The sequence below is a fragment of the Paenibacillus sp. OSY-SE genome (assembly GCF_000283315.1).
Classification (GTDB): domain Bacteria; phylum Bacillota; class Bacilli; order Paenibacillales; family Paenibacillaceae; genus Paenibacillus_B; species Paenibacillus_B profundus.
The window spans coordinates 115343-173013 of sequence record NZ_ALKF01000205.1; the positions used below are offsets into that span (position 1 = coordinate 115343).

The window sequence follows — 57671 nt, forward strand, 5'->3', positions numbered from 1 at the left end:
GCCCGAACAGATTAAGAAGCTGGAACGCGCGCTCGCCGACCTAGTGGAGGCGATCTCCGCAGGGTGGAGCACAAGGCCGCTGTTCGCGGGAGTATTTCCCGTGTCGGTATCACTTACGGCCTCTCCGGTAATGGCGAGTTATTTGGAGGAGCTGACGAACCGATGGAAGCGCGAGTTGGAACGGCTGGAGCATGTCCATGTCATCGACTTCAGAGAGGTTGGCGCGATGTTTGGTATCGAGCAAACGTATGATGCCGCCGCCGATCGAGCTGCGCATATGCCGTTCACGCCTGAATATTACGCGGCAATCGGGACATTCACGGCACGCAACCTGTTGGCTTGGCAAGGACATCCGTTCAAGGTCATTGCGGTGGATTGCGACAATACGCTGTGGCATGGAGTGTGCGCTGAAGATGGAGCGGAAGGGTTAACGGTCGGGGAGCCTTATCGTGAGCTGCAGCGGTATCTGCTGACTAAGCAGCAGGAAGGCATGCTGCTTGTGCTCGTCAGCAAGAACAATGAAACGGATGTGTGGGACGTATTCGATAAACATCCTGACATGCTGCTGAAAAAGGAACATCTCGCCGGCTGGCGCATTAATTGGAATGCAAAATCCGAAAATCTGAAGGAACTGGCGGAGGAACTCCGGTTAGGATTGGACAGCTTTATTCTAATCGACGACAGTTCGCTAGAATGTTCCGAGGTTCAGTCGAAATGTCCAGACGTGCTCACGCTGCAGCTCCCCGACGAACGGCAAATGCCGGCATTCCTGCAGCATGTCTGGGCGTTGGACCGCATCCGGGTGACGGAAGACGATAAGCAGAGAACCGAGATGTACGCGACGGAACGCAAGCGCGGCGAAGTTCGCGCATCGGCCGCATCGCTGCAGGCGTTCCTCGATGAATTGGATCTGATGATGAGCATGAGCGAGGCGAGTGCCGAGCAACTGCCGCGCATTGCCCAGCTTATGCAGCGAACCAACCAATTTGTGCTGAACGCCAACCGCAGCACGGAGAGCGACTTGGCAGTCGTTCTTGATAATCCTGATACGACGTGCTGGGCGATTGAAGCCGCGGATAGATTCGGCCGCTACGGTCTGGTCGGGGCGGTCATTACGAGATGCGAGGACAACAACTTGCATCTGGACGCCTTCCTCCTGAGCTGCCGGATTCTTGGAAGAGGAATAGAAGCTGCCGTGCTGAGTTCCTTGAAGCCATACTGCCGTGAACGGCAGGCCGATTATATCGAAGCTGCCTGCACGCTTACCGGGAAGAACGAACCGATGCTGGCCTTTTTGAAAACAGGAAAGTGGGTCGTGACGGAGGAGACGGATCGGGTCGTGCGTTTCCGGCATGCAGTGGAAGATTTACCCGACACCATCGGCCATATCCAATGTTTCCACAACGCTCCCCTTCCCGGCAACGAAGAGCCGCAGCGCGCTGGGAATGAAGGAAATCGTACGGAAGACCTCGTCTCTGCAGCAGAGCGAAGCTTAGAACGGCCAACCTGGGAGGTAGCTGTTGACGGCCGGGAAAGTCAGCTGCACAGGCATCAACTGATCCCGCTGCAATATTATAGCGCCGCCCGGCTGCTTCAACTTCCGGTGCAGGAAGCGGAGGAGGGGGAGGCGCAAAGAGCCGCATACCGTGCGCCGACCAATGAGGTGGAAGCGGCAATGGTGCAAATTTGGGAGCGGGTGCTAGGAATCGGCAACATCGGAATTGACGATGACTTCTTCCGTTTGGGCGGCAGTTCCCTTCATTCTGTCCGTGTCGAGATTGAAATGGAGAAGCAAGGTCTCTTCACGGATGGGCAGCAATTATTCAAATATCGAACGATACATCAATTGTGTCCGTTCATTCGTGTCTCCGTTATGGATTAATTCGGAGCGCACCATATTCAAGGCATCTGCTGATAAAGGAATCCTTTATGGCAGGTGCCTTGCTTTTGCTTGGGAAATATAGGATAATGATTGCGTTTGTTAGTATTCCAGAATCATACATATGAAGATATTGATGGGTTCCATAAATGATAAAGGAGATAGAAGAAAAATATGAATAACGAAGTAATGAATTCGATTTATTCCCAAGTGTCAATTAAGGATGGAAAAAAAGTAATCGAGAACATTCTTCTGGATATTTACTTTAAACCGGGCATCTCTACGAAGGACATCGCAAGAAAGACGCTGCTGCCGTTGCCGATTGTGGCTGCCATTAAGAAGGAATTTATTAAGGCAGGGGTTATCGAACAAAATCGGGGGGTCAATTGCACCCCGAGAGGGATACGGTTAGTCGAGCATACAATGGGCTATGGACAATTGGATCGCTCCTTGTATCAGCGTTTGAAATATGAACAATGGCAGTCGGACGAGCTGGATAGCATGCTGACGAAGTTGGAAGGCGTCTTTGAGGGGCGGCCTCAGGTCGATGTTACCATCGATCAATCCCGGTGCACTCTGGAGACAAGCATGAAGCGGGCCATTCTCGCGCTCCGGCACGAGGCTCTTATCGGGAGAGATATCGTTTGCCTAGGGGACGATGATCTGGTTAGCGTCTCTTTAGGGTTTCTGTTGAAGCAACTATTTCAACAAGATGCCCACAAGTCCAACACCCGCATACATCTGTTCGAGATTGATAAACGCATTATCAGTTACGTGAACTACCTTGCGGAAGTTGAAGATCTGCCGATCGTGTGCTACGAAATGGATTTTCGCGAACAGCTCCCAGCAGACTTTTTGCGTCGTTTTGATTGTGTGTTTACCGATCCCCCTTACACGCAGCAGGGGATGTCGTTATTCGTATCGCGAGGAGTCCAATTGCTGAAGCAAGAGATCGGGCTGCCCATCTTCCTCTCGTTCGCTCACAAATCACCGGACTTTGCCTTGGCGATGCAGCGGGAATTTTCGAGAATGGGCTTGCTTGTGACGAGTGTCTTGCCTCGTTTTAATGAATATATCGGAGCGGAAATAATAGGTAACACGAGCCAGATGATTGTGTTACAATCTACGGAAGAGACGAAGGAAAGCATTGCCCGTGATTATCGGGATGCCCTCTATACGGGAGAAGTAAGACGCACGATTCGCTCTTACGAATGCAAACGTTGCAATCACGTGACTGAGGTCGGCTTTCAAATGCAATGGCAAACGATAGAGCAGTTGAAGAAAGAGGGCTGCCCGAGCTGCCGGCATGACACCTTTGAGCTCATTCAAAAAAAGAACGCATAAGAACGCAGAATGGAGTCACACCAAGATGTCGATCAGAGAAATCGAGCCGAATGACATTGCGATTATCGCAAAATTTGAAACAGATATTTCTGTCATATCATTCGGAGAGGATGCCGTTACCGATCCTCAATTTCATGCCAAGAAGCTTGAAAAGGCACTTCGTTATGAGAAAAAAGGGATGCTTGTCCTGGAAGTCGACGGGAACATTGCAGGCTGGATGTGGATTACGCCGAAGGAAAACTTCGTGACGAAAGAAACCTATGCCAATTTTAGAAGCTTTTACATCGAAGCATCCTTCCGCGGCACCGCCTATGTGGATGAACTATTTGAAGCGGGAATGACGTACTGCAAGGGAGAGGGCGCCATGCATATCATCGGAAAGGTGCACGTGAGCAATTTGCCGATGCGGCTGCTCTATAAAAAGTACGGTTTCAAACCAACACACCTAACGATGGAATTATTCGCTAATGATTCAGATGATTAAATGCGTAGTATGGGACTTGGACGATACGTTGTGGGAAGGGACGCTAAGGGAAGACGAAGCGGGTGTCAAGCTGCTGCCAGAGATCGCTGCCGTCATCGACACATTGGATCAGCGTGGGATTCTCCATAGCATTGCCAGCCGTAACAGTTGGGAACAAGTGAAAAACAAACTGGAGCAGCTGGGGATCGCCCATTTCTTCCTGTACCCGCAGTGCCATTTCGATTCAAAAGCAGCGAGCATGGAGCGGATTGCGAAGGAACTGAACATCGGTTTGGATACGCTTGCGTTTGTCGACAACGATCCGTTCGAACGATTTGAAGTGAATTATTATGTGCCTCAAGTACATACCTATGCTGCACACCAATATCGGGAGCTGCCTGAGTATCCCGAATTTCAGGTTGTCCAGGCAACCGAGGAGACGGCGAGCCGACGGCAATATATGCAGGCGCGGCAAATGCGGGAGGAAGCCAGAAAAGCGCACAAGGGCAGTCGCGAGCAATTTTTGAAAGAATGCCGTATGAAGCTGCAGATCAGAACGGCGCGGCAAGAAGATTACCTGCGGGTTGTTGAATTGTCCCATCGCACCAATCAGATGAACAGCCTGTTGGAACGGATTGATTTGCCGTTCGTCGAATCGTATTGCAACCAGGACAGCCACTATTTATATGTGGCCAAGCTGGAGGACCGCTTTGGCGCGCATGGGCTGATCGGCACTTGTTTTGCAACGGTCACAGAGGACAGGATCGATATCAAGCTGTTCTGCATTTCTTGCCGGATTGAAGGCCGCGGCATAGCTTCCGCCTTTTTGTATACGGTCCTGGAACGATTGGGGCAACAGGTGCCGCAGGCGGACGCCGTACGTTGTCTGTTAGTGCGCAAACAACGAAATTTGCCTGCAAGGCTATTGTTGGAGATGCTGGGCTTCAAGAAAACCATTACAGAAGATGAGCAATCCACTTACATGCTGCCGCTGCCGCTCCCGCGCATGGCATTCGATTGGCTCGAGATAGGAGAATAAGCGATGAACCGTGATGCCATTGAACAAGAGATTGCGGGCTTGATCAAGGAAATGTTGAATTTGCCGTTCGTCGATGCAGATACCGTCTTAGTCGGTAATACCGGGGTTCTGGACTCGATGACGATAGTGAGACTTCTTGCAGAGATAGAGCATAGGTTTGAATTTACGTTGGACGAGGATGATTTGACGTTGGATTCCATAAGCAATGTCAAGCGTCTGACGGAGTGGGTCATCAAGAGCAGACAGGCGAGTCATTGAGTTGTTGTACAGCTTCATTTGGGAATGCAGCCGTTCTCAGACACCGCGCCCCTGCAGGAATTTTTCCTGAAGGGGCGCGGTGTTTTTTTTGACAGATTTCTTTCCCAGAGCAGTTATGTCTATTCCATCCCTTGCCTTACTCTCCCCTACATTCAGAATGGCAGCTCCACCCTTCCTATCGAACGAGAGGATGTAGTTCGGATTTCCGTGTAATGGTCCCTAGCCCCATTCACCCAAACAGTCAGGAAGGAGGGCGATGGGGATACGGCAAATGCTATTTCGAACGATGGCATAAAGCGGCCGCATACTATCGCAGTGAAATCGAGCTATCTAATGGGCGTGCCGTCTTCTGAAGGAAGGGGAGAATGAAGCGAAGGGCGGCTCAAGCAAATCACCCTCAGTCTGAGCGCGCCATTGTACGAACGGCACCTTCGTTCATGATGCAGCGTCCCTGCCTTACTATTTGACAATGGTACGTTAGCGATAAAGCATAAAAACCTGCCTAAGAGGTGATCGCTCATCTTTGAAAGGCCTCGAGAGAGGTTTTCTCGCATGCAGAGTATTTCAAAAATTGTTAAAGGGGTGGTTCAAAAAGCCCCTTTTTGAAGAGGCGCTTAAAGAAATAGTGAACACAAAAAAATAGCTACTATTGTAAAAGTTGGCATGTTATAATCGGGTTGAAATATATGACATCACGTGAATATTTATACATAAAAATGTTGATTTTTGAGAGAAGAGAGGTGAGTTTGCTTTAGGGGTTGTTCTAATCGTAAAACGCTGCAGCTACGACTGAAACAGATTCATGACGCATAAGAAAATTCTTAAACCAATGGAGGAATTTCAATGAAGCCGAATGAACATGGGACAGCGAGTGAGACAGATACGATGGCGCAAGACGCCGTAACCATTGTCGGATATACGGATCAATTTAGCATACAGCCTGGTCAAGAACTGAATTTTATGATCGACACGGCGAGTTCCGTTTACACAGCTAGCGTTGTGCGGTTATGCGGTGGAATGCCCGATCCGGACAACTCGTCATACTTGCCGACGGAGACCGTACCGGCAGATTGCGCTGGCGAATACCCCGGGCGACGGCAGACGACTGCTGCCGGCTCCTATGCCAAGCTGCCGTTGCCGGAAGAGTGGCTGCAAGGCGGCGAATTCTCGGTGCAGATGTGGGTCTGTCCGACGATACCTGAATACTGCCGGGCGCAGACCGTCTGGTCGGCACGCTCCGCCGACGGCGCGTCTGGAGCAGATCTGACGCTGGAAGAGGACGGACATGTAACGTTTTCCTTGACCGGCGGCTGCGGGCAATCCGTTAATGTGCGCAGTGACGCGCCGCTGGAAGGAAATGCGTGGTACTTCGTTGCCGTGCAGTATTCCGTGCGAAGCGGGGCAGCGACTCTCTACGTCAGCTACCGTGATGGATGGAAGCCTAATGACGACACGCAAGTATGCACTGCGGCTGCGAAGCTGGACTACACGAACGTCGTCATATCCCGCGTCCTGCTTGCCGCAGATTCGGACCCAGACGCGCTCGCACGCACCTCTCGCCATTACAACGGAAAAATTGGCAACCCGCGGTTTTTCCGAGAGTATTTTAACGAGGAGCAGCTGCATGACTTGTCAGTCGGCGCGGACAAAGGGACTGACGGCTTGCTCCTCGTCGCTGATTACGATTTTGGCGTCGACATTTCATCGTCCCGGCTTGTGGATCTGTCGGCAGGAGGCTACCACGGCACCTTGCGTCAAGGCGGCACACGCGCCGTTACCAGTCACAATTGGAACGGAGAACAGGTGGATTACCGGCTCGCTCCGGAACAATACGCGGCGGTTCATTTCCATGACGACGACATTGAGGATGCCGGTTGGGAGACCGACATTACTTGGCGGCTTCCAGAGGATTTAGCCAGCGGCGTATACGCGCTCAAATTGGAGGCAGAAGGCAATATCGACTACATCCCATTCTTTGTGCGGCCTGTACAAGGCACTGTAACAGCACCCGTCTTGTTTCTTGCACCGACCAACACCTATCTGGCTTACGGCAACGAGCGGCTGTTCAAATTGGCCAAAGATTATTTGCCCGACGATTATGTTCTCCCGGCGCAAGACGTTTATTTAGACGAGCACCCCGAGCTCGGCAATTCCATTTACGATCTCCACAACGACGGCAGCGGCGTTCAGTACTCTTCCCGATTGCGTCCGATCTTAAATCTCCGGCCTCACTATCGCAATTGGCGGGCTGTGCGCCACTTCTCGGCTGATTTGTACATTACCGGCTGGCTGGAGCAGCGGGGACAGAGCCACGACGTAGCCACTGACGATGATTTGCACAATGAGGGCATTGACTTGCTCCGGCCTTATAAGGTATTGATTACCGGCAGTCATCCTGAATATTGGACGCGCCCGATGATGAAGGCGCTGGAGCAGTATTTGGCAGACGGCGGCCGCTTAATGTATCTGGGAGGCAACGGATTCTACTGGGTGACCAGCTTGGATCCGGATCGGCCGCATCTGTTGGAAGTGCGGCGCGGCAACTCCGGTTCCCGCTCCTCGGACTCCCCGCCAGGCGAGCTGTTCCACAGCACGACGGGCGAGCCAGGAGGCATTTGGCGACACTATGGATACGTGCCTCAGCGTCTTGTCGGCGTAGGCGTCACGGCCTTGGGCGGTGGAACGGCCTGCGGCTATCGCCGTCTGGAAGACAGCTTTCATCCGTCAGCCCAATTTATTTTTGACGGGATCGGCGATGACGAAATTATTGGCGACTTTGGATATGCTGCGGGCGGTGCGGCTGGTGATGAGATCGATCGCTATGATCTCAAATTCGGTACGCCTCGACATACGCTGTGGCTTGCCACGTCGACCGGATTTGACAATAATTATCAATTTTTGCATGATGATCAGCTGCATACTGCGCCTGATCAGGGCGGCTGTGACAACCCGCTGGTACGGGCGGACATGACCTATTTTGATATCCATGGCGGAGGCGCGGTGTTCTCCGTCGGATCGATTAACTGGGCTGGGAGCCTTGCTTGGAACGACTATGACAACAATGTCTCCCGCATCAGTGACAACGTCCTGAAGCGGCTGCTTGCCGAGCAAGACAGTCCAGCTGTCCCTTCGGCCGAGGGTGTGTGAGATGCATCGGCAGTTGTCCGGAGCCTTCACTGCACCGATATCAGAATAAACGCGCTTACGGAGGAAATGAATCATGAGCAGGAAGCTTACCACTGTCGTATTGGGAACAATTCTTGCATGCTTTAGTTTACTGAGCTTTCAGGCCAATCAACCAGTAGAGGCGGCAGCTGCCGCCTCCTCTGGAAAGGCGAAAAACGTTATCTTTATGATTCCCGATGGCTTTTCCACTGCTTTTGCCACCAACTATCGCTTGTTCAAAGGTCAACCGTCGGTGATGGACTCCTTGCTTGTAGGTATGGTAAAGACATACTCCGCCGATTCCGCGTTAACCGATTCCGCCGCTGCGGCAACCGCTATGTCTACGGGGCATAAGACTAACAATGGAATGATTGGGACTACTCCGGACGGGATACGACACAAGACGATTCTCGAAGCGGCGCATGAACAAGGAAAGGCAACCGGGCTGGTAGCGACAGCGAGCATTACCGATGCAACTCCAGCCGCTTTCTCTTCGCATATTTTCTCCCGCGACGAAGAAAGCGATATTGCACTGCAGCAATTGGGAAAAGCAGATGTTCTTTTAGGGGGAGGCAAGGACTTCTTTCTTCCCGAGTCGATGGGAGGCAAGCAAAAGGAACGCAATCTTCTGGAAGAAGCCAAGCGAAGCGGTTATACCATCGTGGAGGACCGCAATCAACTGCAATCCGCAAGCGGTGGCAAAATTCTCGGCCTGTTCGCCGGCAGAGACATGGCGCCTGAGCTCGACCGGAGACATACGAATGAACCAAGCTTGAAAGACATGACCGCCAAAGCCATCGACACGCTCCGCAAAGACAAGGACGGCTTTTTCCTGCTGGTGGAGGGGAGCCAGATCGATTCGGCTGGCCACTATAATGACGCCGCATGGGCTATGAAGGATACGCAAGCGTTTGAAGAAGCGGTCGCGCTGGCGCTCGACTTCGCCAAAAAGGATGGCAATACTCTAATCGTCATCGTCGGCGATCACGACACAGGCGGAATGTCGGTCGGCGGGTATGGTCAAATTGGCGCCAAGCTTGACGTGCTGCATCAGGTCAAAGCATCCGGGATCTTTATGGCGGACAGGCTGAAGTCAGATAGAAGCAATGTTAAAGAAGTACTTAAAACGTATGCGAACATCGATGTGACTGCTGCGGAAGAAGCCAAAATCAAGAGTGCCAAAGATGCGGTGCAAGCCATTAATGGCGTCATCAGCGAACGTGCCCTGGTAGGTTGGATTACCTATTTGCACACCGGCGTGGATGTTCAGATGTATGCATTTGGTCCGGGCTCGGATTTGTTCCGGGGATTGCATAACAATACGGAATTGCCGCATCTGGTTGCTCAAGTGTTGAACATCGATTTCGGCAATGACGGTCATAAGAAGTGAAGATGACATGTAAAAAAACCGAGAGAGCTTTGCTGCTCCCTCGGTTTTTTATTTGAGTCGAGCCTCTATATTAATGGAAAGTGAAGTTGCCAAGGTGATGCTAAGCTTCTTCCAAGGCGCCCGCCGGCCCAAAAAACTCGTAGTGAATGCGGTCCGCTGATACATCTAGTCCTTTCAAGGCCCGGTAGATGGCCTTCATGAACGGGACAGGCCCGCAGAAGTATACATCTGCCTGCTGCCAGACATCGGCCGGCACCGTCGCAGCGAGCCACTCCGCGTCGATAAGCCCTTGGTGGTCGCATGTATCGCCCGCCTCAGAGCGCTCGTAGCAGACGAAGCTGCGGATGCGGCTGTTCGCCTCCGTCACGGCGCGGACTTCTTCGCGCAGCGCGTGCATGCGACGATTGTGCGCTGCATGCATGAAATAGACGTCCCGCTCTGGCTCGTGCTTCGCCAGCGTGTGCAGCATGCTCATCATTGGCGTGAGCCCCACGCCGCCGCTGAGCAGCACGACCGGCGACGATGTTCCTGTCCGCAGCGTGAATTCGCCGGCTGGCGCGGTAGCTTCCAACGTATCGCCTTCCTGTATGGCATCGTGCAGATAGCAGGATACGACGCCAGCCGTGCCGCTGTCCAATCCGTCTTCGCGCTTGACGCTAATGCGGTATGTGTCTTGGCCCGATGCATGGGACAAGCTGTAATGACGCAGGTGAAGGTTGTCCTGCCCCGCCGGCTTCACGCGTACTGTCAAGTATTGGCCCGGCAAATAAGCAGACAGAACTCCGCCATCAGCAGGCTTCAAGTAGAAGGAAGTGATGACATCTGATTCCTTCACTTTGCGGTCGACGATAAAGCTGCGGAAGCCTTCCCAACCGCCTTCTTGGTCCGCTGCCGCTTGATACATCTCCTGCTCGACCGCAATGAACGCGTCCGCAATGACGCCGTATGCTTCCGCCCATGCTTGAATGATGTCGTCGGTAGCGGCATCGCCCAGCACGTCTTTAATAGCCATCAACAGATGCTCGCCGACGATGGGGTAATGCTCCGGCCGGATGTTGAGGGCGCGATGCTTGTGCCCGATTTGCTTCACGACGGGAATAATGGTCTCCAGCCGGTCAATGTTCGCCGCCGCAGCATAGACGGCATTCGCCAGCGCTTGCGATTGGCGGCCTTGACGTTGGTTGGCATGGTTGAATATGTTCAAGAGCTCGGGATGCCGCTCGAACATTAATTCATAGAAGCGCTTCGTAATATCGGGCCCTCGCTCTGCCAAGACGGGCACCGTCGCTTTGACCAATTCAATCGTACGTGGACGTAACATAATACTCATCCTCTCTTTTGTGTCACAGCCGACATCTCTTTATCTTCTATACTTTTGCTTATTCATATTCATAAACGGGAAGTACACCTTCATTGTACGAGTGTGATATACATCACAATGTGATCGCGGTCACAGTGAATATGAGACATATGTGAACGAACGGAGGGACGACTGTGTACGACGGAGGAAAGGCTTCTATTTCTGCTTGCACAATGATTCAAATACAGGCAGATTGGGTACATACACCATGTAGGCATTCCGAATCTGCGATCGGCACATATGACATCAATGAGGGAGTATTTCAACGAAAAGCAAAGAGGGTCATGCAGAAACGTGGTGCAGAATCGATAGGATTCACATTTACGGCGGCAGAACATGAACGGGGGCGAAATATGAAGAATATGCCCGGTTCAGCCGGAATATACATTATGGTATAATACAAACAAGAAGTGCAAACTGCACACAGGAATTCAAAAAATTACAAAAGAAAGGATCAGGATACCAATGTGTCCCCGAAGGATGCTTCCCCAAAGGACAGTCTGGAAACGTTATGATCTTTCTTACATCTAGCTTCCTCTCGCCGATAGTTAACTAGTCACCTGACGGTAAGACTGACCGCGAAGGAAGCGTGAAAAATGATGCTGCGAAGGATGAATTCCTCATCTCGTTTTCTCGCCGTCGGTCGAAGGACTACTTTACGGACGACGAGAGGGAATGAAGATGAGGAGAAACGAACAATTACGTCAAATTAGTTGGATGCTGTTTGGCTCGATACTGTTGGCTTTCAGTTATTATCACATTAATTTTCAAAATCATTTGGCTGAGGGCGGATTTGTCGGCTTGGCGCTGCTTGGAAAGTACGCATTTGATTGGTCTCCGGCGCTGACCGTGCTGCTGCTTGATATTCCGGTTTGTATCGCCGCCTGGTTTTTTAAAGGGCGGACCTTCATTATGAATACGGCGATTGCTACTGGCGTATTCTCGTTGACGTACGAGCTGTGCGAACGCTATTCGCCTTGGGTTATGAATTTTGGCGATAACATGGTGCTGGCAGCGGTTGTGTCCGGTGTGTTAACCGGTCTGGCCGCAGGGATCGTCTTGCGCCACGGAGGCGCAACTGGCGGCGACGATATTTTGGCGCTGTTCTTGAGCCGCGTGACGAGCTTAAGCGTTGGCACGGTGTTTATTCTATTTGATATAGCGGTATTGCTGGTGTCCTTGTTCTACTTGCCGCTTGCTGATACGTTGTATACGATTTTGGCGGTCAGCATTGCGGGACAGATCATTACATGGACAGTACATGCTGGAACGACTCGTCGTCGCTCTGTGCCTGTGCGGCCTGCGGTCCGACACCAACATGGATAACTTGAATTCAAGTTCATTAGAAGAACCGTCCGATTACTTCCTGCAGGAAGGGAATCGGGCGGTTCTTTGTAATTTGTCAGTCTATACCTCGCATTACGGGAAGCTGATATGCTGGACTCCCGCGAATATATAATTCCACAGATCAGTGTTCGCTTCTCCATCGAGAGGTGCTTCAATGGCACAGATGTGTTCAAGCGGCCAGTGGCATTCTAAGACGCCGTAGTTAGAAGTATGATTGACGAGGAGAACATGAAATTGATTTTTCACAATAGCGCGCAATTCGGCCTGAAGTTCAAGCGCTTCCTCATAAGTTCCGCCCAAGCGCAGCAATAAAATCCGTTGACTGCATTCCATTTTTTCGAAAAAACGAAGTATGCGCCGGTTTACCTTTTCCTTAAATGAAGGATAGCTCGCCCAATGATCTAACTGGTTGTAAGCAACGGGAAAGTCGTGGGCCGACATAATGTTGTATTCGTTGTCTCGGATTAGGAAATTGAGTCCGCCCGCGTGAGTACCGATGACAGACATATGAGGGAGTTCCATAAATCCGGCGAACCGGTTCCGCAGAAGCTTGCTGACGCCGGGCAGCGACGGAGAAACCATCCAGTCCAATACTCCGCTGTAATGCCTTAATTGATGAATGGCGAGCTTATTGGCGGCGTAACAATTGCTGCCTAGACTGAACACGGCATCGTAGCTGCCTCTAGTTTGTGCTAACTGCATACAATCATCTCCTCTACCATTTGTAGTATAGTATGCAGCGTTAACTAGAAGGGATGGATCAATGACTCCCTGCACGAACGGAATCGGATAATGACAGAAGTTAAAATAAAAAAGAAGCAGAATGAATGTTCGCCATATATCTGTCATAAGCTTGTTCCAAGGACAAGTGAAGGAGGGGGCGAAATATGGAATCTCTGATGAAAGCGATGCTTGATAAGCTGCCGTCGTGGTCGTATCAGCTGTTCGCAGTCGTCATTGCGGCAGGCTTGGTGTTTTATTTTATAAAAACGTTATATATCAATAAAAAGTTCACCGAGGTCGTTCACGAAGTGCTTCACCGCGAGGATCGGCTGCAGAGCTTACAGGTGAGGGTGGATGAACTGCAAACGGTCGGCCTTAAGACCGAGCACGCTTCGCAGCAGACCTTATCGGCGCTTAGGAACATCAAGCCGTTCGTAGAGACGCTAAATGGGCTGCGTGCGTTGGACGATCCGTATACCGTGCTTCATGAATCGGCCTTCTTATTGCAGCGCATGCTCGATATGCTGGCAGTGGACATGAAATGCTCGCCCGGCGGTCATCACCGCTGCGGCATTTGGGTGTATGAGGAGCCTTTTGTGACGCTTCATTTGGCTTCCGCCGGATTTCCGAAGCACTACGTCGATACGCGGCAGCTGCATATCGATCGTTCGGTTGTCGGACGTTCCTTCCGCAAGCAGATGACTGTGCAAAGCGCGGATGTGCTGAAGGATGAAGATTGGGAGCGCAATCCCGAGTCCAAAAGTCCGTACCGCGCCTTAATTTGCATTCCGCTTGGCGCTTTCGGGGCACTGACGATAGACGGATTGGAGGCGTTCAATGAGTCGAGCGCCGTCATCGGCGAGCTGTATGCCGCTGTTTTCACAGGGATTATGACGGAGCGGCAGGCTGCTCTGGGAAGGTTCGGAGAAGACAGAGGGGGGCCAGCATCGGCAGACTTGGCCTAGCGGGCGCTGTGAAGAGGCTGTCTGCAGAGCGCGGAGCCAGCCGGCCCATAAAATAAGATCATTCCAGGGGTATGCCGGAGGAATGACCTTATTTGCTGTTATTTCCGGAACAAAGACAGCAACAAAGATGCGACGAGGCTAACAATGATGCACGTGACGATTGGAAAATAGAAGGTCGAGTTTTCCTTTTTGAAAATAATATCGCCAGGCAGCTTCCCGAGAGGAATCCAGCGGCTTACAACTGCCCAGAGCACACCGATAACGATGAGCGCGATGCCTAATCCGATCAATATTTTAGGAATGGATGGCATATGCAACGTACCTCTCTCTGAAACGTATTGGTTTATGCGTAGTTGTAACTCTATTATACCCTTTCGGGACTTTTGCGGCGCAGACGAGCGTCGAAATTTTAGCGTGGAAAAGGAAGTGAATATATGCAGCTGCAGCACCTGCAAGTACGGGATCGGTCCTTGGCAGAGCGGATGGTGCATCCGGATAGCGACGTTATGTTTGCCGGCATTCTGGCAGGCGATCATCCAGGCGAAGTATGGGTGGATGACACGGAGGAGCCGAAGTTGGCTTTGGTATGGTCTTATGGACTAGGCAGCTTTTATATGACGGGAAGGGATGAAGCCGGCTTTATTGCCCGATCATTCGACTCATTTATCGAAAATGAAATTATGCCTTTTCTTAAAAAGCAGGATATACATTGGATTGAGCTGTCCGCAGATAGAGAAGAGTTCTATGTGTCGATTCAACAAGCGCTGAGGAACATAGAGCTTCAACAGGACTGGCAATTCGTGTACAAGGATCAGCCGCTGATAGCGGGCGAGACGCTGGGAACAAAGAAGGTTGCGATTCCGCCACATTACAATGTCGTAGAAATGAATCATGAATTCATTACTTCCGTGACAGAAGGAAAGATAGGGAATGCAGACTTTTTGATCCAATATATGTTGCCGTTTTGGGGCACGATAGAACAATATTTGGTCAAGGGTTACGGGTACGCAGCATTGACAGAACGTCAAGAAATTGCAAGCATTGCAGTCAGTACGGTCCAGTATGGCGGCTATCACAATATCGGAGTGGAGACGTTGGAGCCGCATCGTCGTCAAGGTTTATCCAGTGGCCTGGTTCAGCTGCTGCTGCAAAGGTACCGCAGGCACGGCATTCAACCTTGGTGGGATTGCATGGAGGAAAATACAGCCTCGCAGCGGACCGCGGAACGGGCTGGCCTGTCCCTTGCATTTCGGTATAAATTGTTATGGTTCCGCTTCTGATCGGCTACAAATGCGGTTACGAAATGTAGGGTTTTGGGTTATACTATGGGAAGAAAGGCATACCAATCTAAGGGAGGGGTAGAAAATGAGTCATTTCACTATCAATCTCACACAAATTGGTGGCGCTTATCAACAAGGCGATTGGAAGCTTGTCGACTCCATTTATTCAAGCGCCAGACAACGCATCTCCCAAGGTGGTTCCATTCTTTTACAAAGAGACGTGCCGAATGGCCCTTCCATCATGGTAAGGAAGTTTGAGCAGTCAGAAGAACTGGAAGAGTGGATTCGGCATATGGAAGAAGAATACTGCCTTGCGGAACCTTATTGATGGTAACGAATGTAATAAAGCGATTCGGCCGCTGATGATTCAGCGGCTTTTTTGTCGCAGTCATGCCATGTTCAATGCGAAGCGGTAGGGGACCAGCCTATCCTGTGTGCTTATCTGCCTTGATCTGTGCGGTCGGACATGATAACCTATATCATATAGGAAAACTTACGATTTACCGGAATCTATATGACTTCAGGAGGTGCGCGTATGGCAACAACCCATTTGATTCAGAGTAGGCGAAGCCATATTAGCTTTTTGTTTATTATACTCCTGCTGTTGTTTTCCGCTTTCACCCCTTTTGTCGCGGAAGAAGACCGCGCATTCATGAACGGATCCTCGAAGTTGGTCAAAAATTTCAGCGAACACCGATACACGGCTACTGTCCGGTGCACTACCGCCTTGAAACATCTTTTGATCCATAAAATGGCGTTGATGTTCGTTATCTTCTCCATGTTTTTTATAAAAAAGGTCTCCTTCCCACTATTGCATTTTCACACCCGTTTTTCAGTCTTAATGAAGCGCTTATTTCTTATGCCCATCAAATTCACCTCGACGTACGTGATTTGTTTCCGTTAATTTATTCGATCGTCTCTTCATAGCCGCACTTGCGGGACTTATGTTCCGATTCGACACAAGCGAGGGCTTCGTTGGGGTCATTGATCCCGTTCATTTCTACTATGCGAGTATTTTCGTGCGTTTTAGCATTCAAGCTTTATATTATTAAAGTTATTTATTTCACAATAGCTCATTGTGCAAATCACGACATGTTGGAGGTAATTGCATTGAATATACGTGAGTCTGATCTGCCTGGAATCGGCCGTAAATACCAGATTGAATCCCGTAATGGAGATATGTTTGTCGTTATTATCCATGATGATGGACGCAGGGAAATATATCATTTTGATCGTCATGATTCGGAAGAAAGCGTGTCGATGGTGTCGCTCGAGGATGACGAGGCCAGACAGATTGCTGGAATCATCGGCGGAATGACCTATAAGCCGAAGGCGTTGGAAACCGTTGAAGTGGCATTGGACGATTTAATTATTGAATGGTACAAGATCGAATCCCATGCCAAATGTGTCGGCAAAACGATCGGGGAGATGAAAGTCCGCGAAACAACCGGGGCTACCATTATCGCCGTCATTGAAAAAGAGCAGGCAAAACAGATTAATCCTGGGCCGGATTATACGTTTTCTGCCTATTCCACGCTTGTCGTAGCCGGGGAAAGGCAGAATCTTAAGCTGCTCAAGCAATTGCTGCTGAGCGGAAACGAATAAATACGGACAGCATTCGGGAGCTAGTAAGGCAGCTGCCATGCTGCATGGTTTAGTTTTCCCTATCGTGTAACAAGGTTCGGGGCGAACGTCTCGAGAGTACTCGCGTCTAAATCTTCGAAATAGGGGGAAACATGGATACGATAATATTTGAAGTAGGTCTTGCGATCGCGTTAATCGGACTTGTTGGTGTCATCGCAACCAAGCTCCGTTTTTCGGTTATCCCATTTTATATTCTCGTCGGAATGGCTGTGGGGCCGCATGCCCCTCACTTTTGGATTTTTGACTTCCGCTTCATTGAGAGCTCCGTCTTTATTGATTTTATGGGCCGGATGGGCGTACTCTTTCTGCTCTTTTACTTAGGTCTGGAATTCTCGGTCGGGCGTCTCATCAAGTCAGGCAAGTCCATCGTCGTGGGCGGCATCTCTTATGTTGCCATCAACTTCGTGTCAGGGCTTCTGCTTGGCTGGCTCATGGGCTTGCCCCTTCCCGAAACGCTCGTCATTTGCGGTATCATGACCAGCTCTTCCACGGCCATTGTCGCCAAAGTACTGGTTGATTTAAAGCGGACTGCCAATCCGGAAACCGAAATCATTATGGGCATGATTATGTTTGATGATTTGTTCATCGCGATTCATATGTCCATCTTGTCCGGACTCGTATTGAGCGGGGCTGCCTCGTTCACGGGTGTGCTGTTGACTTCTTTGTCCGCGCTCGCTTTCATTTTATTGTTTATTATTTTGGGCAGGAAAATCGTGCCTGCTATCGACAAAGTATTGAATGGCAAGTCTTCCGAATTGTTCTTGCTTCTTGTGCTGGCCGCTTTATTTCTTATTGCAGGCTTTTCGGAAACGCTGCACGTGGCGGAAGCGATCGGGGCGCTATTGGTCGGGCTCGTTCTGGCAGAGTCCACACATGTGAAACGGATTGAGCATCATGTGATGAACTTCCGTGATTTCTTCGGCGCCATGTTTTTCTTCAGCTTCGGTTTGACCATCGATCCTTTGTCCTTAGGCGGGGCGATCGGAATGGCTGTCGTTGCCGCTATTCTGACGATTATCGGCAATATTATTTCCGGTATGTTGGCTGGCCGTGCGGCAGGAATGTCCACGCGGGCATCTGCCAATATTGGGTTTACACTTGCTTCACGCGGTGAATTCTCGATTATTATGGCGAACATCGGTAAGGCGGGAGGATTGCTGCCGGTCGTGCAATCCTTTGCGGTGATGTACGTCCTCATTCTCGCAATTTTAGGTCCGCTGATGACTAAAGAGTCAAAGACGATCTACAATTTTTGCCATAAAAGCGTACAATGGGGAAATTCAGTCGTCTCGCGGAAGAAGAAGCAAGGCAAGCAGCAAGAGAAAGGGAACGAAACGGAAATAGACAATTAAAGCACTTATGAAATACAAAAAAAGCTCCGGAGCAATCCGGGGCTTTTTTTTGTATTTCATTTCTATGCGGGCCGCCATGTGAAATAATGGAGTGAAATGATAACGATATGAACAGGCAAGGAAAGAGAAATGAAGTACTATGTCTGTTACAAAAATAGACGGATTCTGGGCCCGATGACGAAAGAAGAAGCGATCCAGCAATTGTTCGAGCTCAAAGGAACATTCAAGCGTTTATACGTCCTTATTGTCGATGAGAACGGGAAAGCAGTTGGGCGGATTGGACGGAAACGTTAAGGTACGCAGGTCAAGTGGCCATGTATCAGTTACGCAACTGCTGCATATTAACGGGAGGAAACGTTGGAGGTCTCATTAACAACAAATGTGGATAGTGATTTGCAGCCAAGTTGAGGGTTATCGGGAGTCGATACCTGTTGATAACTACTTAATTTTCAATTCGTCTCGTATTATTCCGTGACTCGTTCCTATCAGCACTTCTTTGCCATGTTGATTACGATAAACTGACTTTAGAGCTACCTTTTTAATTCCTTCCATTTGTTCAACGCTTGTGAGAGTTATCTCACAGGTAATCGTATCTCCGGTAAAGACAGGTCTTACAAATTCACTAACCATTTCTCTTGCGATGTAATTTAAATCCCCACCAATTTTAGTTCCAATACTTGCAGTAAATAAACCGTGAACCATTAAACGCCCCTTTTCATCACGCTCCACATGATGCTTTCCTTGGTCACCTGAAAGATGCGCGAATTGTAATGTTTCTTCCTCCGTAAAGGTTCTTTCCCAAGTAAAGACATCACCAGCTCTAATGATCATTTTATCTCCTCCTTATCAATCTAATATTCATTTTTTACCTTACCATAAAAATTTAGGGAAATGAATGCTGATTGATATCTTCTATTGGTCCCAATATTATGATTTTTGTGTTTAGCAAGAAGTGATGCATTTCGATTTACAAGGGGGTTTTACAAAAATAAATTGGGCGCCCCTTTCGGGACGCCCTCATGGGAGAGGAGAAACCGGACGAAGAGCTTATGGGGAAACGTAAGTCTTCTCCGCGGTTGTCTACGACATACAATGATGTCGATACTTTAATGATTGCCCGTCTGGCGAAAAATATACATGCTTTTTCGTTAAGTTGGTTTATTTTTATGTTTGCTTCAATAAAGCCTCCCCGGGATTGACATCCTAACTTTGTTTGCGGCATGCTTGCCGTATTCCAATTGAATGAAGAAGGAGACTGATCATGAACCATCTTATCTTATACGCCCATCCGAATCCGAACAGCTTCAACCATGCTATTCTCGAGACTGTGCAATCCGAGCTTGCCCATCAAGGCCATGAAGTACGAGTCCGGGATTTATATCAATTGAAATTCAACCCGGTTCTGTCTGGGGATGACTTTGTTGCATTTCAACAAAACCGGCTGCCGGCCGATATTGCAGAGGAACAGCAGCATATTACGTGGGCGGAGCATATCGTCGTCATCTATCCAGTATGGTGGGCCGGATTACCGGCAATATTGAAGGGATATATCGATCGGGTGTTCAGCTATGGGTTTGCGTATAAATACGGGGAACAAGGAAATATCGAACAGCTGCTGAACGGGAAAGCGGCGCTGCTCATTTCGACGCATGGAAATTCAGAGGAAAATTACCGCCAGAACGGCATGTATGAGGCGATGAAAAAGACGTCAGATTACGGTATTTTTGAATTTGTCGGCATGAAGGTATTGGAGCATTCATTTCCCGCATCCGTCACGACGGTAGACGATGCTGCTCGCAAAAGCATGCTGAGTGAAGTGCAGCAATTGCTGAAGCAATTGCACGCATAAGGAAATACCTTGCTTGGAACTCTTTCTGGAACGGTGCAGAAAGAGTTTTTTATTTGGGAAGCAGCCATATGCAAATGCTTTTCCTTTTTCAAAAAGAGGGGAAATGTGATACGATAAACGTCGAAAACATGACCACACATCATGTAAATAAAGTGAAATGCACAGCAAAGAACGGGTGAAGTCATTGAGAGTAATATCAGGAACGGCAAGAGGCCGTTCGTTGAAGCCGGTGCCGGGCATGGGAACGCGTCCGACTACTGATAAAGTAAAAGAGGCGTTGTTCAGTATGATCGGCCCGTATTTTGACGGGGGACATGCGTTGGATTTATTCGCTGGTACAGGCGGATTGGGTATTGAAGCGGTTAGCCGTGGAGCGGAAATGGCGATCTTTGTCGATAAAGATCCGCGAGCGGTTGAAGTCGTGCAGCATAATGTGGAGGTTGCGGGCATGAAGGAACAGTGTGAAGTGTATCGCAACGATGCGCGGCGCGCAATCAAAGCATTAACGAAGCGTGACATCCAGTTTCAAATGATTTTTCTGGATCCGCCCTATCGATTAAAGGATGCTGACGAATTGCTTATGAGCATGTGGAACGGCGGCCTTATCGCGCGCGATGCAACGATTGTGGTGGAACATGATGCCAGACATCAGTATCCTTCGTCAGTCGGTCCTCTCTATGTGTGGAAGCTGGCTGATTATGGAGAAATCGCACTGACGATGTACAAAGTATCGGACGATGCTCCGGTCGATGCATCGCAAGCGGTTCTGCTAAATTAAGGAACAACGAACAAGTAGCTATAGGAAGGAGCAGGTGAGCATATGACAGACATGATAAAGTACGCACATCAACCGCGAATTGCGGTATATCCGGGAAGCTTCGATCCGGTAACGCTCGGGCATATAGATATTATTCAGCGTGCGTCGAAGCAGTTCGACAAGCTTATCGTCGCTGTATTGAACAACTTAAGCAAAAATCCGCTATTTAGCGTAGAGGAGCGGAAAGAGCTGCTGCGTCAGGTAACACGCGACATGCCGAATGTAGAGATCGACAGCTTTCGCGATTTGCTCGTCAACTATATGGAAGACAAGCAGGGGCATGTTATCGTGCGCGGCATCCGTTCTGTGACTGATTTCGAATATGAACTGCAGATGGCGTCCACGAACCAGAAGTTGAATCCTCGGGTGGAAACGATATTTATGATGACGAACCCGAAATTTTCGTATTTAAGCTCCAGCATGGTCAAGGAGATCGCGCGCTTTAGCGGAAATGTAAGCGAAATGGTAACTTCAGAAGTAGAAGCAGCGATGCGATTAAAGTATAAAGATTTTGTATAAGAGGTTGAATACGACTATGAGGATGGCGCGGATCTTATCGACGGTTACTAATCCACCGCAGCATGCGTGAGACCGCTATGAAGCAGAGCAGCAGCAAGCCAAGCCCAGGAATGAGCACGAGTGATTGTGACCAGCCTGTATAAGCGGCTAAAGACGTTAACTTCTCGTGTATAAGAGATGATGCGGGCACAGCGCTCGAACTCGACGCGGCATTGGACAAGTCTGGCAAGGTTTCAAACGCCGATAACGCTGAATCCGAATCATGGAACAAGGCTTGCAAAGGCCACCATAATACATAAGTCAGCAGATAGGCGGCAACTGCATGAACAATACGAGAAGCGAGGAAGCGCATGTAACGCAAGTCAGTACCCTTCATTAGGCTGTGGACTTGCATATGAGCGCTTACGCCGCTCCATGCGATGACGGCACCCAGTAGTGCTGTCTGGAATAACGTTGATTGAAATGCAGCCGAGCCGAACGTATAGGCGCCCAAATTCACCTCCAACAGACCATTCAGCATGAAGCTGCCGAGCTCCTGCGGAATTGCGATGCGCAGCACACGGATAATGACGGAAAAAATCATCATATATCCGCCAATCATCATGAGCGTCTGCACGGCGGAGGTGACGGCGTCACCGAGCAGCTTGCCGAAGGGCCGTCCATCCTGGCGGTGCGCAAGCTCCATTGCATCGAGCATGCGACGATAGAAGGGCAGCCGTTTGGAGCGACGGAGTTCGCTAACGCTAACCGACTTCGGTTCGGGATGAAAAGCGTCGGTTGACCGCAATATAAACATGGCAAGGATAGCGGACGCCCAATGCACGATCGCAATAATGAGACCCACTTCCGCCTGCTGCACGAAGCCAACACCGACGACAGCAATCATAAAGATCGGGCTGCTCGCATGAGATAATCCTAGCAGTCTTTCTGCTTCACGACGAGTGAGGGCTTGTTGCTTGCGCAGCCGGATGACGGCTTCCGCACCGGCAGGATAACCTGCGGTCCAGCCGACAGACCACGCCCAGCCGCCGACACCTGGAAGCCGGAACAATACACGCATTAACGGGTCTAGGAGAACGCCCAGCCCGTGGACGAATCCATAGGCGATAAGAATTTCGGATAATACCAGAAATGGGAGCAGTGCAGGAAATATAATATTCCACCATACTTTTAGGCCTTGCAGAGAGGCTTGAAATGCTTGATCGGGATAAGAAACGATACAGAGCACGAGCAGAACAGCTGTGCCTCCCATGACAAGCGTAAACAGCGGGTGTTGGGTAACGGACGAGCGGAATGAGAACATGATGTTCACCTCTCTTCAGGAAATCGGGGTTACGTCAAGACTTAAGAAGAACGGATGCACAAAAAGATAGGAAATTAGATTTCTTCATCATGTTTACGCCATAAGGACGGGCATTAGACCAGATTTGTACAAAGCCGTGTCGCTTGAATGGAGTAACGGTGAAAGCAGCAAGGGAGGTTGGAGTGATGCGAGAAGAGACGATGCAGCATGGCAACAAGCCGCAACGGCCCCGGATGCATGGCTGGAAGTGGTTCTTTGCCGGACTCCTATTCGTGTATGTCATGGTATATATGCCAACGCCTTATGTCGTATTTACGCCGGGCAGCGCCGAAGAAGTGAAGCCGATGGTTAGCGTAAAGGCAGGAGACGAGGCCGAGGCAGGGACGTTCATGTTGACGACCGTGCGCCGGACGTATGCCAATATTGCTATGTTAGTGTGGAAGGCGTTCGATCCGAATGCCGAGTTCGGTAAAAAAGAGGAGTCTCTTCGCGGGCGCACCGAGCAGGAGTATGCAACCGAGCAGATGTTCAATATGAGCAATTCCCAGCTTGGCGCGGTGCTGGCAGCCTATAATCACTTAAACATACCGTACAAATTGGAGTCGCAAGGCGTCTATGTCGTCTCCAATGATCCGAAGCTTGCCCACAATGAATTGCAGACGAACGACCGCATTTTGGAAGTGGGCGGAGTGAAGGTCGATGAATTTGCTGATTTGCTGCAGGCGCTGCAGGGACGTAAGGCAGGGGAAACATTGCAGGTCAAGGTACAGCGCGGCAAAGAAACCAAACTCGTAAATGCTACGCTGGTTGAAATCCAGGATGGCAATGACCCAAGCAAGAAGCGAGTCGGACTTGGTCTTTATTACGGGGAGAAAAAGGATGCGGTTCCAACTGACCGCAATAAAACCGTAACATTTAAAGAAAGCGATATAGGAGGTCCTTCTGCAGGACTTATGTTCACGCTGGAACTGATCAACCGGCTGTCGCCGGGCGATCTGACCCAAGGCCACCGCATTGCAGGAACCGGAACAATCGATCTGGAAGGCAATGTCGGCCCTATCGGTGGGGTGCGCCATAAGGTTGTAGCGGCCGATCGGGAACGAGCCGAGCTATTCTTGGTGCCGGAAGGCAACTACGAGGAAGCGCAGGCGAAGCTGAAGAAGATGAACACGAAGATGAAGCTCGTTCCTGTCCGGACGCTGCAAGATGCGCTTCAAGCCATCGAACAACTCGGACCAGTGAAGTGACGGAGTAGTCAAAAACAAAGTCGAAATCAAATTGTAAATGACCGAACAGTTCGGAGTAATAGGCAGGTTAAGAAGACAGGCGGTTGGCATAGAAGCCTACCGCCTGTCTTACGCACAGTTAGATCCGGCGCGGTGCCTCATAGTAGTCCCGAAAGGCGGCACGCGTATTCCAGGGGGCGAAGGCGTTCGCGTATACGGCGGTTGCGCGCGTGTCGGCTGGTAAGCCGGAGACCCCACCGAGGCCGGCATTCTCGCGGTTGACGCTCAAGACGACGGGGAGCTCGGCTCTCTTTTTCATACGCTTCAGCAGCATCTGGCCTTGAGCGCTAAAGCCAAGTACCCGGATGTAAGAAGGGCCTTGAGCAATGGCATCCGGTCCAAAGTGAAACTTGTCGTGATGAAGCAAAATATGGGTAAGCATACGTTGTAATTTTGTATGTGTATACCGCTTCGTCTTCAATTCATTCAGCAGCGACTCGACGCTCGGCTCCCCCAAGTGCTGCAGCGCATGCTTGATACGGTGCTCCAACCCTTCCGTCACCTCGAGATGCTGAGCCAGCGCTTCGGGTGACAGCATATGGAGCCGATATAGAAGCTCGCGCACAAACCGATCCCACCCCATGGGAGCTCTGCCGTCTGCCGTGTCCCGCTCCAATATTTGCAGCGTTGGCTGCGGAATATAAGGGGCGCATGCTTGCACACTTCCCGTCTCTGCCCACAGGCGTCGAAGTGCTGTAGCGCTCGCAATCGGGTGATCGGATACGTTCGCATCGTGGTATCCGGCTTGCTGTCTCCCGATCGTGAAGGGTTCGATGTCGCTCTGAAGCCGGCGTAAAGCGAGCATGTAGTGCAGACCGAGCGAATTGTTGGGCTGCGCGATCCAGTCCATATCGGTGCCGATTGCGGCTTCCGCGGAATGCAGAGGTGCGCCCTTCTTCGAGTCTTCCGTGGCGCCGTCTATCAGCGCGCGTCCTGCGGCGCAGGCGTATGCAGCGGGGTAGCTGCGTCCCGACTTCAGTTCCTCCCGCAAGCGGCGGGCAAAGCCTATTGGCTCCTTCACAAGCGCGGCGACCGCTTGTTCGATTGGGCGCAAGTCGCCTTGCTCGCTGCCGAAGCAGAGCGCGTCTATGACCCCGGTCGCCTGCAGTGTCGCCACAGAGCCATAGGCGAACCATTCCGCAGGTTGAACGGAATAGGAGACAGGCAGCTCCAGTACGAGATCGACGCCGTTGGCAAGCGCCATCTCCGTGCGCGCCCATTTGTCAGCCAGCGCCGGTTCGCCGCGCTGCAGAAAATGACCGCTCATGACGGCGACCACTGCATCGGCGCCCGCACATTTTTTGGATTGTTGGAGATGATATAGATGACCATTGTGCATTGGGTTGTATTCCACAACAATTCCGACCGTTCTCATTCACGTCACTTCCTTTCAGGCGGAGAATGCGGTAATATGGTATCTCAATGGGATGTGTTTCACGGCAATCCGTTCGCAATATCAATCAAATCATACCACGGATTAGCGAATTTCAATAGAAACTGAGCTTACCTGTCCCTAAGAAACTGTCAAACGAATTTGGTTGACAAAGCATGACGTTAATCGCTATAATTAATTTTGTTTGTTTGGAGTGATGATATATGGAATTTCAGTTCCGAGATGTTGCCGTAAAAGGACAGGAAACGCATGTTCAATCGACGTTTGTCGCTGATGACATTGCGCGGAATCGCAATGACGTTTCCATTTCTAAGCCGGTTGATGTCGACTTGACGGTGAAAGCGGAAGGCGACGGAAGAGTTGGTGTACATGGTCAACTGACCGCTACACTGGAACTCGTATGTTCTCGTTGCTTATCGACATTTACCGAAACCTATGTCATTCCGTTTGATGAGCAATTTAAGCTGACGGACTCTACTGATCTTCCTGCGGAAGGCGAGGAGGACGATGTCATTTCGGTGACAGCAGACCTTATCGACTTACAGCCTTATGTGGAAGAGGCGCTCGTGATCAATTTGCCGTACGCACCGTTGTGTGTCGAGACGTGCAAGGGGCTGTGCCCGACATGCGGCACGAACCGCAACGAGCAATCGTGCGATTGTCGCAATGAGCGTATCGACCCGAGACTCGCGGGGTTACAAGATTTCTTTAAGAAATAGCAGCTGACAGTAGAAGTGCATGTAACTTGGGTAAGGAGGTGTAAACATGGCAGTACCTCAAAGAAGAACGTCCAAAACACGTCGTGACAAGCGCCGTACGCACTTCAAGTTGTCCGTACCTGGCATGGTAAAGTGCGAGCAGTGCGGTGAATTGAAATTGGCGCACCATGTATGCAAAGTGTGCGGAACATACAAAGCAAGAGAGATTATCAAACAGTAATCGTATATCCATACGGGAAAAGGTAGTGCTTCATCACAAGTGAGGTGCTACTTTTTTTTGTTATTTCAAAAACTGGTCCTTTCTTTTAACGGCGTTTTTATATATACTACATTTAGTACCAGGTTCTAAACTGCGTTTCAAAGAGATTGTTCAAATCATGAAAAATGATTTACGATATACATAACGGATTTCATGTGGCGAAAGCTAACCGGAACCGAGATTAGGGTGCAAGAAACAAAGGTGGTGCGGGACATCGAACGTTTACCTAAACGAAAACGCCAACAGCAGTTGGTCAAAATCATTGAAGAGAACCCGTTCGTAACAGATCAAGAATTAACCCGCATGCTGAAGGTGAGCATCCAAACCATTCGTCTGGATCGAATGGAATTGGGGATTCCTGAACTGAGAGAACGATTGAAGTTGATGGCTGAACGTTCTTACGACCAAGTTCGATCCTTGCCGCTGCACGAAGTCATCGGCGACATTGTGGACCTACAGTTGGATCGGAGCGGAATTTCCATCTTCGAAATTCGGGAAGAGCACGTGTTCTCAAGAACGCATATCGCCCGCGGACATCATCTGTTTGCGCAAGCCAATTCGCTTGCGGTCGCTGTCATTAATGACGAGATTGCGCTTACGGCTTCGGCAGACATTCGATTTGTCCGTTCGGTTAAGCTGGGGGAAAAGTGCATTGCCAAAGCTTACGTGCGTTCCATCTCAGGAAGTCGAAGCAAAGCGAAGGTCGAAGTATTCAGCTATGTCGGAGAAGAAATGATATTCCAAGGTCATTTTATCATTTACCGCTCAGCCAGTGCGATAAACGGTAGCGAAGGAGGAGACGAGCATGAGAATCGCCATTGATGCCATGGGCGGAGACCATGCACCGAAGTGCAATGTGGAAGGCGCCCTCGCGGCGGCGAAAGAGTGGCCCGACATTGAATTGCTGCTGGTCGGGGACGAAGGGAAGCTGTCGCCGTTGATGGCAACCCAGCTGTCCAATGTCCGCATCGTGCACGCTGCGGATACGATTAATGCAGATGACGAGCCTGTGAAGGCGGTAAGGCGCAAGAAGGAAGCCTCCATGGTCGTTGCCGGTCGAATGGTGCGCGAAGGCGAGGCCGACTGCATGATTTCTGCCGGCAATACGGGTGCCTTAATGACGACTGGCCTCTTAGTCGTCGGACGTATGAACGGTGTGGAACGGCCTGCCTTGGCGCCGATGATTCCGACGATGGACGGCCGCGGGGTGCTTGCGCTGGATTTAGGGGCCAACATGGATGCGAAGCCGGAGCATCTCGCGCAATATGCGCTTATGGGCAGCATTTACCGGGAGAAGGCGCACGGCATTGTGAACCCGCGTGTCGGGCTGCTTAACGTCGGAACGGAAGCGATGAAGGGAAATGAACTAACGAAGCTCGTCTACCCGCAGCTTGCTGAATTGCCGATTCACTTTGTCGGCAACGTCGAGGCCAGGGATGTGCTGGAGAGCAACTGTGACGTGCTCGTTTGTGACGGATTTGTCGGCAACGTCATGCTGAAATCGCTGGAAGGCACGGCGGGTTCGTTGTTCAGTGTGCTGAAGCAGGAATTTACCCGCTCTTGGTACACGAAGCTTGCAGCGGCTATCCTGATGCCGGGCTTGAAGCGTCTGCGCAAGATTATGGATTACAAAGAGCACGGAGGAGCTCCGCTGCTCGGATTGAATGGCTTGGTCATTAAGGCGCACGGTTCTTCGGATTCGCGCGCGATTGAAAATGCTATTCGCCAAGCGCGGATGGCGCTGCAGAATGAATTAATCCAAACGATTTCCATGGGAGTCGGAGGAAGCAATACTGGAAAGTGAGTGATGCGTAATGAGTTTGCGTTCGGTTGGCATTATCGGTACTGGGAAATATGTACCCGAACGCGTGTTGACCAACAGTGATATGGAGAAGATGGTCGAGACGAGTGATGAATGGATCGTGTCCCGTACGGGAATTAAAGAGCGGCGCATTGCCGCGGAGCATGAAGCGACGTCGGATTTGGCATTTCATGCTGCCGAACAGGCGCTTAAAGCAGCCGGTATTACAGCTGAACAGTTAGATTTGATTGTGGTGACTACCGTAACACCGGATACGACGTTCCCCTCGACGGCCTGCCTTGTTCAGGAGCGCCTTGGTGCCAAGCGTGCCGCTGCCTTTGATTTGTCCGCGGCTTGCTCGGGCTTCGTATATGGACTGGCTAATGCGAGCAACTTTATCGCGATGGGCATATACAAGTATGCGCTAGTCATCGGTGCGGAATGCTTGTCCCGGATTACGGATTACACGGATCGCAATACGTGCATCCTGTTCGGTGACGGTGCGGGTGCCGCTGTATTAGGGCCTGTCCCGGAAGGACGCGGGTTCAAGTCGTTCGTGCTTGGCGCGGATGGTGGCGGTGGCGAGCTGCTGAAGCTGGAAGCAGGCGGATCGCGCATGCCGGCTTCAAGTGAAACGGTTCAGAACAAGCGCCATTATATTTACATGAACGGTCGTGAAGTATTCAAGTTTGCCGTGCGCATTATGGGAAGCGCGGCGGAAGAGGCGCTTGCCAAGGCTGGCAAGACCAAAGAAGATATCGATCTTCTCGTCCCGCATCAGGCGAATACGCGCATTATCCATGCTGCGCTTGAGCGCTTGAACTTGCCGGAAGAGAAGTGCATGATTAATTTGCCGCGTTATGCCAACACATCGGCAGCATCGATTCCGCTCGCGCTGGCAGAGGCGGTCGAGGAAGGACGAGTCCGTGAGGGAGACACGATTCTTCTTGTCGGCTTCGGCGGCGGCTTGACTTGGAGCGCTTCGGTTATAGAGTGGTAAGAAGGAGTGGACAACATGGGGAAAATGGCATTCATCTTTCCAGGGCAAGGATCGCAAGCTGTCGGAATGGGCAAGGATGTATATGACGCTGTACCGGCTTCTCGCGCGGCGTTCGACACGGCTGAACGTGTGCTTGGCTTCCCGCTTAGCGAGATGGTGTTCGACGGCCCAGATAGCGATTTGAAGCAGACGGCCAATACGCAGCCAGCTCTTTTGACGACAAGCTACGCGCTATACAAGGCGTTCGCAGCTAAAGGAATTCAACCGGATTACGTGGCAGGGCACAGTCTGGGAGAATATAGCGCACTCGTCATTGCCGGCGTGCTCCGGTATGAGGATGCCGTTGCTATCGTGCGCCAGCGTGGTCAATTCATGGAACAGGCTGTACCGAGCGGACAGGGAGCAATGGCAGCCGTGCTTGGTGCCGAGCGCGAACGATTAGGTGCGCTCTGTGACGACATTACTGCCGATACTGCGCCTGTCGAGATGGCAAATGTCAACTGTCCGGGGCAAATCGTCGTATCCGGTTCGAATGCCGGAGTTCAAGCGCTGGTGGAGCGAGGGAAAGAAGCGGGCGCCAAACGCGTCATTCCGCTCGAAGTGAGCGGCCCATTCCATTCGACGTTGATGAAGCCCGCAGCAGAACGTCTAGGGGAGGCACTGCGTGATGTGACTATGCAGGACGCTCACATCCCTGTTGTCGCCAATGTGTCCGCCCGTCCTGAGCAGCAAGGAGAACGCATTCGGCAATTGCTTGTCGAGCAGGTATTCTCACCTGTACTGTGGGAGGATAGCGTTCGTTACATGATCGAACAGGGTGTCGATACGTTTGTTGAAATCGGTGCGGGTACGGTTTTGGCAGGACTTGTGAAAAAAATTGACAGATCCGTACGCGTTATTTCGATTAACAGCCTGGAAGCTATCGAAGCTTACGAATCTTAGTTGATAAAGCTTTGTAGCTAGCAAAAACAACAATCGGGCGCAGCCCGCTGCGGCGTGCGCCCGGAACCTGTCAAGGGAGGGAAATATCGATGTCCAGCTTGGAAGGCAAAGTTGCTCTCGTAACAGGAGCTTCGCGCGGTATCGGACGTGCTATCGCACTCAGTCTGGCGGAAGCCGGGGCAGACGTCGTCGTGAATTATGCCGGAAGCGAAGCTGCGGCTAACGATACGGCAGCGGCCATTGAAGTGCTAGGGCGCAAGGCGCTAACCGTCAAAGCGAACGTAGGCAAAGCGGAAGAAGCTGAGCAGCTTGTAAAGACGACCTTGGAACAGATGGGACGAATTGATATTCTGGTGAATAATGCCGGCATTACAAGAGATAATTTAATTATGCGTATGAAAGAAGAAGAGTTCGACCAAGTCATTGAAACGAACCTAAAAGGCGTGTTCAATTGCATTAAATCGGTCACTCGCCCGATGATGAAACAGCGCTCGGGACGCATCATTAATATTTCTTCCGTTGTAGGCGTAATCGGCAATCCAGGACAAGCGAACTATGTTGCGGCGAAAGCCGGCGTCATCGGCCTCACGAAGGCATCCGCGCGTGAACTCGCTTCCCGCGGCATTACGGTCAATTGTGTCGCTCCCGGTTTCATTGAAACCGATATGACAGACGCACTGCCCGAGGAGTATAGACAGCAGCTGCTTGCGCAAATTCCGCTCGCCCGCCTAGGTCAGCCGGAGCATATCGCCAAGACGGTGCGCTTCCTTGCTTCGGAGGATGCTGAATATATGACCGGACAGACAATTCATGTCGATGGAGGCATGTACATGTAGGGCTTTCCAGTCTATGAAAACATGGACTTTAAGCATTTTTTTGTTAGCCGTTTTAATATGGCAATTTAAAACGATTTCTCGTATAATACCAAAGAGGAGGTGAACCGGATGTCAGCAGAAGTGTTGGAGCGTGTAAAACGCATCATCATTGAGCGCCTTGGCGTAGATGAAGCGGAAGTAACGCTTGAAGCATCTTTTAAGGATGATCTTGGCGCTGATTCCCTCGATGTTGTGGAATTGGTGATGGAATTAGAAGATGAGTTTGATATGGAAATCTCTGATGAAGACGCAGAGAAAATTACTTCAGTTGGAGAAGTAGTGAATTACATACAATCTCATAAGTAAGCTTGTAAGAGTCCCGTTCTTCATTAGCGGGACTTCTCCTCATTATTAGATTATGTATGTTAATGCGTCGCAGGCGCGTACAATAAATAGAAGCACGGAACTGTATATAATAGAGGTGATTTCATTTTGAAGCACAGGGTTGTGGTGACCGGCATGGGCGTCGTAACCGCTCTCGGTTCGGACCTTGAAACATTTTGGAACAGCTTGCTGGAAGGCAAGTCAGGTGTATCCCGAGTCGAGGCATTTGATGTGACGGATTATCCGACGCAAATTGCCGCATCCGTGAAAGACTTTAATCCAGAAGCGTACATGGAGAAGAAGGAAGCGCGCCGAATGGACCGTTTTGTCCAATTTGCCGTCGCGGCCAGCAAGAACGCTTTGGAGGATGCAAATCTGAATGTGAGGGAACAGACTGATCCGGATCGTGTCGGCGTTATTGTCGGCTCAGGTATTGGCGGTCTGGGAACTTGGGAAGAGCAGCATACGATTTTGATGGAAAAAGGCGTAAAACGCGTCAGTCCTTTCTTCATTCCGATGATGATCGCGAACATGGCTTCCGGCCAGGTGTCCATGAAAGTGGGCGCGCGCGGACCGAACACGGCGGCAGTGTCCGCTTGTGCGACAGGGACGCATTCCATCGGCGACGCTTACAAGATTATTCAGCGCGGCGACGCTGACGTTATGATTTGCGGCGGCGCAGAAGCAACGATTCGTCCAATCGGGATGGCTGGATTCTGTTCCATGCGGGCGATGTCTACGCGCAATGACGAGCCTGAACGCGCGAGCCGTCCTTTCGATGTCGATCGAGACGGGTTCATAATGGGTGAAGGCGCCGGCGTTCTCATTCTCGAATCGCTGGAGCATGCGTTGCAGCGCGGTGCGCGTATTTATGCGGAAATGGCAGGCTACGGCATGGGTGCTGACGCACATCATATGACTGAGCCGGATCCGACAGGGGCAGCGCTGTGTATGACACGCGCCATTCGCGATGCGGAAATGAAGCCGGAACAAATTGATTATATTAATGCGCACGGCACGTCCACGCCGGTTGGAGACAAATCGGAAACGACGGCGATTAAAAGCGCATTAGGGGAACATGCTTATAAGGTAGCGGTAAGTTCGACGAAATCGATGACAGGACATTTGCTTGGCGCAGCCGGCGGTGTGGAAGCGGTCATTTGCAGCTTGGCACTGACGCATGGTATCATTCCGCCAACGATTAACTTGGAGAATCAAGATCCTGAATGCGACCTGGATTACGTGCCGAATGTGCCGCGTCAAGCGGATGTGCAGGTAGCCATGTCGAACTCATTCGGATTCGGAGGACACAACGCTACGATTCTCTTGAAGAAATTCGAAGCATAAGGAGTCAGACTGTTGAGTGTAGAATTGAAGCAGTTACAGCAGAAACTGAACATTCATTTTCGTAACAGGCAGCTGTTAAAACAGGCGTTTACCCATGCTTCCTATGTAAACGAACATCGCTTCGGTCAGCACCAAGACAATGAACGCCTTGAATTTTTGGGCGATGCTGTGTTGGAGCTGACGGTGTCAGAATTTTTGTTTCATCAATGTCCGACACGGCCCGAAGGAGAATTGACAAAGATGCGGGCCTCCATCGTGTGTGAGCCTTCTCTCGTCAAATTTGCCAATCAATTGCACTTTGGCAAGTATGTGCTGCTTGGCAAGGGAGAAGAACTGACTGGTGGGCGAACACGTCCTGCGTTGTTGGCCGATGTCTTTGAGTCGTTTATCGGTGCGCTATATTTGGATCAAGGGTTAGAGGCGGCTCGAGAGTTTTTGCGCCGCCATATCTTCCCTCAGATCACGCTCGACGGCAAGCTGCAGACGAATGATTATAAGACGCAGCTGCAGGAGTTGACGCAGCATCACAATTTAGGCGCGCTTGAGTATCGTATCGTGGAGGAACGTGGGCCGGCACATGAGCGGGAGTTCGTATCCGAAGTTGTCATGGGAGAAGAATGTCTGGGTCGCGGCATTGGCCGTTCAAAGAAAGAAGCCGAACAACAGGCGGCGGCGCAGGCACTTGAGCACTTAATCATTCCGAAATTATAACGTACTGTAAAGGCCGGCGCTTCGTCGTCGGCCGGTTTCGCAGAAAGAGCAAAGAACAGCGCGCGGGACGAAGCGGAAGGCATTCCGTGTACAGGCTGGTTTTTGCTCTTTCTTTGTCCGAAGTTACGTTAAGCAACAAGACCGATAGCAAAAGAGAGCGTCGAACCGGAATAGCGATATGGTACAATAAACGTTGAGGTGATTGAAGAACGATGTTCTTAAAACGGTTAGAACTGGCGGGCTTTAAATCGTTCGCGGATCGGACGGAATTGGAGTTCGTTCAGGGAATTACCGGTGTCGTTGGTCCGAACGGCAGCGGAAAGAGCAACATCTCTGACGCCATCCGTTGGGTGCTGGGCGAGCAGAGCGCCAAATCCCTCCGGGGCGGAAAGATGGAGGACATCATCTTTGCGGGCAGCGATGCGCGTAAAGCGGTAAACGTAGGGGAAGTGTCATTGACGCTGGATAACAGCGATCAGGCACTGCCGCTCGATTTTAATGAAGTTACGGTTACCCGACGTGTTCATCGCAGTGGAGATAGTGAATATTTTATCAACAAACAGGCGTGCCGATTGAAAGATATAACGGAACTGTTCATGGATACGGGGATAGGGAAAGAAGCGTATTCCATTATCGGACAGGGGCGGATAGAAGAAATTTTGAGCACACGCTCGGAGGACCGCCGCGGCATTTTTGAAGAAGCTTCCGGTATCGTGAAATATAAATCCCGCAAACGGGATGCGAAGAAGAAGCTGGATGAAACGGAGCAAAATTTGCTTCGTATTCACGATCTGGTCGTTGAGCTTGAGGATCAGATCGGGCCGTTGAAGGAGCAATCCGAGAAAGCGCGTCATTATAAGCAGCTGCGGGAATGGTTGAAGACAAAAGAAATTGCCGTCTACGTCCATCAAATCGAGCAGCTGCATCTGTCTTGGCAGCAAGCGAACGACAAGCTGGCTGTGCTGAAGGAACGGGAGCTGGCGCTCTCGACGGTGGTGAGCGAGCATGACGCGAAGCTGGAAGTGCACCGCGTGGAGCTGCGTAAGCTGGAAGAAGAGCTCGAACGTTTGCAGACGACCTTGCTTCACTATAGTGAGGAGTACGAGAAATGTGAAGGTCAAGGGGAAGTGCTGCGTGAACGCAAGCGCAATCTGACGGCCAATGAGCAGCAGATGAAGTCGACGCTCTCGACGACGTCCGAACGGATGCGTGCCAAGCAGTTGGAAGTGCATGCCGTGCGGGAGAAGCTGACCGCGGTAGAGACGGAGCTTGCCGAGATCCGGCGCCATATTCATGCGGAAGAAGCGAAGCTGGTCGGTGTCGTGGGCGGGACGAGCTCAGACGCGGAAGAAAGCTTAAAGGGCGAGCTGCTTGAAATCATGAATCAAATGGCGCAGCAGCGCAACGATATTCGTTATTACGATCAGCAGAAGGAATCGCTGCAGAAACGTCTCGATAAGATGAAGCAGGGGCGGAACAAGCGCGAGCAGGAACAGAAGGATCTATGCAAGCGTATGGACGATACGAAGCGTCGAAGTGAGACGCTGGCGGATGATTTGGCATATATCCGCAATCGTTATCTGCAGGAAAGCGAGCAGTTGAAGAAGGATGAAGTGCTGCTTGACGAGACGCAGCTGGCTGCGCGGAAGTGGCAGCAGAAAGCCGACGCCTTAGTTTCCCGTCGCGATACGATGAAGGAACTGCAGAATGACTTTGACGGCTTCATGCTCGGAGTGCGCGAGGTGCTGAAGGCGGCACGCCGCCCGAATGGACTGCAGGGCGTTCATGGGGCTGTGGCAGAGCTCATTCGCGTTCCGGAAGAGCTGGAGACGGCGATCGAGACAGCGCTCGGTGCGGCATTGCAGCACATCGTCATGGAGAACGAAGTGGTGTCCCGCACTGCGATTACGTTTTTGAAGCAGCGTCAACTGGGGCGAGCTACGTTCCTGCCGCTTGATGTCATCCGCAGCCGTTCGATTCACGATACGGATCGCCGTATCGTAGACGGATTGGATGGCATGATTGGCGTAGCGGCGGACTTGGTCAAGACGGACAAGGCCTATGCCAACATTGTAGGCAGCCTGCTGGGCAACGTCGTCATTGCGGAGACGCTTGAGGATGCGAACCGCATCGCCGCGAAGCTGCAGTACCGTTACCGTGTCGTCACCCGCGAAGGGGATGTGGTGAATGCGGGCGGCTCGATGACAGGCGGCAGCTTGAACAAGAAGAGCGCCAATCTACTCGGAAGGAAGCGGCAGATTGAACAGCTGGATGCCGAGATTACAGAGACGGATAAGCAGCTCGTCAAGCTGACCGAGTCCATTACAGAATTGAAGCAGCGCACGACAAGCGGAGTCAAACGTCTCGATGACCTTCGGGAGCAGGGCGAGAGCAAACGTCTAAGCGAACAGCAGCTGGCAAGCGATCTGGCTCAACTGGAGAAGGAAGAGCGTCAGCTGGCGGAGACGCTTGAAATGGAAGGCCAAGAGCTTGCACACGCAACGGAAGAGATGGCTACGTTGGATGCGGGACGCCGGACGGCGGAAATACGCCTCGCTGAGCTGAAGATCGATGAGGATCGTCTGCACGTCTCCATTGAATCTGCGGAATCAGCGCGCAAGGCGAATGAGTCCGTGAAGGAAGAGCTGCAGACGCAGCTGACGGACATGAAGGTCCGGCAAGGGAAGCTGGACCAAGAAATGTTCTCCTTACAAGAGCAATTAAAGCGCGCAGAGCAGGAAGCGACTGCGTATGAGCAAGAATATACGCAGTTGACGCAAGGGCTCATTCAAGTTCAAATCGATCTGGAAACGGTCGAGCGCGAAACGATGAAGCAGACCGAGGATCTGAACCACTTCGGGGTTAAAAAGCAGGAAACTGGGAAGCAGATCGAATTCAAGCGTGCTGATCGTGCCCAATCCGTCCAGCGGCTTGAACTTGCGGAAAGCGATACGAAAGAGCAGCGTACGGAATTAAAGCAAGTGGAAGAGGCAATGCGCCAGACGGAGATTCAAGCGAACCGTCTGGATGTCGAACTCGATAATCTGTTGCGCAAGCTGAGCGATGAGTATGAAATCAGCTTCGAACTGGCGAAGCATCGCTATGCAGTGCCGGACAACATTGAAGCGGCGCAGCAAGAGGTTCGCGACTTGAAACGGCAAATTTCCGCTCTTGGCGAGGTCAACCTGGGCGCGATTGAAGAGTTCGAACGCGTGAACGAACGCTATCAATATTTGAGCAAACAGAAGGATGATCTGATCGAAGCGAAGACGACACTATATGAGGTCATTCGCGAAATGGACGAAGAGATGTCGAAGCGGTTCAAAGCGACCTTTGACGAGATACGCAAGCAATTCGTCGTCGTATTTTCGAAGCTGTTCGGCGGCGGTCGGGCAGATCTCGTCTTGATTGAACCCGAGAACATATTGGAGACGGGCATCGACATTGTCGCGCAGCCGCCTGGCAAGAAGCTGCAGAATCTACAGTTGCTGTCGGGAGGGGAACGCGCCCTTACAGCCATGGCGCTCTTGTTCGCCATTCTGCACGTCAAGCCAGTGCCGTTCTGTGTGTTGGACGAGGTAGAAGCGGCTCTGGATGAAGCGAATGTGACCCGTTTCGCACAATATTTGCGGGAATTTTCCGAGCAGACGCAGTTTATCGTCGTCACGCACCGCAAAGGCACGATGGAGGAAGCGGACGTGTTATACGGCGTTACGATGGAGGAAGGCGGCGTATCGAAACTCGTATCCGTCAGACTGGAAGATGATGAAGCAATTATTGCATAAGGAGCGGAGGAGCGCATGAGTTTTTTTAAAAAGCTGAAGGAAAGCATTGCGGCAAAGACCGAATCCGTAACGAATATCTTCAAAGAAGGCTTGGAGAAGTCGCGTAAAGGCTTTGTGGAAAAGGTAGCCGAGCTGATTACCCGCCGCAAAAAGATTGACGAAGCGTTCTACGAAGAATTGGAAGAAATACTTATCGGTGCTGACGTCGGCGTAACGACCGTGATGAACTTGATCGACGAGCTGCGAGACGAAGTGAAGAAGCGAAAGATTGAAGAAGCGGCTGAACTGCAGCCGGTCCTGTCAGAGAAGCTGGTGGGGTTGCTGCGTGGCGACGAGTCTAATAAACTAAACATGAATTCGGACGGCATGACAGTCATATTGTTCGTCGGTGTCAACGGCGTCGGTAAGACAACAACGATCGGCAAGCTTGCCCATCGGTTCAAGCAGCAGGGGAAATCTGTCCTGCTTGCCGCGGGGGATACGTTCCGTGCGGGTGCCATTGAGCAGTTGGAAGTATGGGGACAACGCGTCGGCGTAGATGTCATTAAGCAGCAGGCGGGTTCTGATCCAGCGGCTGTTATGTTTGATGCCGTGCAGGCGGCGAAGCAGCGCGGTGTAGATGTTCTGCTGTGTGATACGGCCGGGCGTTTGCAAAATAAGTCGAATTTGATGGAAGAGCTGAACAAGATCTTCCGTGTCATTCAGCGTGAAGTTCCAGATGCCCCGCATGAGGTGCTGATGGTGCTTGATGCAACGACAGGTCAGAACGCGCTCAGCCAAGCGAAGCTGTTCGGCGAGAAGAGCGGTGTCACTGGGTTGGTGCTGACGAAGCTGGATGGCACGGCAAAAGGCGGCATCGTTATCGCGATTCGTCAGGAGTTGAATATGCCGGTGAAGTTCGTCGGTCTCGGAGAGAAGATGGAAGATTTACAGGAATTCGATTCCGAGCAATTCGTTCATGCTTTGTTTGCTGGACTCATTCAAGAACAAGAGCAGAAGGATGCCGAATAAGCTGTTGACGAGGCAGCCGGCATTTACGAGGCGTCCCTTAGAGGGGCGCCTTTTTATATTTTGTAACAATTCGCGGTGTAAAATAAAAATATCTTCCTTCATCGTGTAGATCCCCTCTTTCTGAGATGGTATGCCCGTTCGGGCCTTTGACTCACTCTCCCCTTCATTCAGATCAGCCGCAATCCATTACCCTCATACGAGGAACATTTGTAGGATTGGAGTATGAACGGAAGTGTTATTTATTTCTTTGATAAAGAGCAGGATATAAGGCTTCTGTTCAATGGCCCTTTGCCCATTCTCCCATAAAGTCAGGAAGGATATTATTGAGGATAAAGTTACATTCCGTTTTTCGTATAGATACAAAGCTACTAAGTGCCGGTTTACGATGGCAGTTAAAACCTGACAGCGTTCTGTGTCGTCCTTGGGCGTGCTTTCCTGACCAATATGGAAAGTTTAAGTTCTGTAAAGTGCTAAAGCTAAAATGAAACCCAACATTCCTTATGGCTATAAAATCTACCTCTATACGCGGTCGCTCACCGATGAAGGCTTCAAAGGCTTCGATATCGATTTTCTGATGGAAGGGGAGAATGAAGCAAAGGGGCGGAAAAAGCGAATCAGCTTCAGCCTGAACGTGCCACTGCACCATCGGAACGTTCGTTCATTATAAAGAGTCGACGCCTTGTCAATCAAGCTTGATGTTCAGATTTGTTCTATGTATAATGGCATTAACTTTAACAATAGGGGAGTTCTTGATGTCGGTAGTTGTTCTTAACTAATCAAATTGGATAGAGTGTATTTCTTCAATATGGCAAAATTATCGCCTTTAAGGTGGTTTATTTGTCATGCGTGAACGGAATTGCTCCAATTCGTTAAGAACAATGGCCATCCTTTTGAATTCAACCGACTGTGATCAGCCGTGCTCTTAAGCACGGTTTTTTTTATGAATAAGCAAGTATATGTGCTGTATTTATACATGCTCTATTCATCTTGCAGAAATGATGCGATGCGTTTCTAGACAGGGATATCTGCACCGTTTTTGCTCGGAATTATCGTGTCCCGGATATGCGCAGATTTGTTTCCTGCCGCTCCGGCTTACAGCGGTAAACAGTCGATCCCCTAACAGGGCAGAAGATGGACGTTAACGTTCATTTTCTGCCCTGTTTGTGCTGACTTAGTAGGCGTTCCTCAGAGTGGACGCCCCAGAGCAATCTACATTATGAAGAAAGAGTGATACGAATGAAAAATGTGATCGAAATGGCAAGCGCAAATGTGCGTCTGGAAGAAGGGCCGCGTGTTATTGAACAATTGTTGATCGAGTGCTATTTACGACCCGGTATTTCGACGAAGGAGATGGCGCGGAAGACGATGCTTCCCGTTCCAGTGGCGACCGCAATTAAGAAGGAGCTTATCAAGGCGGGGGCGCTCAAGCAGGATCGGGGCGTGCATTGCACATTTGCAGGAAATGATTATGTGGAACAGGAATGGGGATATTTCGGTCTCGATAAAGAACTGTACCACAAGTTGATGGCGGACGGAATGGCATGGAAATCTGAACTCGCCGAGCTTTTGATGGAATGGAACGATCTGTTCCAAGCACGACCGCAAGCAAATGTCCAGATCGACCAATCTAAGTGCACGTTGGAGACGAGTCTGAAGCGGGCCGTGCTCTGTTTGCGGGAGCATTCGCTCATCGGCAAGCAGGTGCTGTGCGTCGGCGATGACGATCTGGTCAGCGTGGCGCTTGGCTTTCTGTTGAAGCGGCTGTTCCCGGGCAGAAGCAGTCCGAAGACGGCGATCCACGTCGTTGATGTAGATGAGCGGTTTTTGCAATATATACGTGACATTGCCGAGCGGGAAGACCTGCCCATTTCATGCCACCATGCTGATTTGCGGCAGCCTTTGCAGGAAGAACTGCAAGGCCGCTTCGATTGCTTCTTCACGGATCCGCCGTATACGATGCAGGGGATGAGCTTGTTTTTGTCCAGAGGCATTAGCGCGCTCAAGCGGAGAAAAGGCTTACCAGTGTTTTTGTCGTTCGCTCACAAATCACCTGGATTTACGTTGGCCATGCAGCAGGAGCTTGTGCGTATGGGCATGATGATGAAAGAGATTACCCCACATTTTAATGATTATGAGGGGGCGCAAATGATTGGCAACCGCGGGCAAATGATCGTACTGAAGACGACGGAGCATACGACTCCAGGGCATACAGATCGTTATGAAGGGGCGCTTTATACCGGCGAAGTGAACCGCACGCAGCGCATATACCGCTGCAGGCAGTGCGGGGAAGCTGTGTTGGTCGGCCAGGACGGGGATTTCGACACGATTGAACAGTTGAAACGGCGGGGCTGCTCCAGCTGTGGCAGCTCCACATTCGAGCTTATCGAGAGAAAACAGGCGTCAAAGTCGGACGAGAAGGCGAACCTGCGTTGAACAATTGAGCCACTGAGCCGCTGTGGGAATAAGTAATTAAGCTGCTCAAATGGTGAAATGCTGCTGAGTTCTCCTTAATGTGTCTCATGCTTCACATATACAGGCCTGGCCTCCAATCGGAAGACTAGGCCTGCATTTATTGTACAAAAAAAGGTCTGCCCACCCGCATAGGCGAAACAGACCTGTAAATTATTCGATTCAAGCTTGGACGGTGTCTGTCTTCGGAGCAGCAAGCTTCGGTTCGGGCACCGCACGCACAGCGGACAGCGCATCGCATTCCCGGAACGCGAAGTGCCTGCAGCCTTGGCAACGGGCTGCGCTAATGCGGGTCAAGGCGAAGTCAATGGCGGCACCCGTCCGTTCGAAGAAGTGCTCTGCTTCGATACGGGCTGCGAGTCCCGTCTTGTTCATCACATTCCGCGGCTGCTCATGGATGCCCGTAACGAGCACCGTTCCTCCTTGACGCTGGACTCGGCTTACGAGAGCAGACAAATTCGACTCTGCCGTCGTATCCATATATGGTACGCGTCCCAAGCGAAGAATCAACACGAGCGGCATCTCCCCGAATTGGTCCTTCAGCGACTGTTCGAATGAATGTGCGGCTCCGAAAAACAGCGGTCCCTCTACAGTAAACATGCTGATTTGCGGGCAATGGCGCCCGTCCTTTACGATGCGGGAGGACACCTTCGCTTTCCGGTCTGCCGGATCGGGCAGCACCTTGGCTACCTTGACGCCTTCGCTCATCCGTTTTACAAATAGGACAACCGCCAACACGAGGCCTGCTTGAACGGCCACGGTCAAATTGGCGAACACAGTTAGCAAAAAAGTAACGGACAGAATAAGAGAATCGGCGGTCCGTGTCTTCAAAATGTGCAGAAATGTTTTGCGTTCGCTCATGTTCCAAGCGACAACCATCAGTATGGGCGCCATGGCGGCTAAAGGAATATTGGAAGCATATGGCGCGAAAAAGAGCAGCACAAGCAGTACCACGATAGCGTGAACGACACCGGAGACGGGAGAGACCGCCCCGTTCCGAATGTTGGTTGCGGTTCTGGCGATGGCTCCGGTAGCCGGAATTCCTCCGAACAACGGGGTTACCATGTTGGCGATGCCTTGCCCTACGAGTTCCCGGTTGCTCTGGTGCCGGTCTCCCGTCATGCCGTCGGCGACGACAGCGGACAACAGCGATTCAATGCCGCCGAGCATCGCAATGACGAAGGCTGGTTGAATCAGCTGGACGATACGGTCCCAGCTGATTGCTGGCAGCCGGAATTCGGGCAGTCCGCTCGGAATGGCACCGAATGTGGAGCCGATTGTGGCCACTTGGCCAGGGAAGAACCACGCTGCAGCCAGACTGGAGACGAGCAGGCCGACTAACGAGCCAGGAATTTTGGGCAGCCATTTAGGCGTGAGCAGGAGAACGGCAAGACAAAGAAATGCTGTCAGCACGCTGTAAAGATTCAATGCCGGCAAGTGCACTACAAGCTCACGCATGTCGGAGATAAAGCCGTCCTGCTTCTCCACGTGCAGGCCTAGAAAGTCGGCAATCTGCCCCGTAAAGATGATGACCGCTATGCCGGCCGTAAACCCGATCGTCACCGGACGGGGAATGAAGCGGATGACGGCTCCCAATCGGAACAGCCCCATGAGGACGAGCATGACTCCGGCCATGAAGCCGGCAATGAGCAGATTATCATACCCGTACTGTAGGACGATAGCGAACAATATGGGTATGAATGCTCCGGTCGGACCTCCGATTTGGAATCGGGATCCGCCGAACAGCGAAATGAGCAAGCCGGCGACAATTGTCGTATAGAGCCCGTACTCCGGCTTGACACCCGATGCAATGGCAAACGCCATCCCTAATGGAATGGCGACGATACCTACGATACTTCCGGATATGATATCTTTCTTCAAAGCTTGCGCGTTATACCCGGCATAACGGCCGCGCAACAACGGTTTCATGCACTTTTCCCACCATTTCTGAATATCTGATTATTTGAATATATAAAGAATCATATATTCATCTGACCATTCTGTCAAAGCGGTTGTCGTGTCGTGTAGGGTGCTTATAAAGGGAAAAGAGAGGAAACTCGAGTCCGTTACCCGAATCCCTCTCTTTTATGAAGATTCCTGCTTCTTGATGTTCTCCAACATGGAGATGGCATTGACAAGATGATTGTCGAAAATGCGCTTCGCCACCTGGAGAAGATCCTTGATCATTGGATCGCGCAGAGAATAAATGACCGAAGTTCCGTCCTTGACGCCGAACACGACGTTCTTGCCGCGCAGGACGGCCAATTGCTGTGAGACGGCCGAACCCTCGATGCCGAGGAGCGACTGGATTTCGTTCACGGTTTTATCGCCGTCGCACAGAACCTCCAATATTTTTATTCTCAAAGGGTGTGCCAACGCTTTGAAAAATTCAGCTTTGAACTGTTGGATGTCCGGATACATGGTGTTCTCCCTTATTCATTGAAGAATGGAATATAGATTAGTGTACCACAAAACGAACGTTCAGGGGAAAAGATGGGCAAAACGCGCCATGCCGGTTCCGTGCGATTCCCTCAGGATGAGAACGAACCAGTATCTTGAGTCAGCGCCGCTGCGTGCTTCTTCCTTAAAATGAATCCGGTAAAAGCAGAGAGTAAATACATCGTTCCTCCCACAATATAAACGGATTGCGGTCCCCACATATCTGACACGGTTCCGGCAAACAGCACTGACACGCCGAACAGAACGTATGATATCGTGCTTTGCGCCGCAAACACGTTCGGCTGCTCAGCTAGTGGCGTGTACTGTTGGACATAGGTCCGCTGGGCGATATCGCGCAGTTGATAAAAAGGGCCCATCAGCAGCACAATGGCCAAGGCGATAAATGCTTGCGTATTGAACGCATAACCGTAGGCGAACAGGCTCACTCCAAATGAGCCGACAATGATCGTGCCAACCAGATGGCGATGAATGAGAGCGGACAGCTTGAGCGTAATCAATCCGCCGATAATGGTGCCTGCATAGTAAGCGGCATTAATATAGCCCCACCAAGCTTCATCCTTCAGCAGCACTTCCTGGGCGAACACTAACGTGACGCCTCCAATCCAGATGCCGCCTGCAATGCCTTCTATGATATCCATCCATGTAATGATGCGCAGCCGGGGATGGGTAAATAGAAAAGTCCAGCCTGCCAGCATGGAGCGGGAGCCTTTCTCTTTTGGCGTGTCATGTTGGTCATGAGCCAGGCGAACAATAAAGAGACAGCCTAGAAGCAGGAGTCCCGAGGACAGCTGCAGCACGAGCGAATGACCGAGCTGCGCGACGAGGATGCCTCCCATCGTCCAGCCGAGCAGCGACAGCATCTGCATGCTGGTCGATACGAGACTGTTCGCTTGCACACGCTTGTCCTCTTCCACCAAGCGGGGATAAAGCGCATTAGCCGACGCGGATGCGCAGCCCTCCACATAACCGATCAGCACGATGCCGCAGAACGCATAACCGAGAAATGCGGATGCTGGCAAAGCAGAAGAGAGCGGTGTCAACGAGAAGGCGATGAGTGCAGACGCCGCACACTGAAGAAACAGGAATAAACGGGTGACATAGGCAACCGTCATCTTCCGATACCAGAACGGCAGTGAGAAGCTGCTGGACAGTATGGCCAAGGAACGAACGAATGAGACCGCTCCGGCAAAGGCGGCCGATCCTGTAAGTTGGTAGACAGCGGCGATCAATGTCATCATATACAAGGACCCCGCAAGGTTGGCAAACGAGCGGCTCGACAATAACGAGTAAAATGAACGATTCAAACAATACACACCTCATTGCATCGTAGCGGTTGTTCAAAAAGCTGAAAAGTGACCTTGCTGAACGCGCACTCATAGTAATATTTTCGCATTATACCATGCAATAGGCTAGCGCTAATCATTTTTTTCTAATAATAACTCTACTTTGTTCAAATGCTCCAACATGCGCCGGGAAGCGAGCACTTCATTCTGGTGCAGTATAGCTTCATAGATAAGTCTGTGTTCTTGCAATAGCTGCAGCGTGGAGGAACGTTCGCCGAAGAGCCACATCCGCCGGGTGTTGCCCATATGCCGGGCGCACTGCTGGTGAAACAGCTGCAGCATCGGAATTAATATTTCATTATGACTCGCTTGCGCTAAATGCACGTGGAACATCAGATCGGCCTGCTGGCTCGCCGCTTCGTCCTCCAGATGCGCCTCCATCTGTTGAAGGCAATCTGCCAACGCAGCCAAGTCCCCGTCCGTCCGCCGTTTAGCGGCTAGTCCCGCAGAACCGACCTCGATCATTTTCCGCACCTCGATCAGCGATTTCAATGAGTTGATCTCAGATAGCCAGCCTTGAAGCAGGTCGGACGGTGCTTGCGGCTGTTCGCGCACGAACGTGCCGCCGCCATGACGAATGTCGATCCAGCCCATCGCTTTCAGCGCGCTGAGCGCTTCGCGTATCGTTGAACGCCCGACTTGGTACTGCTTGGAGAGCGCTTCGACGGAAGGAAGACGATCTCCGGGCGAGTAGCTTCCGTTTTTTAATTGGTCGAGCAGATGATCCGTTACGAGCTCCGCTCCCTTTTTATATTGAATTCCGTTCATCAATGACGGCCTCCTGATATGAAATATCGGACTTATCTATACATTATGAAAAAAATTTTTAAAATGGTAGTATACATCCTCTTCTATCATAAGTTATAATATGCCAAAAGTCATCAGATCACCTGAACAGTTCAACAAATTTATGAACAGAAACAACAGGAGGGGAAATTCGATGATAGTGAACGAAGTGCGGCAAGATCTGCTGCAGCTACTTGGGACAGAGCGTTACCGCGATGATAAGGAGGCGCTCGTCACGCATTCGTATGATGCGACACCGATGCTCCAGTCGCTGCCGGACGCGGTAGTTTATCCCGATTCGACGAGTGAAGTTCAGCATATTCTTCGATTAGCGAATAAGCATCGTATTCCGATTGTCCCGCGGGGAGCAGCCAGCAACTTATGCGGCGGTACTGTACCCGTATCAGGTGGAATTGTCGTGGCAATGACCCGAATGAACAAGCTGCTTGAGCTAGATACGGATAATTTGACAGCTACCGTCCAACCTGGACTGAACACGAAGCAATTCCATCGCGAAGTGGAGAAGAGGGGCTTATTCTATCCGCCGGACCCGAGCAGTATGGTCATTTCGACATTGGGCGGCAACATTATGGAAGGAGCGGGAGGGCTCCGCGGTTTGAAATACGGCACGACGAAGGATTACGTTATCGGACTGGAGGCCGTCCTGCCTTCCGGTGAGGTCATCACTACGGGCGGCAAGCTGTATAAGGACGTTGCCGGCTATGATTTGACGAAGCTGCTTGTCGGCTCGGAAGGAACGCTCGCCATTATTACGGAAGCAACGGTGAAGCTCATTCCTGCGCCGCGGGTGAGACAGACGATGCTGGTTGCTTTTCAAGATATATATGCAGCTGCGCGTTCCGTCTCGCGCATTGTGGGAGCGGGCATCATTCCGGCGACGCTCGAATTTATGGATCAGCCGACGATCCGCGTCGTGGAGGAGTACAATCATATCGGCCTCCCGATAGATATGCAAGCGGTGCTGCTCATTGAGCAGGACGGACAGGAGAGCGCCAGCGTTCAGAAGGACATGGACGCCATCGTATCGATCTGCGGGGAGGAAGGGGCAGCCCGTATTGAAACGGCTCGGGATGAACGCGAAGCGGAGCAGCTGATGAAGGCAAGACGCAGCGCGCTGTCGACATTGGCACGCATTCGACCGACGACGATTTTGGAGGATGCGACCGTGCCTCGTTCCCGTATCGCGGACATGGTGTTGGCCATTAACCGGATTGCGGCGCAGTATGAGTTGAACATTTGCACGTTCGGCCACGCGGGGGACGGGAATTTGCACCCGACCTGCACAACGGATGCGAGAAATACCGAGGAAATTCATCGGGTCGAGCAAGCGTTCGCCGATATTTTCGAAGAAGCCATCAGGCTTGGAGGAACGATAACCGGAGAGCATGGCGTCGGCACGGTTAAAGCGCCTTATTTGGAGTGGAAGGTCGGTGAGGCTGGCATCGCCTTGATGAAAGGCATCAAGCAGGCATTCGATCCGAACGGCATTATGAATCCAGGCAAAATATTCGCCAAATCAGCACGCAAAAGGCTGGTGATTACCCGATGAACAGCAGAGAGCAAGACGATCAACGAAAAGGAGCCTTGAAGCAGCAACTGGTTAATACGCTTGATTATGAGCAGTTGATGAACTGCATGCGCTGCGGATTTTGCCAGCCGGCTTGTCCGACATTTCATCAGACGGGTCTCGAAGCGGCTTCTCCACGCGGTCGTATCGCTCTGATGAAGGCGGTGGCGGATGGACTGATGGAGCCGGACGAAGCATTCAAGCAGCAAATGGATCTATGCTTGGGGTGCCGCGCATGCGAACCGGTATGCCCTTCCGATGTGAAATACGGCCAATTGCTGGAGCAGACGAAGGATGCTCTATTCGAGCATGCTGAACCTGCCGGGGCGATTCCGCTGCGCGGCCTTCATAAGTTTGCGAAGCCGATATTTAAGCGTCATCGCCGTCTGCGGCTGATGAGCACGATACTGCAAGCTTATCAACGCTCCGGCCTGCAGCGTCTTGCCAATAAAGGGAATCTGCTGCGTTGGCTGCCGGCGCATATGCAGACGATGGAGCGGATTATGCCGCATGCGGACAGCCGCGGTGTCGTAAAGCGGGTCGGCGGCCATCGTTTTGAAGCCAAAGGTGAGCGAATCGGTACGGTAGGATTATTTCGCGGGTGCATTATGGACGTTCTTTTTACGGAAACAAATGTGAATACCGTCCGCCTGTTGACTGAATCTGGTTATGATGTCGTCATCCCGGAGGAGCAGTCCTGCTGTGGCGCGCTGTTCTCTCATAGCGGCGACCGGGACACGGCCCGAGAGTTTGCCAAGCAAAATGTAAAGGTGTTCGGGGATGCGAAGGTGGACTACATTGCTTCCAACGCCGGAGGCTGCGGGGCCATGCTTGTCGAGTATGATCATTTGCTTGCGGATGAAGCGGAGTGGGTGGGGCCTGCCCGAGAGTTTGCCGTTCAAGTGAAAGACATCAGCGAACTGCTGCTGCGTTCGCAGCGCTGGAATCAACTGCCGGAGGCAGCAGTACAATCGAAAACAGCAGCACAACCGGAAACAACACGTGACGACACCGTAACGGTGACATACCAAGATTCGTGCCACCTGCGCAACGTGATGAGGGCTGGCGAGGGGCCGCGCCAATTGCTGCGTCTCATCCCTGACACGAACTTCGTAGAGCTGGAAGGGGGCGAAGTGTGCTGCGGATCGGCGGGTATCTACAACCTGGTGCAGCCGCAAATGGCGAACGATATTGTAGATTCAAGAATGGAAGCGGTGCGGGACACGAAGGCTTCGATTATTTTAACGAGCAATCCGGGCTGTCTGCTGCAGATGAAGGTCGGCGTAGAGCGGGAAAAAGCGAACGACCGTATCCAGGTCATGCATGTAGTCGATTATTTTGCGGAAAAGATATTGAAATAATATTTTATAAAAACTATAATAATTCTGTAATTAAATTTTAGTAACTTGATGATACATCTTTGTTATGTAAGGATGAAACTTTCAGTTTATTAGGGGGAGTTAATCGTGAATGTTATTCCATTGGAAGCCAAGTGGATCGTTCCGATGTGCGAGTTATGGAACAGGGAACTGGGCGGCCTCTTTCCAATGCGAGAGGCGCTGCTGCGGCAGAATAGCTTTCAAGATGCGAACGTTTACTACCCGGGTTCTTGGCTGGCACAGGATGATGACGGTACACTGCTTGGCTTTGTCATCGCGAAGAAATGGCAAGAGCAAGAGCGAGAGATGCAGTTGGGAGAAGGCGCAGGTTGGATTCAAGCGCTTGTCGTGCGTTCGGACAGAAGGGGCGAAGGCATAGGCAGCCGATTGCTTACCCTGGCTGAAGAGGCACTGCAGGATGCCGGAGTAGAGATCGTATATATGGGCCGCGATCCGTGGCATTATTTTCCTGGCGTGCCGAAAACGCTCTCATCGGCTCGTCCTTGGTTCGAGCGGAGAGGATACGAGTTTCTGTATGAGGTATATGATTTGCTGGCATCCACAGAGGAAGGTCCGCCTGTTGCTCCGTCGTTTTCCGAAGGCGCTTACATCAAAGGGCTTGAACTGCAGGATCAAGCGGAAATGCTGCGTTTCTTCCGCAGATGCTTTCCTGGACGGTGGTACTATGAAGCACTCTGTTATTGGGAGCGGGGCGGAACAGGCAGAGAATTTGTCGGATTGTTTGCAGAGCGGGAGATGATAGGCTTCTGCCGCGTAAACGATGAGCAGTCGGCTTTGATCGCGCAAAATACGTACTGGGCTCCACTCTTCCAAGAGCCGCTTGGTGGAATCGGACCTCTTGGCGTAGACAGCCGCTATCGGGGAAAGGGATATGGCCTTGCTCTCGTTGAAGCGGGGGTATCAGAGCTGCGAGCGCGCGGAATGAAGAATCTGGTCATTGATTGGACGGAGCTCGTTGATTTTTATGCGAAATTAGGATTTCAACCATGGAAGGGCTACGATTTAATGAAAAAGACATTGCGGTAGGCAACACAGATAGAAGCTGAAGCAGTGTGTGCTCAATCGAGTTGAACTGCTTGAGAAAGAACCGGATGTGAGGATTGCCAATACTGAACTACGGTACGCTTTTGTTCTACAACAAAGAATTGTTGGATGCGGCAGTGCGTTGCTTCGCATCAATATGACGGGACGGCGCAATATTTAGATGATACAAGAGAAGCGATTCGATTTATTAAAGAACTGTGATCATAGGTTTCAAACGAGTATTAAACAGCAGCAATTTATGTTTTTTTGCCCTCTTCGACGGCTGGCTCCCGGCAGAAGAGGCTTTTTTATTGGTGTTTTGTTATCGAACATGCAGCAATCGCACCTCCGCGCCCGTGTGCATATAATGTACTCCGTTCCGTGGGCATATGTCCCGGAGCGGAGTCAAAGCGGCAAGGAGGAAATGGCATGGCACCATCAGATAGTGGACGCACGACTCAGCTTGCATTAATGGAAGAAAGGATGAACGCGATAACGCATGGGCTCGGGCTGCTGCTTAGTTTGGTTTTTTGTATGGGAGCGGCTTCCGTATCATCACGCCATATGGCACGTGTCTGTGCTAACTGGAGCAGCGCTCCATTTCGGCTGTGTGTATAAGCTCATCTTGCTTGCATAATTTTTTTGGGTGATGTTAAGGTTTCCCCCTTGACATGGTGTTCAGATTTAGATATGATAAGGAACGTCGATGGGCTGTAAAGTGTTTTTCCTTGACGAAAGGAGTGGCCCGTATGAACGAGGAACAGGTATTAGCGAAGACGAACCGCGTCAATATGCTGTTTGACTTCTACGAACCGTTGCTCACAGAGAAGCAGCAGACGTTCCTGAAATGTTACTTTCAAGATGATTTTTCCTTAGGCGAGATTGCAGCCGAATTCGGAATAAGCCGACAAGCGGTGTATGAACATATTAAGCGGGCGGAGCAGACGCTCGATGCGTATGAGAGCAAGCTAGGGCTGCTCGCGAAGTTTGAACAACGTACGAAGCTAATGGAATCGCTGCATGACGCATTGAACGATATGAAGGGCATACCCGACCCGCAGCGCGCGGAACTGCAGATGATTGTCCGTGAACTGCAGGCGTTGGATTAAGGGAACGGGGTGAATAACAATGGCATTTGAAGGATTGACAAGCCGATTGCAGAACGTATTCAGCAAGCTGCGCGGCAAAGGCAAAGTAGCGGAGGAAGACGTCAACGAAGCGATGCGCGAGGTGCGCCTTGCGTTATTGGAGGCAGACGTCAACTTCAAAGTTGTTAAAGAATTTATTAGCAAAGTAAAAGAGAAGTCTGTCGGCCAAGACGTCATGAAGAGCTTTACGCCAGGCATGGTCATTATCGACATCGTTAACAAAGAGTTGACGGAGTTGATGGGGGGCACTGCCGCGAAGCTGGCGAAAGCGAATAAGCCGCCAACGGTTATTATGATGGCAGGCTTGCAGGGTGCCGGTAAGACGACGACGTCGGGTAAGCTGGCGAAGCTTCTGCAGAAGCAGAACCATAAGCCGCTGCTCGTGGCTGCCGACATTTACCGTCCAGCTGCGATTCAGCAGCTGCAAGTGCTCGGCAACCAGATTAATGTGCCCGTATTTTCCTTGGGTGATCAAGTTAGCCCGGTAGAGATTGCACGCCAGGCGATGGATCATGCGAAGGAGAATAATCTCGATTATGTGATCATCGATACCGCCGGCCGTCTACATATCGATGAAGCGCTGATGGATGAGCTGAAGCAGATTCACGAGACCGTTAAGCCGGATGAAGTATTGCTCGTCGTCGATGCAATGACAGGGCAAGATGCGGTAAACGTAGCGGAAAGCTTCAATCAGCAGCTCGCGTTGACGGGGGTCGTGCTGACGAAGCTCGACGGCGATACGCGCGGCGGTGCGGCGCTCTCGGTAAAAGCTGTTACCGGATGCCCAATCAAGTTTGCGACATTGGGCGAGAAGCTGGATGCGCTTGAACCGTTCCATCCGGAACGGATGGCTTCCCGTATTCTCGGGATGGGGGACATGCTGTCACTTATCGAGAAGGCCCAGGCGAATATCGATTCGGACAAAGCGAAGGAAATGGAACTGAAGATGCGGAACGCCGCCTTTACGTTCGATGATTTTCTGGAGCAGATGCAGCAGGTCAAGAAACTCGGTCCAATTGATCAGATTTTGGATATGATTCCAGGTATGAACAAGATGAAGCAGACCGCGAATCTGAAGGTGGATGAGCGTCAGATGGGTCGCATCGAAGCGATTGTCCGTTCGATGACGAACGCTGAGCGCCAGGATCCCGACCTCATCAATCACAGCCGCCGCAAGCGGATTGCAGCCGGCAGCGGAACAGCGCTCGCTGACGTGAACCGCCTCATCAAGCAGTTTGACGAGATGCGTCGGGTGATGAAGCAGTTCTCCGATATGATGGGACCGAAAGGTCCGAAAATGATGAAAAATTTGAAGGGCAAAGCCGGAAAGGGAATGAAATTTCCTTTCCGCTAATGCATAATGCTTTACTCGAATTCCGTTAAGGAGGTGAATGTCGTGGCAGTACGTATCCGTTTGAAACGAATGGGTGCTCATAAAGCACCGTTCTATCGTGTCGTTGTATCCGATTCCCGCTCTCCGCGTGATGGTCGTTTCATCGAAGAAATCGGTTACTACAATCCGGTAGCTCAACCTGCAGTAGTTAATATCGACGAAGAAAAAGCGTTGAAATGGCTGCAAACAGGTGCTCAAGCTTCTGACACGGTTCGCAACTTGCTTAGTCAAGCAGGCGTCATGAAGAAGTTCCATGAGCTGAAATATCAGAAGTAATCTAACCGTTCGGAGGGTCGCGAATGGAAGAGTTGGTGTTAGTTATTGCACGCGCTTTGGTCGATCATCCGGAGGAGGTCCGTGTGGACGTCGTGGAGAAAGACCACATCATAGTATATGAGCTTTACGTCCATCCCGATGATGTCGGGAAGGTTATCGGAAAGCAAGGTCGTATAGCCAAGGCGCTTCGCACGGTCGTCACATCGGCAGCCGTAAAGGTTCCGAAACGAGTTGCCGTGGACATTATTTCTTAACATGACGAAACGGGTTAGGATGAAATCCTAGCCCTTTTTCGTATGTGAATAACCGTTTGTGTTACACTAGGAAGCATACCCGTAAATAGCAGGAGGATTCGATACGACATGGCTGAAAAGTTATATAATGTCGGCAAAGTCGTGAATACGCACGGCATTCGCGGAGAAGTGAAAGTATTTCCGCAGACCGACTTTCCGGATGTGCGCTTTGCCCAGGGAAGCGAATTGATTTTGCAGCATCCAGAGACGCAGAGCACCCTTTCGGTTACGGTGGAACGGTCGCGTTTACATAAGAACATGTACATCGTGAAACTGAAACAATTCGACGACATCAACGATGTAGAGAAATATAAAGGCTGGATGCTGAAAGTGTCGGAAGCGCAGCTCGTAGAACTGCCGGAGGACGAATATTATTATCATGAAATCATCGGTTGCCGCGTTGTGTCGGATGAAGGCGAAGAATTAGGTGTCATCGACGAGATTTTGGCCCCGGGAGCGAATGATGTTTGGGTCGTGAAGCCGTCGAAAGGCAAGCCTATTCTTATTCCGGTAATTGATGATGTGCTGCTTAACGTCGACATCGAAGGCAAAGTTGTTACCGTCCACCTCATGGAGGGACTTATTTAAATGCGTATCGATGTATTAACGCTATTCCCGGAAATGTGCGAAGGCGTATTTAACGCGAGTATACTGGGTAAAGCCCGGGAGAAGGGACTCGTAACGCTGAATACGGTCAATTTTCGTGACTATTCCACCAACAAGCATTCGACCGTAGATGATTATCCATACGGTGGTGGGGGCGGTATGGTTCTGAAGCCTGATCCTATTTTTGCGGCAGTCGAAGATGTTATCGCCAAGGCGGAGACGGAAGGCTTAGTGAGAAGCGAGCAAAATATCGATCACGCGGAAAGAGATTCGTCTACAGCGAAGCCGCCGCGCATTATTTTGATGTGTCCGCAAGGTGAACGCTTTACGCAGACGAAAGCCGAGGAGTTGGCAGAGGAATCACACCTTATTTTTATTTGCGGCCACTACGAGGGCTATGACGAGCGTATTCGCGAGCATCTCGTGACGGATGAACTGTCAATTGGCGACTATGTGCTGACGGGGGGCGAACTGCCAGCCATGGTCGTTATCGATTCCGTCGCTCGGCTGCTGCCTGGAGTGCTCGGCAATGAGTCGTCGGCCGTGACGGATTCATTCAGCACAGGACTGCTTGAATATCCGCATTATACGCGCCCTGCTGAATTTCGCGGCTGGAAGGTGCCGGATGTGCTCATAAGCGGCCATCATGCCAACATCGAGGTGTGGCGCCGAGAGCAAGCGTTAAAACGGACACTGGAACGACGGCCCGATCTGCTCGACAGCATCGAGTTGAGCGATGAGGAGCAGAAGCTGCTGCGGCGGTTGAAGAGTGAATAGCTGTAGTATAGAAGAACGAATAGACTCCTACATAATGTACTATGAGTACAATGTAGGAGCAATTTGCGTATCTATTAGGATGTTGGCGTTTTTCAGAGCCATAACTATTTTGAGACGCTGGAGTTCTTCGGGTAGATCAAATCGTCCATGTTGATTCCCAGAAAATATGAACCAATGCAAAAAAGGAGGGCGGCCAGGAAGGCATCCCTCTTCTTCGTCTTCATCGCGGTTAGTCTGTAATCAGCTCTAATTCCACCACGGTATCGTTTTCATCTGGCAGTTGGGCCGTCGGAAAGTTGATGAACAAATAATCTGCATAGTCATGCGCATTCCACGGTGTCTGTATATTTACCTCTGAACCGTCTGCAAGCAATCTGGCTTGTTTGACGCGTCCATTCAATCCTTTCAGCGCAATCGGTCCGACGCCGCGGTCGAGAATGTGGGCGTACAGCTTATTGCCTTGCTGCGTGTAACGCCCCCACTCCGGCTTCGGCAATTCACTCGCGCCAGAGCCGTAGATGCTGTCTTGATTTCCATGCATCCAGGATCCGACTTCCGATAGCACGGCAAGGGATTCCCGTGGGAATTCCCCTTTCGCATTCGGTCCGACGTTCAGAAGCAAGTTCCCGTTCTTGCTGACGCATTCGACCAGTCCGCGTATAACTTGCTGTGGTGATTTGTAATCATGGTCATAGGCATGATAACCCCAATGGCGATTTAGCGTAATGCACGCTTCCCAAGGAATCGAATCGCCGTTTTTGTTCACGATTCCTTGTGGCGGTAAGATTTGCTCGGGCGAGGCGAAATCACCTGCATATATTTCAGGCTCACTCGCTTTGATGTTGCCGCCCAAGCGGTTGTCGATGATAACGTTTGGCTGCAAATCGCGAATCATCGTCACAAGCTCCGATGCGCGCCATTTCTCGCCGGTCATATCGTCATAAGAGAAATCGAACCAGAGCACGTCGATCGTCCCGTAATTCGTCAACAGCTCTTTGACCTGTCCATGCATGTAATCCAAGTAGCGATTGAAATCTGTTTCCCGGTTCTTGAACTCCTCGTTACTGCGCATCGGGTGCTGGCGGTCGCCATAGGCCGGGTAATCCGGATGGTGCCAGTCGATGATAGAGTAGTAGAAGCCAACCTTCAACCCTTCGGCTCGGAAGGCGTCGACATATTCCCGAATCAGGTCGCGTCCGGCTGGGGTATTAGTCGCTTTGTAATCCGTCATAGCGCTGTCGAACAGGCAGAACCCGTCATGATGCTTCGTCGTCATGACTGCATATTTCATACCGGCTTGCTTGGCGGCTTTCGCCCAGGCTTTTGGGTCGTAATTTTCAGGATTAAAGGTGTTAAAGTACTGTTCATAACCCTCTACCGATATCTGTTCGAAGCTGCGCACCCATTCACCGCGTGCGGGAATCGCATAAAGCCCCCAATGTATGAATATGCCGAAGCGGTCATTCGTAAACCATTCCGTCCGCTTGCGTCTTTCATCCATCGTCGTCATCCTCATCTCTCCTTTAACTGCAGTTTTTTCCTATTTTACACGGAAGCGGGTATAATGCAGATAGAGAGAATTAACGGCTTTTTGTACAAAATTAAGGTCGAACGGAGCGCATGCCGATGGGGAAAATGGAGCTGCTGCAGCGATATTTGGCAAACGTGCAGGTTCATGTGACGGACGCTTACTATACGAAATGCAGGGAAGATTGGTGCGAGAGCAATTTCGTGCCCTCCTTTAACCGCATGTATCTCATCTGTGATGGGGAAGGGCGCATTGAGATTGCAGGGAGCACGTATTACCCGGGGCCAAGGCAAATGGTCATTATGCCAGCGGGAGTGAACCAATCGTACGCTGCGATTAGCTCCCATACGTATGAGAAATATTGGTGCCACTTTACGACGCTCATTGGAGAGCGGCATTTATTTCAATTTATGCGTATTCCTCATGTCGTCACGATGTCGCCTTCCGTCTTCGAGGAGGCTGTTGAAAGATTTCAACGCTTGAAGAAAGAGCATTATGACGGAGATTGGACTGCCGTGCTGCGCAAGCAGGCGCTACTAATGGAGCTGCTCAGCCTATATTTGGGGGAAGCAGGACCGGAGTCCATCATTCTGCCTTCCTCCCAAGCGATGGACAAGCTGAACCTGGTGCTGCAGTATATGAACGGTCATCTTACCGAACGGCTAAGTGTGCAGCAGCTCGCGGATCGGCTGCATTTGCACCCGAATTACTTCATCACGTTCTTCCGTGAGCATATAGGGGAATCGCCAGTACAATATATGAACCGGATGAAGGTGGAGCGGGCGAAGAAGCTGCTCTTGACGAGCCATTTAAGTGTGACGGAAATTGCTGAGGCAGTCGGTCTGGATGTATATTATTTTTCTCGTTTGTTCAAAAATAGTACCGGGTTCAATCCGACATCGTTCAAAGCGACACATAAAAATGAAATGAAGTGAGGGGGAACATAGGATGCAATCCCATCCATCTCGTCATCATGTTCAGACGGATGACAAGCAGCGTTTGTTCGTTGCGATACCACTGCCGGCGTCTGCTGCGGACACCGTCGTACAATGGTCCGAAGGGGCGAAAAGACAGTGGGCGTTTCACAAATGGGTCCATCCGCTCGATTTGCATATTACGGTACAGTTTCTGGGAGCGGTATCCCCTGATGTGAAGGAGCGTCTCGTGCAGGGACTTCAGAGTGCAGCGCAATCGTCGGAGACGTTTCGGCTCGAATTGCAAGAAGTGGGGACGTTCGGGGCGCACGAAGCACCTCGTGTTCTATGGGCAGGAGTCGGCGGAGAGATCGGCCAGCTCAAGCGCCTGTATGAGCTTGTCGTAGCTGCGACTGCGCCGCTTGGATTCGTGCCCGAGGACCGGCCATATTGGCCGCACATTACATTGGCCCGCAAATACCGCGGGATGACTCTCATGTCGCTGAACGCTGGTCATGCGCCGCTGCCTGAGTATGATTGGATGGCAGACCACTTCGTGCTGTACCGCACGCAAATGGGTAAGACCCCCATGTACGAGCGAATTGAGGAGTTCAGACTAGGTCACGGCATACAGCAACCGTAAGCTTCCCGTCGGGAAGCTTTTTTATGTTACGAGAAGAATTGCCGTGAAAGGCTTGATTAAAAGCCGCATCAACATGGCCGCGCTTCCAGAGGGGGAGGAGAGAGGTTCTATGTATTCAAGTCCTTAAGGGCACTCTCCCCTTGACTCAGACATAGCTACAGTCGCAGGTTCCGGGTACAACTACGACTAAGATCAAGGAGTTTTAAAGTGGAGTAACTGAAATAATACGCAATGGAAAGTACCCGAACAAAAGATATAACATAAATAAGAACACAAGCACAACAGTAAGCACAAAGCAAATAGATCAAAAGGTCTGAACGTAAAAGGTACGCCATGAATAGAAAGCTCGTAGAACATAAGGACATCTTGAAGCATAACGTAAGCAGAACATAAGCTACATTATGAAGCACGGCGCATGAGAAATAAGGCGCTATATAAACTACAGCTAAAGAACTAAATGAGTGTGTATAAGGCAGGTGGCATCGCTGCAAGCCTTTCGGTCATGCTGCGGTTGGTGAGGCAGCGCAATGAATAGAGTTATATAGGGCATGCGACGGAGATGCTGAGGCAGGACAAAAAGACATGCAGATGCACACAAGACGCTCCCATGCCGCTGCGCGTTGAGCAGTTGCATTGTAACGAAAGCAAAATTCATCCAAGTATCTTTGAAGATAAGTTGCCCCGATCCCGTGAAACGTGTCGTTCATCCAGCGTCGTGCTCGCTTGAATGTTCGATATAAGCGACTGTCACGGCGAGCACGATAAGGCTGTTGGATAATAGACGGCTCGAAAGCAGTCGCTGTTACATGAAGAGCGACAAAACGATCACAGCCAGAACGAAGCAGATATTTGTCGGAAAGGTGAGCCTTCTTCA

At 51.0% G+C, this 57671-nt stretch carries 56 protein-coding genes (2 of these 56 running past the window's edge); 44 read left to right on the forward strand and 12 right to left on the reverse strand.

Features of this window, described 5'->3' with window-relative positions:
• The 7 genes from A372_RS0131340 to A372_RS0131375 form a co-directional block, all read left to right on the forward strand.
• Positions 1-1882: the 3' portion of a type I polyketide synthase gene (locus A372_RS0131340; protein WP_019424903.1), read on the forward strand. 4592 nt of this gene lie to the left of the window's left edge; the window shows 1882 of its 6474 coding nt (coding positions 4593-6474); its start codon lies beyond the left edge, outside the window; it ends in the stop codon at positions 1880-1882.
• Positions 1883-2053: 171 nt separating this feature from the next.
• Positions 2054-3223 (forward strand): bis-aminopropyl spermidine synthase family protein, encoded by a 1170-nt coding sequence (locus A372_RS0131345; RefSeq protein WP_019424904.1) that lies wholly within the window; start codon positions 2054-2056, stop codon positions 3221-3223.
• 25 nt (positions 3224-3248) lie between these two features.
• Positions 3249-3707: a GNAT family N-acetyltransferase gene (locus A372_RS0131350; protein ID WP_019424905.1), complete on the forward strand. Its 459-nt coding sequence runs from the start codon at positions 3249-3251 to the stop codon at positions 3705-3707.
• A complete protein-coding gene (locus tag A372_RS0131355) occupies positions 3691-4725 on the forward strand; it encodes an HAD-IIIC family phosphatase (protein ID WP_019424906.1) in 1035 nt (344 codons plus the stop codon). The genes A372_RS0131350 and A372_RS0131355 overlap by 17 nt, the downstream gene beginning before the upstream one ends.
• Positions 4726-4728: 3 nt before the next feature.
• The gene (locus A372_RS0131360; RefSeq protein ID WP_019424907.1) at positions 4729-4983 is read left to right on the forward strand and encodes an acyl carrier protein; all 255 of its coding nucleotides are present in this window, start codon (positions 4729-4731) and stop codon (positions 4981-4983) included.
• 843 nt (positions 4984-5826) lie between these two features.
• A complete protein-coding gene (locus A372_RS0131370) occupies positions 5827-8130 on the forward strand; it encodes a N,N-dimethylformamidase beta subunit family domain-containing protein (protein WP_019424909.1) in 2304 nt (767 codons plus the stop codon).
• A 73-nt stretch (positions 8131-8203) separates the two neighbouring features.
• Positions 8204-9538, forward strand: coding sequence for an alkaline phosphatase (locus A372_RS0131375; RefSeq protein WP_019424910.1), 1335 nt, complete (start codon positions 8204-8206; stop codon positions 9536-9538).
• Positions 9539-9638: 100 nt separating this feature from the next.
• Here A372_RS0131375 and hmpA read toward each other — a convergent pair whose 3' ends face one another.
• On the reverse strand, positions 9639-10859 hold the full coding sequence (gene hmpA / locus A372_RS0131380) for an NO-inducible flavohemoprotein (protein WP_019424911.1): 1221 nt from the start codon (positions 10857-10859) through the stop codon (positions 9639-9641).
• A gap of 714 nt (positions 10860-11573) precedes the next feature.
• Between hmpA and A372_RS35135 the strand changes: the two genes are divergently transcribed.
• Positions 11574-12224, forward strand: a complete 651-nt coding sequence (locus A372_RS35135; RefSeq protein WP_036705748.1) for a YitT family protein — start codon at positions 11574-11576, stop codon at positions 12222-12224.
• Between the two features lie 93 nt (positions 12225-12317).
• On the opposite strand, the gene A372_RS0131395 is transcribed toward A372_RS35135, so the two are convergent.
• Complete coding sequence (locus A372_RS0131395) at positions 12318-12947, reverse strand: DUF1796 family putative cysteine peptidase (RefSeq protein WP_019424914.1); 630 nt, start codon at positions 12945-12947, stop codon at positions 12318-12320.
• A gap of 185 nt (positions 12948-13132) precedes the next feature.
• On the opposite strand from A372_RS0131395, the gene A372_RS0131400 reads away from it, so the two are divergent.
• On the forward strand, positions 13133-13933 hold the full coding sequence (locus A372_RS0131400; RefSeq protein ID WP_019424915.1) for a GAF domain-containing protein: 801 nt from the start codon (positions 13133-13135) through the stop codon (positions 13931-13933).
• A 98-nt stretch (positions 13934-14031) separates the two neighbouring features.
• Here the strand turns inward: A372_RS0131400 and A372_RS0131405 are convergent, their stop codons facing one another.
• Positions 14032-14244: a DUF2905 domain-containing protein gene (locus A372_RS0131405; RefSeq protein WP_019424916.1), complete on the reverse strand. Its 213-nt coding sequence runs from the start codon at positions 14242-14244 to the stop codon at positions 14032-14034.
• 123 nt (positions 14245-14367) lie between these two features.
• On the opposite strand from A372_RS0131405, the gene A372_RS0131410 reads away from it, so the two are divergent.
• The 5 genes from A372_RS0131410 to A372_RS37820 all read left to right on the forward strand — a co-directional run bounded on the left by A372_RS0131410 (position 14368) and on the right by A372_RS37820 (position 18503).
• Complete coding sequence (locus tag A372_RS0131410; protein WP_019424917.1) at positions 14368-15213, forward strand: GNAT family N-acetyltransferase; 846 nt, start codon at positions 14368-14370, stop codon at positions 15211-15213.
• Between the two features lie 85 nt (positions 15214-15298).
• On the forward strand, positions 15299-15541 hold the full coding sequence (locus tag A372_RS0131415) for a hypothetical protein (RefSeq protein ID WP_019424918.1): 243 nt from the start codon (positions 15299-15301) through the stop codon (positions 15539-15541).
• A gap of 782 nt (positions 15542-16323) precedes the next feature.
• Entirely contained in the window at positions 16324-16818 is a 495-nt protein-coding gene (locus tag A372_RS0131425; protein WP_019424920.1) for a cation:proton antiporter regulatory subunit, read from the forward strand.
• Between the two features lie 131 nt (positions 16819-16949).
• The gene (locus A372_RS0131430; RefSeq protein ID WP_019424921.1) at positions 16950-18209 is read left to right on the forward strand and encodes a cation:proton antiporter; all 1260 of its coding nucleotides are present in this window, start codon (positions 16950-16952) and stop codon (positions 18207-18209) included.
• A 129-nt stretch (positions 18210-18338) separates the two neighbouring features.
• Positions 18339-18503 (forward strand): hypothetical protein, encoded by a 165-nt coding sequence (locus A372_RS37820; protein ID WP_019424922.1) that lies wholly within the window; start codon positions 18339-18341, stop codon positions 18501-18503.
• 144 nt (positions 18504-18647) lie between these two features.
• Here the strand turns inward: A372_RS37820 and A372_RS0131440 are convergent, their stop codons facing one another.
• Positions 18648-19040, reverse strand: a complete 393-nt coding sequence (locus tag A372_RS0131440) for a MaoC/PaaZ C-terminal domain-containing protein (protein WP_019424923.1) — start codon at positions 19038-19040, stop codon at positions 18648-18650.
• 430 nt (positions 19041-19470) lie between these two features.
• On the opposite strand from A372_RS0131440, the gene A372_RS0131445 reads away from it, so the two are divergent.
• The 3 genes from A372_RS0131445 (at position 19471) to coaD (ending at position 21394) form a co-directional block, all read left to right on the forward strand.
• Entirely contained in the window at positions 19471-20058 is a 588-nt protein-coding gene (locus tag A372_RS0131445) for an NAD(P)H-dependent oxidoreductase (protein WP_019424924.1), read from the forward strand.
• A gap of 157 nt (positions 20059-20215) precedes the next feature.
• Entirely contained in the window at positions 20216-20836 is a 621-nt protein-coding gene (gene rsmD / locus A372_RS0131450) for a 16S rRNA (guanine(966)-N(2))-methyltransferase RsmD (RefSeq protein WP_083858987.1), read from the forward strand.
• Between the two features lie 42 nt (positions 20837-20878).
• The gene (gene coaD, locus A372_RS0131455; protein ID WP_019424927.1) at positions 20879-21394 is read left to right on the forward strand and encodes a pantetheine-phosphate adenylyltransferase; all 516 of its coding nucleotides are present in this window, start codon (positions 20879-20881) and stop codon (positions 21392-21394) included.
• Between the two features lie 34 nt (positions 21395-21428).
• Here coaD and A372_RS0131460 read toward each other — a convergent pair whose 3' ends face one another.
• Positions 21429-22697 (reverse strand): nucleoside recognition domain-containing protein, encoded by a 1269-nt coding sequence (locus A372_RS0131460; protein ID WP_019424928.1) that lies wholly within the window; start codon positions 22695-22697, stop codon positions 21429-21431.
• 185 nt (positions 22698-22882) lie between these two features.
• Between A372_RS0131460 and A372_RS0131465 the strand changes: the two genes are divergently transcribed.
• The gene (locus tag A372_RS0131465; protein ID WP_019424929.1) at positions 22883-23944 is read left to right on the forward strand and encodes a YlbL family protein; all 1062 of its coding nucleotides are present in this window, start codon (positions 22883-22885) and stop codon (positions 23942-23944) included.
• Positions 23945-24062: 118 nt separating this feature from the next.
• Here the strand turns inward: A372_RS0131465 and A372_RS0131470 are convergent, their stop codons facing one another.
• The gene (locus A372_RS0131470) at positions 24063-25358 is read right to left on the reverse strand and encodes a nucleotidyltransferase (RefSeq protein WP_019424930.1); all 1296 of its coding nucleotides are present in this window, start codon (positions 25356-25358) and stop codon (positions 24063-24065) included.
• Positions 25359-25579: 221 nt separating this feature from the next.
• Here A372_RS0131470 and A372_RS0131475 point away from each other — a divergent pair, with 221 nt between their 5' ends.
• From A372_RS0131475 to A372_RS0131540, 14 genes are all read left to right on the forward strand, one after another.
• The gene (locus A372_RS0131475; protein ID WP_019424931.1) at positions 25580-26095 is read left to right on the forward strand and encodes a YceD family protein; all 516 of its coding nucleotides are present in this window, start codon (positions 25580-25582) and stop codon (positions 26093-26095) included.
• Positions 26096-26141: 46 nt separating this feature from the next.
• Positions 26142-26315, forward strand: a complete 174-nt coding sequence (rpmF, locus tag A372_RS0131480; RefSeq protein ID WP_019424932.1) for a 50S ribosomal protein L32 — start codon at positions 26142-26144, stop codon at positions 26313-26315.
• Between the two features lie 240 nt (positions 26316-26555).
• Positions 26556-27176, forward strand: a complete 621-nt coding sequence (gene fapR, locus A372_RS0131485; RefSeq protein WP_019424933.1) for a transcription factor FapR — start codon at positions 26556-26558, stop codon at positions 27174-27176.
• The gene (plsX, locus tag A372_RS0131490) at positions 27160-28158 is read left to right on the forward strand and encodes a phosphate acyltransferase PlsX (RefSeq protein WP_019424934.1); all 999 of its coding nucleotides are present in this window, start codon (positions 27160-27162) and stop codon (positions 28156-28158) included. Before fapR ends, plsX begins: the two co-directional genes overlap by 17 nt.
• A gap of 10 nt (positions 28159-28168) precedes the next feature.
• A complete protein-coding gene (locus A372_RS0131495; RefSeq protein WP_019424935.1) occupies positions 28169-29155 on the forward strand; it encodes a beta-ketoacyl-ACP synthase III in 987 nt (328 codons plus the stop codon).
• Between the two features lie 15 nt (positions 29156-29170).
• On the forward strand, positions 29171-30097 hold the full coding sequence (fabD, locus tag A372_RS0131500) for an ACP S-malonyltransferase (RefSeq protein ID WP_019424936.1): 927 nt from the start codon (positions 29171-29173) through the stop codon (positions 30095-30097).
• A gap of 89 nt (positions 30098-30186) precedes the next feature.
• The gene (gene fabG, locus A372_RS0131505; protein WP_019424937.1) at positions 30187-30933 is read left to right on the forward strand and encodes a 3-oxoacyl-[acyl-carrier-protein] reductase; all 747 of its coding nucleotides are present in this window, start codon (positions 30187-30189) and stop codon (positions 30931-30933) included.
• A gap of 108 nt (positions 30934-31041) precedes the next feature.
• Positions 31042-31278 (forward strand): acyl carrier protein, encoded by a 237-nt coding sequence (acpP, locus tag A372_RS0131510; RefSeq protein ID WP_019424938.1) that lies wholly within the window; start codon positions 31042-31044, stop codon positions 31276-31278.
• Positions 31279-31404: 126 nt separating this feature from the next.
• Positions 31405-32643: a beta-ketoacyl-ACP synthase II gene (gene fabF, locus A372_RS0131515; protein ID WP_019424939.1), complete on the forward strand. Its 1239-nt coding sequence runs from the start codon at positions 31405-31407 to the stop codon at positions 32641-32643.
• Positions 32644-32655: 12 nt separating this feature from the next.
• Entirely contained in the window at positions 32656-33354 is a 699-nt protein-coding gene (gene rnc / locus A372_RS0131520) for a ribonuclease III (RefSeq protein ID WP_019424940.1), read from the forward strand.
• A 212-nt stretch (positions 33355-33566) separates the two neighbouring features.
• Positions 33567-37139, forward strand: a complete 3573-nt coding sequence (smc, locus tag A372_RS0131525; RefSeq protein WP_019424941.1) for a chromosome segregation protein SMC — start codon at positions 33567-33569, stop codon at positions 37137-37139.
• A 15-nt stretch (positions 37140-37154) separates the two neighbouring features.
• Positions 37155-38150, forward strand: coding sequence for a signal recognition particle-docking protein FtsY (gene ftsY, locus A372_RS0131530; protein WP_019424942.1), 996 nt, complete (start codon positions 37155-37157; stop codon positions 38148-38150).
• Positions 38151-38631: 481 nt separating this feature from the next.
• Positions 38632-38817: a hypothetical protein gene (locus A372_RS0131535; protein WP_019424943.1), complete on the forward strand. Its 186-nt coding sequence runs from the start codon at positions 38632-38634 to the stop codon at positions 38815-38817.
• A 569-nt stretch (positions 38818-39386) separates the two neighbouring features.
• On the forward strand, positions 39387-40583 hold the full coding sequence (locus tag A372_RS0131540; RefSeq protein ID WP_019424944.1) for a bis-aminopropyl spermidine synthase family protein: 1197 nt from the start codon (positions 39387-39389) through the stop codon (positions 40581-40583).
• A gap of 198 nt (positions 40584-40781) precedes the next feature.
• Here the strand turns inward: A372_RS0131540 and A372_RS0131545 are convergent, their stop codons facing one another.
• From A372_RS0131545 to A372_RS0131560, 4 genes are all read right to left on the reverse strand, one after another.
• Positions 40782-42548: a SulP family inorganic anion transporter gene (locus A372_RS0131545; RefSeq protein WP_019424945.1), complete on the reverse strand. Its 1767-nt coding sequence runs from the start codon at positions 42546-42548 to the stop codon at positions 40782-40784.
• Positions 42549-42704: 156 nt separating this feature from the next.
• Positions 42705-43040, reverse strand: coding sequence for an ArsR/SmtB family transcription factor (locus A372_RS0131550; RefSeq protein ID WP_019424946.1), 336 nt, complete (start codon positions 43038-43040; stop codon positions 42705-42707).
• A gap of 110 nt (positions 43041-43150) precedes the next feature.
• A complete protein-coding gene (locus tag A372_RS0131555; protein WP_272943488.1) occupies positions 43151-44392 on the reverse strand; it encodes an MFS transporter in 1242 nt (413 codons plus the stop codon).
• A 102-nt stretch (positions 44393-44494) separates the two neighbouring features.
• Positions 44495-45190: a FadR/GntR family transcriptional regulator gene (locus A372_RS0131560; RefSeq protein ID WP_019424948.1), complete on the reverse strand. Its 696-nt coding sequence runs from the start codon at positions 45188-45190 to the stop codon at positions 44495-44497.
• Positions 45191-45362: 172 nt separating this feature from the next.
• Between A372_RS0131560 and A372_RS0131565 the strand changes: the two genes are divergently transcribed.
• The 10 genes from A372_RS0131565 to trmD all read left to right on the forward strand — a co-directional run bounded on the left by A372_RS0131565 (position 45363) and on the right by trmD (position 53712).
• Positions 45363-46778, forward strand: coding sequence for an FAD-binding oxidoreductase (locus A372_RS0131565; RefSeq protein WP_019424949.1), 1416 nt, complete (start codon positions 45363-45365; stop codon positions 46776-46778).
• Positions 46775-48157, forward strand: coding sequence for a (Fe-S)-binding protein (locus A372_RS0131570; protein WP_019424950.1), 1383 nt, complete (start codon positions 46775-46777; stop codon positions 48155-48157). The genes A372_RS0131565 and A372_RS0131570 overlap by 4 nt, the downstream gene beginning before the upstream one ends.
• Before the next feature lie 105 nt (positions 48158-48262).
• A complete protein-coding gene (locus A372_RS0131575; RefSeq protein WP_019424951.1) occupies positions 48263-49222 on the forward strand; it encodes a GNAT family N-acetyltransferase in 960 nt (319 codons plus the stop codon).
• Positions 49223-49648: 426 nt separating this feature from the next.
• Positions 49649-49837: a hypothetical protein gene (locus tag A372_RS37825; protein ID WP_157259898.1), complete on the forward strand. Its 189-nt coding sequence runs from the start codon at positions 49649-49651 to the stop codon at positions 49835-49837.
• A gap of 131 nt (positions 49838-49968) precedes the next feature.
• The gene (locus A372_RS0131580) at positions 49969-50328 is read left to right on the forward strand and encodes a putative DNA-binding protein (protein ID WP_019424952.1); all 360 of its coding nucleotides are present in this window, start codon (positions 49969-49971) and stop codon (positions 50326-50328) included.
• Positions 50329-50347: 19 nt separating this feature from the next.
• A complete protein-coding gene (gene ffh / locus A372_RS0131585) occupies positions 50348-51721 on the forward strand; it encodes a signal recognition particle protein (RefSeq protein ID WP_019424953.1) in 1374 nt (457 codons plus the stop codon).
• 42 nt (positions 51722-51763) lie between these two features.
• On the forward strand, positions 51764-52036 hold the full coding sequence (gene rpsP, locus A372_RS0131590; protein ID WP_019424954.1) for a 30S ribosomal protein S16: 273 nt from the start codon (positions 51764-51766) through the stop codon (positions 52034-52036).
• A gap of 23 nt (positions 52037-52059) precedes the next feature.
• Complete coding sequence (locus A372_RS0131595; protein ID WP_019424955.1) at positions 52060-52290, forward strand: KH domain-containing protein; 231 nt, start codon at positions 52060-52062, stop codon at positions 52288-52290.
• A gap of 108 nt (positions 52291-52398) precedes the next feature.
• Positions 52399-52917, forward strand: coding sequence for a ribosome maturation factor RimM (rimM, locus tag A372_RS0131600; RefSeq protein WP_019424956.1), 519 nt, complete (start codon positions 52399-52401; stop codon positions 52915-52917).
• Positions 52918-53712, forward strand: a complete 795-nt coding sequence (gene trmD / locus A372_RS0131605) for a tRNA (guanosine(37)-N1)-methyltransferase TrmD (RefSeq protein WP_019424957.1) — start codon at positions 52918-52920, stop codon at positions 53710-53712.
• 229 nt (positions 53713-53941) lie between these two features.
• Here trmD and A372_RS0131610 read toward each other — a convergent pair whose 3' ends face one another.
• Positions 53942-55222, reverse strand: coding sequence for an alpha-L-fucosidase (locus A372_RS0131610; RefSeq protein WP_019424958.1), 1281 nt, complete (start codon positions 55220-55222; stop codon positions 53942-53944).
• A 116-nt stretch (positions 55223-55338) separates the two neighbouring features.
• On the opposite strand from A372_RS0131610, the gene A372_RS0131615 reads away from it, so the two are divergent.
• Both A372_RS0131615 and thpR read left to right on the forward strand, forming a co-directional pair.
• On the forward strand, positions 55339-56175 hold the full coding sequence (locus A372_RS0131615) for an AraC family transcriptional regulator (protein WP_019424959.1): 837 nt from the start codon (positions 55339-55341) through the stop codon (positions 56173-56175).
• 13 nt (positions 56176-56188) lie between these two features.
• Positions 56189-56797, forward strand: coding sequence for an RNA 2',3'-cyclic phosphodiesterase (gene thpR, locus A372_RS0131620; RefSeq protein WP_019424960.1), 609 nt, complete (start codon positions 56189-56191; stop codon positions 56795-56797).
• 500 nt (positions 56798-57297) lie between these two features.
• Here the strand turns inward: thpR and A372_RS0131625 are convergent, their stop codons facing one another.
• On the reverse strand, positions 57298-57671 hold the 3' portion of the coding sequence (locus A372_RS0131625) for a transposase (protein ID WP_019424961.1). The gene runs 544 nt beyond the window's last position; the window shows 374 of its 918 coding nt (coding positions 545-918); the start codon falls outside the window, past its right edge — the gene reads right to left on this strand; it ends in the stop codon at positions 57298-57300.

Coding starts and splice junctions, on each gene's coding strand:
- A372_RS0131540 (WP_019424944.1), top strand. CDS start 39,387: ATGAAAAATGTGATCGAAATGGCAAGCGCAAATGTGCGTCTGGAAGAA.
- A372_RS0131345 (WP_019424904.1), top strand. CDS start 2,054: ATGAATAACGAAGTAATGAATTCGATTTATTCCCAAGTGTCAATTAAG.
- A372_RS0131595 (WP_019424955.1), top strand. CDS start 52,060: ATGGAAGAGTTGGTGTTAGTTATTGCACGCGCTTTGGTCGATCATCCG.
- A372_RS0131415 (WP_019424918.1), top strand. CDS start 15,299: ATGAGTCATTTCACTATCAATCTCACACAAATTGGTGGCGCTTATCAA.
- A372_RS37820 (WP_019424922.1), top strand. CDS start 18,339: ATGAAGTACTATGTCTGTTACAAAAATAGACGGATTCTGGGCCCGATG.
- coaD (WP_019424927.1), top strand. CDS start 20,879: ATGACAGACATGATAAAGTACGCACATCAACCGCGAATTGCGGTATAT.
- A372_RS0131460 (WP_019424928.1), bottom strand. CDS start 22,697: ATGTTCTCATTCCGCTCGTCCGTTACCCAACACCCGCTGTTTACGCTT.
- hmpA (WP_019424911.1), bottom strand. CDS start 10,859: ATGTTACGTCCACGTACGATTGAATTGGTCAAAGCGACGGTGCCCGTC.
- rsmD (WP_083858987.1), top strand. CDS start 20,216: ATGCACAGCAAAGAACGGGTGAAGTCATTGAGAGTAATATCAGGAACG.
- A372_RS0131405 (WP_019424916.1), bottom strand. CDS start 14,244: ATGCCATCCATTCCTAAAATATTGATCGGATTAGGCATCGCGCTCATC.
- A372_RS0131370 (WP_019424909.1), top strand. CDS start 5,827: ATGAAGCCGAATGAACATGGGACAGCGAGTGAGACAGATACGATGGCG.
- smc (WP_019424941.1), top strand. CDS start 33,567: ATGTTCTTAAAACGGTTAGAACTGGCGGGCTTTAAATCGTTCGCGGAT.
- A372_RS0131400 (WP_019424915.1), top strand. CDS start 13,133: ATGGAATCTCTGATGAAAGCGATGCTTGATAAGCTGCCGTCGTGGTCG.
- acpP (WP_019424938.1), top strand. CDS start 31,042: ATGTCAGCAGAAGTGTTGGAGCGTGTAAAACGCATCATCATTGAGCGC.
- A372_RS0131465 (WP_019424929.1), top strand. CDS start 22,883: ATGCGAGAAGAGACGATGCAGCATGGCAACAAGCCGCAACGGCCCCGG.
- A372_RS0131410 (WP_019424917.1), top strand. CDS start 14,368: ATGCAGCTGCAGCACCTGCAAGTACGGGATCGGTCCTTGGCAGAGCGG.
- trmD (WP_019424957.1), top strand. CDS start 52,918: ATGCGTATCGATGTATTAACGCTATTCCCGGAAATGTGCGAAGGCGTA.
- A372_RS0131445 (WP_019424924.1), top strand. CDS start 19,471: ATGAACCATCTTATCTTATACGCCCATCCGAATCCGAACAGCTTCAAC.
- A372_RS0131350 (WP_019424905.1), top strand. CDS start 3,249: ATGTCGATCAGAGAAATCGAGCCGAATGACATTGCGATTATCGCAAAA.
- rpmF (WP_019424932.1), top strand. CDS start 26,142: ATGGCAGTACCTCAAAGAAGAACGTCCAAAACACGTCGTGACAAGCGC.
- A372_RS0131475 (WP_019424931.1), top strand. CDS start 25,580: ATGGAATTTCAGTTCCGAGATGTTGCCGTAAAAGGACAGGAAACGCAT.
- plsX (WP_019424934.1), top strand. CDS start 27,160: ATGAGAATCGCCATTGATGCCATGGGCGGAGACCATGCACCGAAGTGC.
- rimM (WP_019424956.1), top strand. CDS start 52,399: ATGGCTGAAAAGTTATATAATGTCGGCAAAGTCGTGAATACGCACGGC.
- A372_RS37825 (WP_157259898.1), top strand. CDS start 49,649: ATGGCACCATCAGATAGTGGACGCACGACTCAGCTTGCATTAATGGAA.
- thpR (WP_019424960.1), top strand. CDS start 56,189: ATGCAATCCCATCCATCTCGTCATCATGTTCAGACGGATGACAAGCAG.
- A372_RS35135 (WP_036705748.1), top strand. CDS start 11,574: ATGAAGATGAGGAGAAACGAACAATTACGTCAAATTAGTTGGATGCTG.
- A372_RS0131550 (WP_019424946.1), bottom strand. CDS start 43,040: ATGTATCCGGACATCCAACAGTTCAAAGCTGAATTTTTCAAAGCGTTG.
- A372_RS0131545 (WP_019424945.1), bottom strand. CDS start 42,548: ATGAAACCGTTGTTGCGCGGCCGTTATGCCGGGTATAACGCGCAAGCT.
- A372_RS0131560 (WP_019424948.1), bottom strand. CDS start 45,190: ATGAACGGAATTCAATATAAAAAGGGAGCGGAGCTCGTAACGGATCAT.
- A372_RS0131440 (WP_019424923.1), bottom strand. CDS start 19,040: ATGATCATTAGAGCTGGTGATGTCTTTACTTGGGAAAGAACCTTTACG.
- fabG (WP_019424937.1), top strand. CDS start 30,187: ATGTCCAGCTTGGAAGGCAAAGTTGCTCTCGTAACAGGAGCTTCGCGC.
- A372_RS0131355 (WP_019424906.1), top strand. CDS start 3,691: ATGATTCAGATGATTAAATGCGTAGTATGGGACTTGGACGATACGTTG.
- A372_RS0131615 (WP_019424959.1), top strand. CDS start 55,339: ATGGGGAAAATGGAGCTGCTGCAGCGATATTTGGCAAACGTGCAGGTT.
- ftsY (WP_019424942.1), top strand. CDS start 37,155: ATGAGTTTTTTTAAAAAGCTGAAGGAAAGCATTGCGGCAAAGACCGAA.
- A372_RS0131610 (WP_019424958.1), bottom strand. CDS start 55,222: ATGACGACGATGGATGAAAGACGCAAGCGGACGGAATGGTTTACGAAT.
- fabD (WP_019424936.1), top strand. CDS start 29,171: ATGGGGAAAATGGCATTCATCTTTCCAGGGCAAGGATCGCAAGCTGTC.
- A372_RS0131535 (WP_019424943.1), top strand. CDS start 38,632: ATGAAACCCAACATTCCTTATGGCTATAAAATCTACCTCTATACGCGG.
- A372_RS0131430 (WP_019424921.1), top strand. CDS start 16,950: ATGGATACGATAATATTTGAAGTAGGTCTTGCGATCGCGTTAATCGGA.
- A372_RS0131360 (WP_019424907.1), top strand. CDS start 4,729: ATGAACCGTGATGCCATTGAACAAGAGATTGCGGGCTTGATCAAGGAA.
- A372_RS0131570 (WP_019424950.1), top strand. CDS start 46,775: ATGAACAGCAGAGAGCAAGACGATCAACGAAAAGGAGCCTTGAAGCAG.
- A372_RS0131565 (WP_019424949.1), top strand. CDS start 45,363: ATGATAGTGAACGAAGTGCGGCAAGATCTGCTGCAGCTACTTGGGACA.
- A372_RS0131470 (WP_019424930.1), bottom strand. CDS start 25,358: ATGAGAACGGTCGGAATTGTTGTGGAATACAACCCAATGCACAATGGT.
- ffh (WP_019424953.1), top strand. CDS start 50,348: ATGGCATTTGAAGGATTGACAAGCCGATTGCAGAACGTATTCAGCAAG.
- A372_RS0131580 (WP_019424952.1), top strand. CDS start 49,969: ATGAACGAGGAACAGGTATTAGCGAAGACGAACCGCGTCAATATGCTG.
- A372_RS0131375 (WP_019424910.1), top strand. CDS start 8,204: ATGAGCAGGAAGCTTACCACTGTCGTATTGGGAACAATTCTTGCATGC.
- A372_RS0131495 (WP_019424935.1), top strand. CDS start 28,169: ATGAGTTTGCGTTCGGTTGGCATTATCGGTACTGGGAAATATGTACCC.
- A372_RS0131395 (WP_019424914.1), bottom strand. CDS start 12,947: ATGCAGTTAGCACAAACTAGAGGCAGCTACGATGCCGTGTTCAGTCTA.